We start from the raw sequence: 57,671 nt of genomic DNA on the forward strand, positions 1-57,671 counted from the left end.
TTGGTGAAACAAAAGCCAGATAAAATTTTTCTAGAATTTACCCCAAAAAATCAACCTTTTTATGATAGTATTTATAATGATTATCTAAATGGAAAAGAACCAGAAAAATTAAAGTTAAAGGCTAATGAAATTTTTCAACTAGGTATGAAGACAGCAAAACAGCTTGGGCACAAAAAAGTATATGGAATTAACTATCAACCTGAAGAATTACAGGATTCTACCTACAAACCAAAAAACAAAATAGATGAGGCAATTAAAAACTTATACTTTGCAATAGGAGCATTTGAAGATTCTGCGAGAACAAATAAAGAGTTTTACGATTTGCCTTTCCCTTATAAGTTACCTAAACAGGATTCTCTTTTACAAAAATCAACCCTATCAAATTTCTTGCTTTCATTAAATAATGAAAAAAAATTGATGAGAGATGAATACACCAATTGGAATTGGTTGTACAGCGTAGGAAAAGAAAACGACATGAGCACCACCGATTATGTCGGCACATTTTGGTTTGGCACAAACGTTAGAAATTATAATAACGTTTTAAGAAATACAGATTACAAAAAAGACAATTGTTACTTATTGATATATGGTTCTTCACATATTCCCTTTTTAAAATATATGTTTAAAATGAACCCCTTTTTTGAAGTTGTAGATTTAGATGAAATTCTTAAGTAAACTAAAAATTTATTCAATTAATTAAGACCCTGCATTTTTTAACATATAAAAATCATGAACACTATTATCGAAGTAAAAAATCCTCAAAATGCAATTATTGATGAAAAGCTAAACCAAACTTTCATTCAATTAGAAAACTTATTGATCGAGTTGAGAAAAAGGGAGCTTCCTGCTCATATTATTGAGTTTATTAACGATTCTATAACTGTTATTAACACTTCTCCTTTAATAGAAAAGGACCTAAAAATATTAGTTTTTAAAAGACAAACTGCAATTTTAAAGCTTTTACAAAAAGAGCTCAAAATTGTTCCTAAAAACCACTATCAAACCCTTTGGATGCTGTTTGGATTTACTGCATTTGGGCTTCCTATTGGTGTAGCTTTCGGATTTTTAATGGATAATATGGGTTTATTAGGAATTGGATTACCTATTGGTATGGGAATAGGAATTGTAGTGGGTTTACTCTTGGATAAAAAAGCACTAAAAGAGGGCCGACAATTGGATGTTGTTATTAAAAATCTAAGCTTTTAGAAAGTATAAAAGGTAAACTATTTCAGCTTGACAACATTTTTATCAAACTTTCGGAAGTTAAAAAAGTGAAAAAGATTAAAACCTTATTAATACAATAGTTAATGTTTTATGTTACTATTAACTAAAAATTATAAACCTGTAATTTACTTATGAAAACCACAACTTGTAAAAATTGCAATAACCAATTCAAGGGAATTTCTGCAATAATTGTGGTCAGTCTTCAGATACGCATGATGTAAATTTTAAATACATCACTCATGAAATTCAGCATGGTGTTATTCATCTAGATAAAGGAATTCTATTTACTATTAAAGAACTTTATACAAGACCAGGAAATTCGATTAGAGAATATTTAGAGGGTAAAAGAGTAAAGCATTTTAAACCTCTAGCATTTTTATTTGTAGTTTCTACATTTTATGCGCTTTTCGCTCATTTTTTTAATAACCAAACAAGTTTAGAGGATTTTTTAACAGGAATTAATATCGGATCTAAAAAAGTTAATAAAGACAACATATTTTATAACTCGATAAAATGGTTTGCTATTCACTATGCATACACTAATGTTTTATTAATTCCTATCATGTCTTTGGCATCTTTTATCGCCTTTAAAAAAGCAAGATTTAACTATTTTCAACATATAATTCTGAATTCTTTTATTGGTGGTCAAAGAATTTTTGCCCTTTTATTACTTACACCAATTGCTTACTTCATTGAAAATCAAAACATCAAAGATTTTTATAGTATACTCATATTATTATTAGGTATTTCTCTTACAATTTGGACCTATTTTCAGTTTTTTAATAACTTGAAATCCTTTTCAAAATTGATAAGATCTGTTGTTAGTTATATTTTATTTGGAGTTTTTATTGTCCTTATACTGTTTGGCTTACTGGGGTTATCTAAAATCTAAAACATTATTTTTGAATTAATTGCTAACCTATAAAAGCTTTAATTCACATTTTTAGTGATTTCTTTACCTTTAAAATCATAAAATATCCTTTGCCAAGTAACATCTATTAATGAAAAGTGTCTGATAAAAAACAGCTTATGGTTACAGATGATATAATTAAAGTAGAAAACCTCAGTTTTTCTTTTGGACAGCAAAAAGTTTTAAATAATATTAGCTTAAATGTTCCTAAAGGCAGTGTTTACGGTTTTTTAGGTCCAAATGGTTCTGGTAAAACAACCACAATCAAGCTTTTGCTTAACTTATTACAAAACCACGAAAACAATATTTTTTTATTCGGAAAAGAAATAAAAGCCAACAGAGAAGATGTTTTAAAAAAAGTGGGTTCATTGATAGAAGGACCAGCACTTTATCACCATTTATCAGGTTTTGATAACTTAAAGGCAAGGGCAATTATTTTGGGGATTAATAATGAGCGCATCAATGATATTTTAAGTATTGTGGGCTTAACCGATGCCGCAAAAAAGAAAGCTGGAAAATATTCTTTAGGAATGAAGCAACGTTTGGGAATTGGTTTGGCATTATTATCAGACCCAGAGTTACTAATTTTAGATGAGCCCACTAACGGTTTAGACCCTAACGGTATTATTGAAATAAGAAATTTAATAAAGAAACTTTCTATAGAACATCAAAAAACCATTTTCATCTCTAGCCATTTACTAGCAGAAATAGAGCGAATTGCAACGCATGTTGGTATTTTATATCAAGGGAATTTAAGTTTTGAGGGTAAAATAGAAGATTTACAATCGTTGGCAAAAAGTACTTTATGCGTTGATACAGATGATAATCTAAAAGCTGCAACCATTTTGAACATTAATTACGAGGTGCTTAAGGATGATAAACGATTAAGAATACCTTATGAAAGCCCAGAACAAGCCGCTGCTATCAACAAGCTTTTAATCCAAAATGACATTTCTGTATACAATCTTTTTAAAGAAAAGAAAGATCTTGAATCCCTGTTTTTAGACATTACCCAAACCGTTTAGTATGAAATACTTTCTTTTATCATTAAAATCTGAGTTTTTTAAATCAAAAAACACTTTAGCTTTTTGGGGAGCAATTCTACTACCCGTTATTTTATGTACGATAGTTTTTTTAGGTTATTATCTTAAATCTGAAGCCATTATTAAGGCCATGAAAAACCCAAGTGGCGATCGGGTTTGGGGAGAATATCTGTTTGCGATTTTAGCGGTTATGGGTAGTCTTATATTGCCTATGTACCTTATATTCATGACTTACACTGTAAATAATTTAGAACATAAGGCCGAAACCTGGAAAAGCCTGTTCTCTTTACCTGTACCTAAAAACACCGTTTATTTCAGCAAAGCTTTTTATACCCTCATTTTAGTTTTTATCAGTTTGCTTTTATTTGTGATTTTATCATTCTCTTATGGCTTACTATTGGCTAAACTTAAACCCGATTATCATTTGATGGATGCTGATTTGGTCAAAATATTTACAACACTTTATAAAATATATTTAAAATTATACATCGCCTCATTAGGTATTATTGCGGTACAATTTTTACTAAGCCTTGTTTGGTCAGATTTTATGAAGCCAATGGGTTTAGGTTTTGTGCTGTTAGTGGTTTCAATGATCGTTTTAAGATGGGATTACAGTTATCTCATTCCTTATGCACTCCCAATTAAAGCAATTGCCATTAGTGGGAAAGAAGTAGAAATTATTACAAAAGAAATGTGGGTTAGCCTTTGCTATGCAGCTACATTTTTTACATTAGGATACTTTGTAATCACGAAGAAAAGTGTGAAATAACCTATATTTATCACATGGCGGCAAATAACAAAGGGATTATTTTATTTGATGGCATTTGTAATTTGTGCAATGGCTTTGTTCAAAAAGTAATTGCTGCTGATAAAAATGATTATTTCCGATTTGCTTCTTTACAATCTGAAGAGGCAAAAGAATTGTTAAAAGACCACTTGGAGTTTAAAGATTTAAAAACCATTATCTTTTTAGAAAACAATAAAATTTATACCCGTTCTATAGCAGCTTTAAAAATTAGTAAACATTTATCAGGGATTTGGCCATTGTTACAAACAGGATATATTTTCCCTGCATTTTTACGTGATGGTATCTATAATATCATTGCAAAAAACAGGTATAAATGGTTTGGTAAAAAAGATCAATGTATGGTTCCAAGTCCTCAGTTAAAAAGTAAATTTTTATAACACCAATTCGTTCTAAAAAACGTTAATCAATTATGATTGTATCATTTATAAAAATTTTACTAATTGGTTATTTAAGTTTTTTCCAGGCAGACCAACCCACTTTTAAAGGTGGTGCAGATGCTTTAAATAATTTTATCACCTCTAAAACAATATATCCTGGTTTTTCTAAAAACAACTGCATCCAAGGCACCATCTACGTTTCCTTTCAGGTAAACAAAAACGGAGAAGTTTTTGGTGCAAAAGTAAACAAAGGTTTAGGGGTCGATTTAGATTTAGAAGCGCTACGCCTAATAAGACTAACCAATAATAAATGGGAAGTGCCGGCAAATCATAATGAAAATTCGAGGTTAATTATTCCTGTAAATTTCTCTTTAAAAAATTATGGCTGCGATTCCAGATCAGGTGATGAGATCAATAAATCTATAGCGCTTTACCAGGCGAGGGCTGCTTTAGAAAAAGCGGTTACCAATTATTACAGAAATAAAGAACAAGGCAATGCAAGTGATAAAAATGAAGCAGAAATTTTACAGCTAAAAGCCGAATTAGGTTTCGATGATTCTTTTATTGCCAACAAATTAAAAGACGCAAAGAAAATGATAAAACAAGGAGACAAAGCTGGCGCTTGCGAAAGTCTTTATTTTATCAAATATATTGGTTCTGATGTGGCCAATACTTTGATTGCAGAAAACTGCAAATAGTTTATCTTCGCACAATGAAATGGGCACTTCGTGTTTTTGCTTTTTTAGATTTAGTTTCCTTCATTTTGATGTTTGGAGAAGGAACGGTTCAAATTCAATCCTTTTTTTTAAGCGAATCATTCACCATTAATGAGATTTTCTCCAGGTTTCTATACCTATTGCTTTGGTTGAGTTTATTATGCTCGTCCATTTTTCTGGCAATTCCTAAAAAAGCCGGAATCATTATCTATTACTTTCAAGTTCTCCCACGGATCATGTTTTTGGTCTTTTCTGTAGGTTTTATTTCATATATCAGCCATTATGTAGCTTTACAAAATCTAGAGCAAATTTTCTTTTCTTTCTTTATCTTTATTGAGATGTTAAGGCTTTACTTCAGCTATCAAATTAAAAAAGAATTGTTTTAATTCTCTCACTTTCAAATCCAAACATTCTTTAAAAATTAAAATCTTTTACTTTTGCTTTAATTATTTTGCAATAAAAGTCTTGTATAAATGATTAAAAAACTCTTTTATTTTTCTGATAATAATGGTATAATTGATTTCTTTAACCTAAATTATTAAAAATGAATATAAATGAGTATGCGCTGCAAGACAGAAGCGCCAACCCTGCTCCGCTAGGACTATTAGGTTTTGGCATGACTACCGTTTTATTAAATATCCATAACGCTGGTGTTTTCGAAATGAACTCTATGATTTTTGGAATGGGAATTTTTTATGGCGGTATTGCCCAAATTATTGCAGGCATTATGGAGTCTAAAAAAAATAATTCCTTCGGTTTTACTGCTTTTATCTCTTATGGTTTCTTTTGGCTAACATTAGTTGGTTTATTGGTAATGCCTAAATTAGGATGGGTTGCTGCCGCTAGCGAAACTGCAATGGCTTATTATTTAATGATGTGGGGTGTTTTTACCTTTTTCCTTTTTATCGGAACTTTTAGAATTAGTGTAGCGCTACAGGTTGTATTTGGCACACTGGTTATACTTTTTTTCCTGTTAGCCTATGGCGATGCAACAAGCAATGCAACCATTAAAACAATTGCTGGTTATGAAGGAATTATCTGCGGAGCGTCAGCAATTTATACAGGAATGGGTTCTTTACTAAATGAGGTTTATGGTAAAACTGTTTTGCCTTTAGGGATTGTAAAAATAAAAACAGCATAATTTTTTTATAAAAATGGGGGCGTTTTATCCGCAGCTGGCGGATTACACTATATCTTTTTGTCTGCCAGCTGGCGGACAAAAAGGATGTCGTTTCAATCGTTAACGCTCATTCTTTCGATTGAATACAATTTATCAAAGCCCGATATAATTCATTTTGTATCGGGCTTTTTATTACAAAACAATTCTTCTTAAAAAGCTATTTTTGCGGCAAATGACGTCGTTAAAAACCAGTATTTATTCTTTACCTTTTTTATTAGTCTGTTTCAGTTCGTTTTTATTTTCTGCAAGCTTTAATATGCTAATTCCAGAACTGCCGGCATATTTAACCAGTTTAGGAGGTGCAGAATATAAAGGATTAATCATCGCTTTATTTACGTTAACAGCAGGGATTTCTCGTCCGTTTAGTGGTAAGCTTACGGATAAAGTTGGCCGAGTTCCGGTAATGGCAGTAGGTTCTTTAGTATGCTTTGTTTGTGGTTTTCTATATCCAATATTAACCAGTATTGCAGGATTTCTGTTTTTGAGATTGATACATGGATTTTCAACCGGCTTTAAACCTACAGCAACGGCCGCTTATGTTGCAGATACAGTTCCGGCTGGCAAATGGGGAGAAGCAATGGGCATTCACGGATTATTTTTTAGTACCGGAATGGCAATTGGCCCAGCAATTGGCAGTGCAATTACCCAATATTTTTCTATAAACGTTTTATTTTATACTTCATCTGCATTTGCGCTACTTTCTATTCTCATCATTTTTAATATGAAAGAAACTTTGCCGGCAAAGCAAAAATTCAATCTTAGCCTATTTAAAATGAAAAAAGGCGAGTGGATTAATAAACAAGCACTACCGGTTTTTTGGGTTACGTTATTTAGTTATGTGAGCTATGGTGCAATTATAACTGTTATCCCAGATTGGACAACAAACATAGGTTTTACAAATAAAGGAATATTCTTTATGGTATTTACCATTGCTTCTTTAATGATGCGTTTTATTGGAGGTAAAATTTCTGATAGAAACGGAAGAAAGCCTGTGCTAAAATTTTCTTTAATTTTCTTAAGTCTTGCTTTACTTTGGTTAGGGATTTGGCAAACCGTTGCTGGGTTTTTAAGTGGCGCTGTATTATATGGTCTTGCAACCGGAATGCTTTCTCCGGCTATTTCTGCCTGGACAATTGATTTAAGTGATGATGATAAACGGGGCTTATCTGTTGCAACGATGTACATCGCTTTAGAGGCGGGAATTGGTTTAGGAGCTTTCTTTTCTGGTTGGTTTGTTAGGGATATCATCGGCAGAACGCCTTATGTCTTTTATTCCATTGCATTAGTAAATGCTTTTGCCATTATCTATTTATATTTCCATAAAGATGCTAATGAAAAACTCCAAAAAAAATCGGCCTTCCATTTAGAAAAGCCGATTCAATCGTAATTTTTAAATTTTAAAACTTAACCGCTAAACCAGCTTGCCAAACCTGATTTTTGTATTCTGGTGTTTCAGTTGTTCCGTTTTCATTGTTCTTCTGGAAATCCAAAGCATACCTTCCATTCAGACTCAATCTTGGTGTTAAATCAAATCCTACTCCTACAACTCCTCCTAAAATACTTTTCTTAAACTTATCGGCATCATCCTCATATTTAGTCTGTTGTGCAGAACTAAATGTACCTTCATATTTATTTGTTGTTTTAGTTAAGAATGAAATCTGAGGACCTAAAACAATATTAAATCCAGATGTTGTAGAAATTTTAGCCAAAATTGGAACTTCTATCCAATTGGTAATTTGTTTAAATGTGCCATCTCCTAAAATTCCTGTTCTGCTAGATTTATATCCTTTTTGAGAAAATAATAATTCAGGCTGAAAAGATAAACCCCCAATAATTGGAACATTAACAAATACTCCCGCATTAAAGCCAGTATTGTATTCTGTTTGAAAGTTAGAATTATCTGTTTCAATAATATTAGCAAAATTTAATCCTCCTTTAATTCCGAAAGATGGTAAAATTGATTTTTCCTGGGCTTTTGCAAATGTTACAAAACCTATTGCTAAAGCAGTTATAAATAATTTTTTCATGTTTATTTGTTTTTGTGTCATTCATATAGATAACAATTATGCCAAATGCTAAAAGATTTAAATGTCTAAAAGAAATATTTTAAAGGTTTTTTAAAACTATCCATCTATTTTTAAGCTTTCTTTAAATAATAATTTTTAGCAAAATGATTTATTTACTTTTATTCCTTTTGGTTTATTTATTTGGGAATACTTTATTAAGCGTTTTAATTTACTATTCAATTAAAAAAAAGATAGAACAAAAACTATTAGCATGGTCTTACAGTATATCCATTAGCTTGGGTATCTCTTTCATAGTAACCATCATTTTTATCACTTACTATATGAAAGATTTAGTAAGTTATTTTTAAATTCTAATGAAGAAAAAAATTTTTTTTATAGCGATAAGTTTAATCACTTTTTCTGCGATTTCTAAAGCTCAAACCTTTGTCCCTTTTGTGCAAACCATAAATAATCCAAATAGATGGGTTGATTCTGTGTTTAAAAAAATGACCAGAAATGAAAAAGTTGCCCAATTATTTATGGTGAGGGCACATAGTAATCTTGGTAAAAAATATGCAGACTCTGTTGGTTTGGTTATCAAAAAAGAGCATTTGGGAGGAGTCGTTTTTTTTCAAGGCGGACCAAATAGAATGGCGCCTATCGTTAATCAATATCAAGCCAATTCTAAAATTCCTTTAATGATTGCCATGGATGGCGAGTGGGGATTGGGAATGCGTTTGGACAGCACAGTTGCTTATCCTTATCAAATGACTTTAGGAGCAATTCAGGATAATGGATTGATTTACAAAATGGGGCAGGAGGTTGCAAAAGACTTTAAGCGCTTGGGCATGCAAATTAATTTTGCTCCGGTTATAGATGTTAATAATAACCCAAGAAACCCTGTAATTAATTATCGCTCTTTTGGCGAGAATAAATATAATGTTGCGCAGAAAGGAATTGCCTACATGAAAGGAATGCAAGAAAGTGGTTTATTCACCACTACAAAACATTTCCCTGGTCATGGTGATACAGATGTAGATTCTCATTTTGATTTACCCCAACTTAATTTTACCACAGGCCGTTTAGATTCTTTAGAAATGTATCCTTTTAAACAGGCTTTCACCGAGGATTTAATTGGCGTTATGATAGCACACATGAACATTCCTGCTTTAGATGCAACACCAAATTTGCCCTCAACGCTTTCTAAACCGATAGTTACCGACATCTTAAAAGAAAAATTAGGCTTTAAAGGTTTGGTTTTTTCTGATGCTATGGAAATGAAAGGGGTTATAAAATATTTCCCTAACGGAGAGGCTGATGTAAGGGCTTTAATTGCGGGAATGGATGTAATTGAACTTTCTGAAAATACAGGTAGGTCTATAAAATTGATAAGAAAATCTATCAGACAAAAGAGATTATCATGGATTAATATAGACGAAAAAGTCAAGAAAATCTTAGCCGCTAAATATTGGATGGGCTTAAACAGGGTGGATTCTGTAAGAACAGAGAACTTAGTTCCGGATTTAAACCGCCCAGAATCTTATCAACTGATACAAAAATTAACCGATGCTGCAATTACTGTGGTAAAAGGTGCGGATCAATTACCAATTAGAAATGATTTCGTAAGAAAAACCGCCATTTTAAGTGTTGGAGAAAATTTGCCAACGGTATTTGGAGAGATGATAAAAAAATCAAACCCTAAGAATCAACTTTTTATTATTCCTAAAGATATTTCTATAAAAGAAATGGTAGCCGTTAAAGCAGAATTACAAAATTTTGATCAGGTGGTTTTAGCAATTTATGATACCAGAAAACGCCCAACTAGTGAATTAGATTATTCAACAGATTTGAAGCTTTTTATAGCAGATCTAGCCAGAAAAAATTGCATCAGCGTTGTTTTTGCAAATCCTTATACAGTTGCTGGTTTACCCGGATTAGAAAACAGTAAATCCGTTTTAATAGGTTATCAAAATTCTAAAGAGATGGAAAAATCTGCGGCTAAAGTAATTTTGGGATCACTAAAAGCGACTGGAAAGTTACCTGTCACCATTAATGCTTTTTTTAAATATGGCGATGGCGCCCAAATGAAATAATAATTTATTCTAGTTTCGGCATAGTTTTTAATGTCTCATTAATAAAGACTTAAAACAATGTTTCAAATTTTAGAAGAAGTTAAATCTGGGGTTTACCTAGTAATTACTAAAATGCTTTTTTGGGCTCAAAACTTATATTTTTTCATTACCTCTATTTATAATATTTAAATATTATCCTATGTTAAAAAACATCTATGCTTTTAATAGTTTTTCGGTTAAAGATTTAAAAAAAGCCAAAGATTTTTACGCTGATGTTTTAGGTTTAGACGTAAAAGAAAATGAAATGGGTTTGCTAGAACTCCATTTAGAAAATAACAATCCTGTCATACTCTATCCAAAACCTAATCACTCTCCTGCAACATTTACTGTATTAAATTTTAAAGTAAATGACATTGATAAAACCGTTGATGAGCTTATTAGTAAAGGAATTGTATTTGAGACCTATACTGGGAAATATATTGAAACTGATGCAAAAGGAATCTCAAGATCAGAAAAAGGAAAAGGACCAAATATTGCCTGGTTTAAAGATCCGGATGGTAATATCCTTTCTATTTTAGCAGATTAGGAAACTTTAAATTCGTTCATTCCTTCTTAACTATTTTACAAATTGAGACTTTTTTTCTAATTAGAACCTTTGTAATTAGTCTATTCCTTAATCATCATCTTTCTTTTTCTTCTCCGCAACTACAAATGCGCTCCTACGTGGTGCCGGCATAACAGAATTTTCACCTTTAATAGATTTCCAAACCACCTCATTTAGCTCTAAATCAGGGATTTTATCTTCATTTGCTAAATTAAACGATTCGGATTTTTTAGAGCTTCCATTTACGGCAACGTTTATTTCGTTTAAGTCTATGTTTGATTTGATGAATTGGTAAGGTTTAAAGTTTGGCTTATCGGTAAAACAATCGTAAAATGGTTTTGCAGCAGCATCATATTGGCTCATGGGCGGCAAACTTAAAATCAATTCCATAGTACGCAATGCACCACTGGTAGAATACATGGTATGGATTAACTCACCCCGTTTGGTGTAAGGACTAATTACTAAAATTGGCGAGCGGTGTGCATCTATATGATCTGGACCGTTTTGGGCATCATCTTCTAAAATAAAAACTACTGATTCTTTCCAAATTTTACTGTGCGAAAGGTGATCTATAAACATTCCCACTGCTAAATCATTATCTGCAACCGCAGCGGTAGGTGAGATTTTACCCTTTTTTTGTCCGCTTGTGTGATCGTTTCCAAAACGTAAGGTGTTAAATTGAGGCACTTTATCCTCGCTAAGTAAACGGTCAAAATCTTTTTGCCAAACATAAAAACGGGCAGTATCTTTAATGCTTAAATCAAAACCGGCATAATCGGGACAAAAATGGTTTTCTAGCGCTTTAATATTTGCCGTTTTCCCGTCAGAAAACTCTCCATAAGTACGATAGCTAACTCCAGCTCTTCTACAATAATCCCAAATAAAACCATCTTTTGGATATGCAATTTTACGAGATCCTTCATAATCATAAGTTCCGCCCCTGCCGCCGTAACTTATTGGCCAGGTTTTTTCAACGTAATCATTTGCATAAGCAGCCATGCTCCAATTATGTCCATCTGCACTTACTTCCGCATCCACATAAAAATTATCAAGCAATACAAATTCATTAGCTAAAGCATGAATATTTGGGGTAACTTTTTCTGGAAAAAGACAAAGGCTGTTATCTCCATTCCCCTTATTTATATCACCAAAAACTTGGTCATAAGTTCTGTTTTCTTTGATGATGTAAAAAACATGTTTTATTGGGCTACTATCTCCTACCTTTAATGGAATAGGGTTATTAATAGATGCACTTATGCCAACTTTATTAAATGGAGAATTGTCGAAAACTTGTTGACTATATTTTGTCAATTGCTCTGCATTTGGTTCTTTAATAATTGATAAAGTTCCTTTAAATAATCCTCCAATATACTGAACCTCTTTTTTTTCTGTCGGGCTTTTTTGATAGCCGCTATCATCATTTTTGCTGATGGGTTGTGGCCCATTAGGATTGGGTAAACTCGTAAATCCTTTTCCGTTTGTAACCCAAATTTTATCACCATAACTTTTAACCGAAGTTGGGTACCAACCCGTTGGGATAAAGCCTTTGCTCACACTATTAAAAGGATTACTGACATCAAAAACAGCTAAACAATTATTATCTGCATTGGCAATGTATAAAGTTTTCTCATCTTGAGATAAAGCCAAGCCATTAGTTGTAGAACCTGTTAAATTTGTAGGATAAAGCGATGCAGAAATTACTTCCATTACTTTTTTAGTCTCCGTATTAATTACCGAAACAGAATTATTTCCAGCGTTTGCAACATATAAAATACTCCCTTTTTTATTGAGAATAATTTCATTTGGATTATTTTCTACAGCAATGCTATCCGTTATTTTTTGCTGCGCAACATCATAAAATGCAATCTTATTTCCTCCCCATAAAGAAATAATGAGCATCTTTTTATCGGGTGAAAGCACACATGAATAAGACTCTGCGCTCAAAGGATATTGTTTGATGATTTTATTAATTTTTAAATCGACAACATACAGACTGTTATTCTCTTTAGTAACAGTATACAAAATGCCTTGCTTATCATCTACAGCTATCCCTGTTGGGCTTATTTTATTAGGCCATTTTTTCCCAAGTCTTATCGTATCGGCATCGCCAATTTTTTTTTTTATCGGATAAACTAGAATAATGTTCTCATTTCCTCCGCTTACGTAAATTTTTTTATCGTTTGCGCTAAACTGTAATCCATACCAGGCTGTTTTTAAAGACTTTTCATCCAAAATTCTATTAGATTTAGCATCAATCAATTGGATGCTTTGGGTGCTTTGTCCGTTATTGGTAACCGCCAAAAACTGATGGTTATGAGATAATTGAATGTTTAAAGGTAAATCTCCTAACTGCAAAAAATTCCCTGCCGGACTTAAAGACCAACCGTTGGATAATAATATTTTGTTAGCCTCAGGATTGTATGTGGGCGTTTGTGCATTTGTAAAAACTATAGCAGAAAATAGTATAAATAAAAAGGCGAGTAACTTCTTCATATCATTATTAAATAATCCAAATTTAATCACTTAATATTATTTTAACAGTACATAAACGTTATGTAAAAATTAAATCTGCCCACAGTTTATTTACCTTTGCCCTTATGATTTCTGTATTATTAAATAAAGGCAAAGAAAAAGCGGTTTTACACCAACATCCATGGGTTTTTTCTGGTGCATTGCAAGCGATAAAAGAAAAACCAAAAAACGGAGAATTAGTAAAAGTGCTTTCGCAGAAACAAGAGTTTTTGGCCTATGGTTATTTTAATGATGCTTCTAGAGTTGCGGTAAGGTTGTTAAGTTTTGATGAAGCGGAAATCCCTAACGAAGATTGGTGGCGTAAAAAAATTAAGAAAGCAGTTGAGGCAAGAAAAGATATTTTAACTAGCGATAATAACACTTGCCGTTTGATTTTTAGCGAATCTGATTATTTACCTGGCTTAATCGTCGATAAATATGGCGATTATTTAGCCGTTCAAATTTTAACGAGTGGAGTTGAAAATATGAAGGCCGTAATTATTGATGAGCTGCAAAAACTAACTGGCGCAAAAGGAATTTTTGATAAGGGAGATGCAACTGCAAGGGCTCATGATGATTTACCAGCAACAGAAGGTTTACTTTGGGGAGAGCTTCCTCCTGATTTTGTAGAAGTAATAGAAAATGAAATTAAATATCACATCAATATTGTTGAGGGACAAAAATCTGGTTTTTACTGTGATCAAAGAGAAAACCGTAAACTTTTGGCTGGCTTTGTAAAAGATAAATCTGTTTTAGACTGCTTTTGTTACAGCGGAGGTTTTACTTTAAATGCTTTAGCAAATGATGCAAAAGAAGTTGTTGCTGTGGATAGCTCGGCTTTAGCCATAGAAACTTTTAGAAAAAATGTTGCTCTAAATGGCTTCGATCCATTTAAGGTTACTCCAATTCAAAGCGATGTAAATAAACAGCTTCGTTTGTTTAAAGAAGAAAATCAAAAATTTGATGTGGTGATTTTAGATCCACCAAAATACGCTCCTTCAAGATCTGCTCTAGACCGAGCGGCGAGAGCGTATAAAGATTTAAACCGTTTAGGAATGCAGATTTTAGAAAGTGGTGGATTATTAGCAACTTTTAGTTGTTCGGGAGCTGTAGATATGGAAACCTTTAAGCAAATTATTGCTTGGGCCGCATTAGATGCTGGTAAAGAAGTTCAAATCATCCATCAATTTCATCAACCTGCTGATCATCCCGTTAGGATTTCTTTTCCAGAAGGGGAGTATTTAAAAGGTTTGCTTTGTAGGGTTTATTAAAATTAACACGAGATAAAAAGGGCTTATGATTTGTTAAATTATAAGCCCTTTTAAAAATTTTGAATAACCACTAAGGAGTTAAGGGACATTAGACGTGTTGTTACCAAAAACCTTAATTTTTCTCAATGCCTTAATGGTAAAAATCAACTAAAACTTCACGTTTAAAGACAATAAAAAACTAGTCTCTGCTTGTGGGAAATAATAATTTTCTGTTGTTAAGCCTCCAGCGATATAACTAAATGTGTATCCATTGCTTTCATAAAGCTCGTTAAAAACATTATTAACCAATAAACCAACACCAATGCTTTTTACATTCTTAAGTTTAAAATCATAACTTAAACGGAGGTTGTTCACAAAAAAAGCATCTAGCTTTCTGCTATTATTTGAGGTGTTATCTAAAAATTGTTTTCCAACATATTTGCTGATAAAAGCTATCTCTGATGCATTTGTTGGTTTAAAAGATAAAGTACTGCTGCCTACAAAGTTTGGCGAAAAAGCTAAATCGGTTTTGGTGTAAGTGTTTTTAACCTGACCTCCGTTATCATAATCATCGATAAACTCTTCAAAGTTTTTCACTTTGTTTTGACTAAAAGCAGCTGTTGCGCCCCAACTTAGCTTTGGCAAAACCGCAAAAGTCGCATCCAATTCTACCCCGTTTCTATAGCTATCCTCAACATTAGACCGAACGTAAGAACCAACATCATTTATTTGTCCCGTTAAAACCAATTGGTCCTTATAAAACATGGAATAAATATTTGCCCCAATATTAAAGCTTGGTTTTTTAATTCTATAACCAGCTTCAACATCGTTTAAATGTTCTGGTCTTGGGCGACTATCTGGAGTTGATTCTGTATAATCATCTCGGTTTGGCTCTTTATTCGCTACAGCAAACGAAGCATAAAAATTACTTTCGGGATTTATTTGGTACGTTAATCCAACTTTAGGATTGAAGAAATTTAAAGTCGCATTTTGCGCAACATTATTTTTATTCCTATCAAAGCCTAAAAAGTCATAACCAACATTGCGGTACTGTAAATCGCCAAAAAGAGAAACTTTATCTAACTGAACGGTTGCTTTCCCGAAAATATTAAAATCGGTTTTAAAGCCATTATCAAAATAATAACGTTGTCTAATTTTACTGTCCGATGCGAATTGAGCCCAAATTACCTCGCCGTAATGATTACCGTCGTATTCATTATAGGCTCCTCCTAAAGTAAAATCAAATTTTGACGTTGGTTGATAGCGTAATGAATAAGTTAATCCGTAAAAATCATTCGCTAACCAACGCCTCCTGATTAAATCAGAATTAGAAATGGTTTCACTGCCGATAATTACATTGTTAATCTTATAATCGTAAAGCGTTTGATCTTCCTTGAATTCTTCATAATAACCGCTTCCTCTTGTATAATGCAAAGCTCCATTAAAAGAAAGTTGGTTATTGATGCTTTTAGAATATAATAATTGGTAATGATCTTGTTGATAATTATCGGTTTGGTCATCATAAGTAAACTCATTAAACCTACGATCTGTAGTTAATTTACTTTCAGGAATTCCGTTCCAAGCCTGATAAGTTTTTTCTTTTCCAGAGAAAACATTAAAACGCAATAAGCTTGTTTTGCCGTAATATGCTCCTGATAAAAAATAAGACTTTAAATCTGATGAAGCCCTGTCCATATAACCATCTGATATAATTCTTGATAAACGTCCGTCAAAACTGAATTTCCCATTTATTAACCCTGAACCCAAGTTTACGGTGTTTTTTAAAGTATTATATGACCCACCAGATGTGTTTATTTCGGCGTAGGCTTTTTCATTTAAAGTATTGGTTTGTACGTTTATACTTCCACCAAAAGCTCCTGCTCCATTTGTTGATGTTCCTACTCCACGTTGTATTTGAATATTATCAACTGAAGAAGCAAAATCAGGTAAATCCAAAAAATAAGAACCCTGGCTTTCCGCATCATTATAAGGAATTCCGTTAACGGTCACATTTATTCTGCTTGCATCAGAACCTCTAATTCTAATACTTGTGTAGCCAACACCAGCTCCCGCGTCAGAAAATGTAACCACATTGGGTGTTTGGTCTAATAAATAGGGTAAATCCTGACCGAAATTGTTTTTTTCTAAGTCCGATTTGTTCAGGTTTTTAAATGTAGTGGCCGAGTTATTTGCGGCTCTCGTTGCGTTTACAATAACTTCATCGGTAAGAAATTCGCTTCTTTTTAAATTGATATTAAGCTCTTGATTATTACTAATGACTAAGCTTAATTCTTGGGTTTTATAACCCACAAAACTCACTGTTAAAATGTAATTTCCTCCTTTGATTTTATTGAATTGATAATCTCCAAAAGAATTTGATTGGGTTATGCCAACTGACTTTAGATTTAAAGTTGCGCCCATTAAAGGTTGGTTGCTATTTGCATCCATAACCTTTCCTTGCAGTTTGTATTGCGCCAATAAAAATAATGGACAAACTACAGCAAGCATTGCTGATAGAATAAATTTTTTCAATTTGATTTTTTTAAAAGTTAAACAACCGGGCGATAGGGGTTACCACCTTCGTAAAATTTTAACTTATACCTAGTCCCTACGCCGGCATTATCCGGATCAGGTGTATCTAAAAGTTTTAAGTGATAGGGTTTAAGTTTTTAACTTATTACGTATAACTTATAACTTTCAAATTGGGTATGTTCTCAGCCTGTTTTTGTATTTGTGAGGATAAATGAGCTAGCATCAAATTTCCGTATAACACAAACAAGGCACCCCTTATTGATGGCGCAAATATATAATTATAATTGAAGTTTGAGAAGGGATTTATTTTGGTTTAGAGATTAATAAGAGAAATAATGCCTTTTGTTTGGTTTTTTTACCTCGGTCTGTGTCCCCACAGAACGAAACCTAGAGCGCTTCTGAAATATGAGTTAAAAAATTAAAATCATCAATCTCTGTTTCATAAAATTTTGCAGAAGACCATTTATAATCTGCTGACTCCTTCGCTAAATTCCACTTTTCTTGTACTGGATTATTGTGAATGTATTCTATTTTTTGAAACACTTTTTCTCGTGAATCCATTAGTATAGCTAAGGCATCTCTTTGCCAAAAGCGATATTTTCTTTCTAGTTCATCAACTTTAAATTGATTCAGAAAATCAGATTGATTTTGTTGGAGGAGTTTCTGAAATTGATGAGCAGTGAATTTATTGAAACTGGCATAAGGCATTTCTTTTCCATTTAAGGCTTTCATCTTCCAAATGATATGAATGTGATTAGGCATAATGGCAAATGCATAAACAATGATTTTCTCTCTTGAAACTAATTCTTCTAAACTGTTGATAATGATGTTTTTAAATTCATCGTTGGCTAAGAGATGTTTCCAGTCATTTATAGTTGCTGTCCAAAAGTAAACTTCATTGAGAAGCATGATGGAATTTCTTTGTGATTTGAACATATCCATAATTAAAGGTAAAAAATTTGGTGGTTAATTATGGATATGGTGGTTTCGGTCTGTGAGGACACAGACCGAGGTGGAAATGAGTTTTCCACAATTAAAAATCATAAAATATTGCTATAGTCTTTTACATACTCTAAAAACACCATTAAATATCTGTATTACAAGGTTTCATGTAATTTTTATACTCTTAATTCATTTCTAATTTTCAACTGAATCAATGTGTGGATTTTTATCTGTTTTCGTATAAAAATCTAATTTTAAAACTTAACTGTTTAAAACTAAAACCTAGTAATCGTTTGTAAATCAATATCTTATTTCTATAATTAATAATGAAAAATATGAACACATTAAAATCATTTGGAAAATATACGATGTCTCAAACACATTTTGGCTGGAGCGTAGAAAAATTAAGATTAGAGTTCAAAAATCGGTATTTATCCTATACTACTTATGGATTAAAAGTTGGATTGGAGGCTGATGTTTCTCACCTTTCGCTGTTTTACAAAGTTGATCAAGACTTTATTATTCCTATTCTAAACAATCCGTTTAAAGATATAGATTCTTCAAATCGTTCATTAAGATCCATAGCTTTTGAAACTAGAAGAGCGGCTAAGGAGTTTGAAAATCTGTTGTCTCATGAATATCCGAATAAATTTATCTTCAAATTCAACGAGTTATTTCCAAAATCCTAAATCAAACCCTCGTCTGTGTCCTCACAGACCGAAACCGCATAAAACAGCAATAACCCAAATTAAATAAACTGGATTGGACGAAAAGCCCACAGCGTAGCGAGGACTTGTAGGGAAAGCCAGATTATCGGAACTTATGAAACACCAAACCAAGCTTTTCAAAACTTTAAAATTTTAATATCTTTACAGCTCATTTAACACTGTTTACAGCAGTATCAATGAAATATGAAAGCATATCAAACACTTCTTTATTATTGCTATAGCCACATCCAGGATGCGGAGCAATACACAAAAAATCATCTCAATTTTTGTAAATCTTTAGGTTTAACCGGTCGTATTATTATAGCCGATGAAGGTATAAATGGTACAGTTTCTGGCAAAGCCGATGCTTGTAAAGCTTATATGGATTACATTTATGCCGATGGTAGGTTTAATGCAACCGAATTTAAAATTGATGAGGTTGATAAACCTTCTTTCATTAAAATACATTGCCGTTATAAAACAGAAATAGTTTATTCAGGCTTAAAAGATCCTTCGTATATAAATCCTACGCAAGAAACCGGTAAACATCTTGAGCCTAAAGCATTTGCCGAAATGAAAGATCGAGATGATGTGGTGATTTTAGATGTGCGCTCTAATTATGAGCATAGTATGGGAAAGTTTAAAAACGCGATAACTTTAGACATTGAGAATTTTAGGGATTTTCCCGCCATGATTAATGAGCTGGCACAATATAAAGACAAAAAAATATTAACCTATTGCACTGGTGGAATTAAATGTGAAAAAGCATCAGCTTTACTTTTAAAAGAGGGTTTTAAAGATGTTTATCAGTTGCATGGAGGGATTATTAAATACGGTAAGGAAACAGATGGAAAAGATTTTGACGGTAAATGTTATGTTTTTGATAATAGACTTGCTGTTGATGTCAATAAAATAAATCCAACGGTTGTTTCAAGTTGCGGTAACTGCGGTAAAACTACTACCAAGATGATTAACTGCGCCAACCCAGAGTGCAATAAACATTTTACGCAATGTAATGAATGCGGAGTCACGTTGGATGGCTCTTGTTCTGATGTCTGTCAAAATCATCCAAGAAAAAGACCTTATGACGGCACAGGATATTATGTAAAAGTACCACAACCAATTATTAAGAAAACGATTATTTTAGCGCAATCTTAACTAAAACAGGGCAATGATCTGATGGATATTTCCCTTGATAAGTATCTGTTAAAACGCCCCAATTACTTGTTGTAAAGTGTTTGCTTACAAAAACATGATCAATAATGGCTGTTCCTGTAACTGATTTTCCGAAGTTTTGAAAAGAGTTGTTATTGGCATATGGATATTTTACTTGCGTATAGCTATCTATTAATAAATCGCTTTTTTCTATAATTTCATAAGGCTCACTATCATGATTTCCATTTAAATCGCCCATAAAAACAGCGGGATTTTTGCCTGCAATTAGTTCTATTTTAGAAATTATAAGTTTACTGCTTTCTTTTCGGGCTATCACTCCCTGATGGTCATAATGAGCGTTAAAAACATAAAATTTCTTTTTTGTTATCTTATCTTTTATGTACACCCAAGAGCATATTCTTTTGCAGCAAGTGGCGTCCCATCCTAAACTCGGAGTTTCAGGTGTTTCTGATAGCCAAAAATCTCCCTTGTCCAAAAGTTCAAACTTGTCTTTTTTGTAAAAAATAGCCGAATGTTCTCCAGCATCTTGTCCATCATCTCGCCCTTTCCCATAAACTGCATAGTTTGGCAAAGCAGTTAAAACATCTTGGATTTGGTTCTTAAAGGCCTCTTGGATTCCCAAAATATCAAAATCGTGAAAACGAATTAAAGAAGAAACAGCCATTCGGCGATCTTTCCATAAGTTACCTACATCCGAAGATGTTTCTAATCTGAGATTATAAGTACCTACTGTTAAATTTTGGGCTTTTACACAATAAGTGATTGATATAAGCAAAACGATGCAGAAAAACTTTCTCATAATTTTAATAAACGTTTAAAAATAATTATTAATACAAGACCTTTTTAGGTAATTCTAAATCTAAATTAAACCAATAAGCATAATTTGTTAATGATGATTATTGGTTTCTCAAAACCTCTAAAGGCGGGTTGTTCAATATTTTTCTACTACTTAAAACTCCAGTAATTACTACTAATGTGGTTATAGAAATAAAGAGGGTTAAGATTGGCAAAAGAGTTGGGGCAAAGGAGCTTTCAAAGCTAAATGCCGCTAAAGCCCAACTTCCAAACAAAGCCAAAACCAGTCCAGTTCCTGTTGCAATTAATCCTAAAAACAAATATTCTATTGCAGTAATTGTTAATATTTGCTTTTTACTTGCGCCTAACGTTCTCAAAAGAATACTTTCTTGCAGCCTTTGGTTTTTACTGATTAAAACCGAAGACAATAAAACAATCCATCCGGTTGCCATACTAAAAGTTGCCATAAACTTTATTACGAAACCGATTTTTGAAAGAAGCTCATCTAAAACTTCTAAAATTAGCGCTAAATCTATCATTGATATATTAGGAAACTTTTTAACAACAGCTGTTTGATACGTTGCAGACGCATTTTTGTTAGGAACATGAGTCATCAATACATGAAATTGTGGCGCATTCTCTAAAACCCCGGTTGGGAAAACTATTCTAAAATTGGTTTGCATCCTATTCCAATTAACCTCTCTTAAACTACCTACTATTGTGGGTATCATTACACCTTGAACGTTAAAAAGAATTTTATCGCCCACAACAACTTTTATTCTTTTTGCATAACCTTGTTCTATAGAAACATATATCAAGTCGTTGGGGTTTTTAACATTCCCAACCCATTTACCTGCTGTAATTTTTTCTGCCTGAGTTAAAGTATCTTGAAATGTAACCCTTAATTCTCCTCTAAAAGCCCTTTTTGAAGGCTCTTCGTTTTTTTCCTCTTTATTTTTTTGTGACGATAAACTATCGGCTTTAGCCAAATCATTAGCGCTTTTACCATTTATTTCTTCAATCCTTACGGTGATGATTGGCACCTGGTTCATTACTGGCAAATTGTACTTTTTGGTAAGTTGTGCCACACTATCTTTTTGGTCATTCTGGATATCGAATAAAATCATATTTGGTTGATTTTCTCCTGCGGCCAGTGTAACACTTTTAATTAAAATACCTTGCACAAAAAATAGCGTACAAATAAATGCAGTTGATAAACCGATGGAGACAGTTAGCATTAAAGTTTGATTATTCGGCCTATATAAATTAGCAAAACCTTGTCTCCATAGATATCCTAAAGATTCTGGAATTGATTTTTTTACCAACCACATCAATAGTTTTGAAATTGAAAAGAGCAATATGAACGCAACTAATATACTTGCCGTAAAAGAAATTGCTTGCACTAATGTGCTCATTTGCAAATAGGTAAAACCAAATACAAATAATAAAATCAATAAATAAACTAGCCATTTTAGAAAATCTATATTGCTTCTCTCCGTTTCAAAAGAAGACCTTAAAGCATTTAATGGAGATATTCTGCGAACGCTTAGTAAAGATGGCAAAGCAAATAAAATAGAGATGATAACACCCAGGCTAATTCCTTGCGCAATTGCCGTCCAAGATATTTGCATAGTGATTTGAACGGGCAAAAAGTCTTTTAAAACGCTAGGGAGTATAAATTGTATGGCTGTTCCTAAAACTGTTCCCAACACAGCACCTAATAATCCTAAAAAGAAAATTTGTATCAAGAAAATAAGAAATGCTTCCTTTGCTTTTACGCCAAGGCAGCGTAATGTTGCTATAGTTCCCAGCTTTTCCTTAATATAAACATGGATTGCGCTACCTACGCCAATGCAACCTAATAAAAGCGCAATAAATCCTGCTAAAGCCAAAAACCGACTTAAATCTTTAAAAGAACGCCCGGTATTTTCTTTGGTTGATAATATTGTTTCTATATCAAATCCTGCTTTTTCTGCCTTTGCTTCAATGTTTTTGACAGCTTTCTCTGCAGCTTTCGCTTGATTAAATTTGAAGTAATATTTGTATTGTATCCTACTCCCAATCTGAGTGAGACCGGTTTTTTCTAAATATTGCATTGGGATATATACCACGGGAGCTATGGAAGAAGTGATTCCCGTTTGACCCGGTGCTTTCTCCAATGCTCCGGCAATTTCAAAATTAAGCGCTCCAACTTTGATAGAATCTCCAACATTTGCACCGTATTGCAGCATCAATGTTTTATCAACTATTGCCTTTTTACCTTTTTGAAAGTTTCTTCCTGCTGCTATTGGATTGGTTTCAATTTCTCCGTAGAAAGGAAAGGCGCCTTGTAAAGCCTTAATTTGAACAAGTCTGCTGTTTTGGTTTTTAATAAAGTAAACCATAGAGGCAAAACTTCTTTCGGTACTTTGCTGGTCACCTAATGTATCCAATAAAACCGCGAAATCCTTTTCAGCTGGTTTTCTACTGTCTAAGATTAAATCCGCTCCAGCTAATTCTTTAGCTTGGTTATCAATATCTTTTTCTAAGTTATCCCTAAAAGAATAAACGGCGACTAAAGCAGCAATTCCTAAAACGATAGAGGAAATAAACAATAGCAATCGAGATTTATTCTTACGACTATCTCGCCACGCCATTTTGAAAATCCAACCAAAGTTGATTCCTTTTTTCTCTAAAAATTGATTGTTCAACATTTAATATTTTTTGAGGTTAAACAATAGTTTTTAAAGCTTTTTCAGTTGGCTCATCGCTAATGATGTTTCCGTTTCTAATTTTAATAATCCTATTTGTTTTTGATGCTAATTCTAGATCATGAGTTACAATTACCAATGTAGTACCTGCTTGCGTATTTAAATCAAAAAGAAGTTGCTCAATTTTAACGCTTGTTTCTCCATCTAAATTACCTGTAGGTTCATCGGCAAATAATATGGCGGGTTTAGTAGAAAATGCTCTAGCTAAAGAAACTCTTTGCTGCTCACCGCCAGAAAGTTGAACAGGATAATGGTGAGAACGGTCTGCCAAACCCACTTTATCTAATAAATCCAATGCAACGCTTTTGATGTTTTTTTCCCTTCTTAATTCTAACGGAACCATAACGTTTTCTAAAGCCGTTAAAGTTGGCATCAACTGAAAGTTTTGAAAAATAAACCCAATATTTTGATTTCTTACCGCTGCTAGCTCATCTTCAGATAAATTGGTTAAATCAATATTGTTTAAAATCACTTTCCCCGATGTAGATTTGTCTAAACCGGCACATAAACCCAGGAGTGTTGTTTTTCCACTTCCGGATGGTCCAGTAATTGCAATTGATGAACCTTTATCAATAGAAAAATTTATATCTTGAAGCACATTTAAAGATTTCCCCGCACTTTTATAGGTTTTGTATACGTTTATTACATCTAATATGATGGTGTCTTGCATTTTGGCAAATTTTAATAAAAAGAATAGCTTAAACTTAAAGATTAATTATCTGTTACTTTTATTTGTTTAACATTTAAAGTTCATTTTTTGATTTACACAACTACATTATGTTACGAATTACTTTTGCCCTTTCATTAATAATCATTGTTATAACCTCTTGCGGGGATAATGCCAATAAAGCTAAAGACACTGAAAACCCCACAACAGAAACCACAATAGTTGCTAATACACCTAATAAAAACATACTTTTTTTTGGCACCAGTTTAACGGCTGGTTTAGGTTTAAATCAATCCGAAGCTTATCCTGCCTTAATTCAACACAAAATAGATTCTTTAAATTTAAATTATAAAGTTATAAATGGAGGTTTAAGCGGGGAAACTTCTGCTGGCGGAAAAAGCAGAATAGATTGGCTTTTAAAGCAGCCTATATCTGTTTTTGTTTTAGAACTTGGCGCAAATGATGGATTAAGAGGCATCCCTGTAAAAGAAACAAGGGCAAATTTACAAGCCATCATCAATAGGGTAAAAGAAAAATATCCTGATGTGATTATGGTAATGGAAGGGATGCAAATGCCGCCAAATATGGGTGAAAAATACACTCAAGACTTTAAAGAAACTTTTAGTTTATTAGCTAAAGAAAATGATATGATTTACGTTCCTTTTTTATTAGAAGGTGTGGGTGGAGTAGCTAAATTAAATCAAGATGATGGCATTCATCCTACCAAAGAAGGTCAAAAAATTCTAGCTGAAAATGTTTGGAAAATGCTAAAACCTGCGCTCCTTGATTAGATTTATCGTGGTTTAAAATCCAGTTATTTTATTGAGATTTATTTTTGCGATTAGAAAATTATAGCTTCTGTAACTAAGCGAAACCCCAAACAATTGTTGAGCATTAGAAAGTTCGATTCATAAAAAAAGAGGTTTTTTCAAACCTCTTTTTTATTATAAATTCCTTAAATGAGATTTTTTGATTAGCTCATTTTTAATTTCTTCTGTATATCGTGAACGTAAGCTTTAAACTTTTTATCGGTATCTATTAAATCCTCAACAGTTTGACAAGCATAAATCACAGTAGAGTGATCTCTTCCGCCAAAAAATGCGCCTATACTTTTTAAAGATGTTTTAGTGTGGCTTTTAGAAAGATACATAGAAATTTGACGAGCTTGTACAATCTCTCTTTTTCTTGTCTTAGATTTTACCATCTCAATAGGAACTTCAAAATACTCACACACCAATTTTTGGATGTATTCCATCGAAATTTCTTTGCTGGTATTTTTGATAAAATTCTTTAACATTTGTTTAGCTAACGCTAAATCAATCTCTTTCTTGTTTAAAGTGGATTGTGCTAATAATGAAACCATTGCACCTTCTAATTCTCTAACGTTATTATCAATGTTGTTAGCAACATATTCAATCACATCATTTGGCAGCTCAATTCCGTCTTGATACATCTTCTTTTTTAAGATGGCCATTCGGGTTTCCATATCTGGGACAGAAAGATCTGCTGATAATCCCCATTTAAACCTCGATAATAAACGCTCTTCTAATCCAGCCAAATCTTTTGGTGGTTTATCAGATGTTAAGATCAATTGTTTGCCGCTTTGATGCAAATGGTTAAATATGTGGAAGAAAATATCCTGTGTTTTATCCTTACCGGCAAAATTATGCACATCATCCATAATGATGATATCCATTGCCTGGTAAAAATTCACAAAATCGTTTATTGTATTGTTTTTCAATGAATCTACAAACTGCTGGCAAAATTTCTCGCAAGAAACATAAATAACCAACTTATCCGGCATCGTTTTCTTAACCTCGTTACCTATCGCTTGTGCCAAATGTGTTTTACCCAAACCAACACCGCCATAAATCATTAAAGGATTAAAAGAAGTTCCACCTGGTTTTGCGCCTACTGCATATCCAGCAGATCTTGCCAAACGGTTACAATCTCCTTCAATAAAATTCTCGAAAGTATAATTTGGATTTAATTGCGGATCTACTTGTAATTTCTTTAATCCTGGTATTACAAAAGGATTTTTTATGTCTTTATTTAATGCAATTGGCATTGGGATAGATTGATTTTTCCCTTCTGCTCCGTTGCCAGATGATGGTAAATTAGTGGTGAAAGGTTTTTGAGATGATGATTTTTCTACAACAATATTGTATTCTAATCTTCCTTTATCCCCAAGGTGTTTCTTAACGGTTTTTCTTAAAAGCCCAACATAATGTTCTTCTAGCCACTCGTAAAAAAATAAGCTAGGTACCTGAATGGTCAATACGCTTTCTTCTAATCTTAAAGGAATAATCGGCTCGAACCAAGTTTTAAAACTTTGGGTCGGGATGTTATCCTTAATAATTTGAAGACAGTTCTCCCATACATTGGTACAAGTTTTTTCCATGTTAATTTTCTAATATGTTGATTTAAAATGCGATGGAAACCTGACGGGGATGTCTATTTCCGAGCATCGAAGATTGAAAAAAAAATTGATTAAAAAAACTATATTTTAAAATTATTATCAATTACCTCAATAGCAGAAGTATAAGATACTTTTTTACTTTTTAAGTGATTAAAATCATAATCTATTCGCCCTAAATTTAATCCTGCAAAACCTACTTGGTTTACCAAAGTTTCATTTCCATTTTTATTCTTAATGCTATCTGGCACATTTAAAAAAGTATGGGTATGACCACCAATAATCAAATCTGTATAATACGTGTTTTGGGCTAATACAATGTCTGAAACCTTGTTTTCTTTATATTTATATCCTAAATGAGAAAGGCAAATCACCAAATCACATTTTTGGTCAAGTTTTAAAAAGCGCTCCATTTCAACAGCCTTTGCAATAGGTTCTAAATATTTTGTGTTGCCATATTGTTGCGGATTTACCAATCCTGTAAGCTCAATTCCTAAACCATAAACACCAATTTTCAATCCTCCTTTTTTAAAAATTTGATAGCCTTTTGTCTTGCCTTCCATTGCGGTATCGGTAAAATTATAGTTGGCATTTAAAATTGGGAAATTTGCAAATTTTAGCTGTTTCGCAAATCCCTCCACACCATTGTCAAAATCATGATTTCCCATAATAGATGCATCATAATTCATCATGCTCATCATCTTAATTTCTAACTCGCCTCCCCAATAATTAAAATAGGGCGTTCCCTGAAAAATATCACCCGCATCTAAAAGCAAAACATTCTTTTCTTCGCTTCTTATTTTATTAATTAATGCCGCTCTTGCAGCAACTCCGCCCTTGCCTGCATTTCGGCTTCCGTCCATCGGGAAAGCGTCAATTCTGCTATGCACATCGTTGGTGTGTAAAATGGTGAGTTTGGTGGTTTCTTCTGCGGCAAATAAATTGTTAGATTTTAAACCTAATGCCAATAATGCTGCGCCGCCAACAGATGTTTTTAAAAACCTGCGTCTATTTAATTTTGATTCTTCCATCTAATACAGGATTAAGTTTTTTACCTTCTTTATTCATTTTAGCCAAATAGTCTAATATGGCATCTCTCAATTTATAATCTAAATCTTTTCTTTCAATATTTTTACTAAAAATCACTCCGCCGTCGCCGCCATTTGCCATATAATCTGAAGTAAGCACCACATAATCCTTAGTCACATCAAATGGTTTTCCATTAATGGTAATATCTACCGCCTTTTTATTAGCTATGGTAAAGCGAGCTCCGGAAATTGGGTCTCCACCACTTTCGGCAATATAATCGAAGAATTTTTGCATATCTTCTCCCTTAAACTTTACTCTGGTAAAAGCGTTTTCAAAAGGCATCAATTCAAAAATTTTATATCGATAAATGTTCCCTTCAGGCAAAGAAATCCTCAATCCTCCTGAATTTGTATAGGCCACATCAAACTCAATTCCTTTCTCTTTTGCGCTATCATACATGGCATCTGCAAAAAAATTATTTAATGTGCCTTCGGGAGATCCTTTTTTTATTTCTTTTGATGAAACCGCCAATACATCATTCATTATTGAATCAAGCTTTAATTTATAAGGCTGATAAAAAGACAATATTGCCGAGTCTTCAGGCATTTCTGCACTAATAGGATAAAGTTGTTTTTCGGTTTTAGCTAACTGTAATTTTGGACCGCATGCGCCTAAAAAAGCTAATGTTACTATTCCTATTTTAAATCTTAATTTTTGCATTTATTTTATTTTCGATTTTTTGTGCGTTCGGGCGGGCTATCCACTGTAGTTTTTTTGCTCTCTGCTAAGCCCTCAAGGCAAAAAAAGCTGCCGTTTCTATCCCTAACGCAAATAATAACTGTTATTAAAATTTTTTATCTTCTCTGTTTTTCTATCGGTAAACTTTGTTTGTTAGTTTCCGCTCCGTCTGATTGCTTAATACTCCCCAAAAACATCTCTCAACACATCTGCAATTTCACCCAAAGTTGCATATTCTTCTACTGCGGATAAAATAAAAGGCATTAAGTTTTCAGTACCTTTTGCTGCATTTTTTAATGCATCTAGCTTTAACGAAACTTCTTTGTTGTTTCTTTCAGCTTTAAGCTGATTTATTTTTTGGGTTTGTTCAATTCTAATGCTATCATCAATTCTAAAAACTTCTGGATTTACCTTTTCAGCCGATGTATATTTATTTACACCAACAATAATTTGCTCTCCAGATTCTATCGCCATTTGATATTCATAAGCGGCAGCGGCAATTTCATTTTGGATATATCCTTGCTCAATCGCATTTACAGAACCACCTAAAGCATCAATTTTATCGATGTAAATATTAGCAGCAATCTCCATCTCATCAGTTAAAGATTCAACAAAAAAAGAACCTGCTAATGGATCAACAGTTTGTGTAACCCCACTTTCATAAGCAATTAACTGTTGAGTGCGTAATGCAATAGACGCTGCTTCTTCGGTTGGTAATGAAAGCGCCTCGTCGTAACCATTGGTGTGTAAAGATTGCGTTCCACCTAAAACCGCAGCCATTGCCTGGTTGGTAACCCTTACAATATTATTTATAGGTTGCTGTGCTGTTAATGTTGATCCGCCAGTTTGTGTATGAAATCTTAATTGCTGTGCCCTTTCATCCGTTGCACCCAATTCTTTTGTGATTTTTGCCCACATCCGCCTTGCTGCCCTAAATTTTGCTATCTCCTCAAAAAAATTATTGTGGCAATTAAAAAAGAAAGATAATCGCTTTGCGAAAATATTAATGTCTAAACCTTTTTCTAGCGCTGCTTTTAAATAAGCTTTTCCGTTGGCCAAAGTAAAAGCCAGCTCTTGAACGGCTGTAGAACCGGCTTCCCTAATATGATAGCCAGAAATAGAAATGGTATTCCATTTTGGGACTTCCTTAGCACAAAACTCAAAAATATCTGTAATTAAACGCATAGAAGCTTTTGGAGGATAAATGTAAGTTCCTCTAGCAGCGTATTCTTTTAAAATATCATTCTGGATAGTTCCAGAAATTTTTGATAAATCTGCACCTTGCTTTTTCGCTAATGCAATGTACATAGCCAACAAAGTAGATGCGGTTGCATTGATCGTCATAGAAGTAGTAATTTTCTCTAACTCTATTCCATCAAAAAGTTGCTCCATATCCTTTAAAGAATCTATGGCAACACCAACTTTACCCACTTCACCATCCGACATTTCATGGTCGCTATCATAACCAATTTGAGTTGGTAAATCAAATGCGACGGAAAGCCCCATTGTGCCTTGCTTTAATAAATAATGGTAGCGTTTATTAGATTCTGTTGCGGTAGAAAAACCCGCATATTGGCGCATGGTCCATAATCTGCCACGGTACATGTCTTTTTGAATGCCTCTGGTAAACGGAAATTCGGCGGGTAATTCTTGCATTGGATTGCAAGTTTTGTAAACTTCTTTTATTTCAATTCCAGAAGAGGTTTCAATTTTTTTAACAGACATGAATTTTTATTTTAGATTTCTTGGATATCGTTTTTCATTACCAACAAAGCCAAGTCGTAAGGGTTTTCTTCTAGTTCTTCCATTTTAATAAAAACCAACTTACTCAGTTCAACAGCAGAAGTTTCTGCAGGTAAAATATTTGCCGAATGGTTAATTAGTCCAATCGTATCATCCTTAACTCTTTTAATAATATTCCATGCATTTTGGCTGATATATAATTGTTGTGAAATATTGTGTTGATACTCTGCTTTAACTTCATTTATAACTAAACCTTGCATTTCCTTGGCGGTCATCCCGGATTGATGTAAACGAACCATTAAATTTGTCGGGTTTATGCGTTCTACAAATAAAATCATCCTTTCATAAGCTTGTAATTTTAAAGGCAAAATATCTTTTACCACCATTTTTTTATACTCTAGTTCCTTTAAATCGTAATAAGTATCAAAATGATTTTTAAGAAGAAAATAAGCAGCAAAAAACACGAATAATCCAGAAAGGGTATATTTTAAAACATCGACAAAAAAAGCGCTAATATCCATTGATTTTTAATGTAAGTTAAGGGTAATAAATTTTGGTAAAAAACAAAAATCTACATTTTACCGTATATTTGTATAATTAATTTATTGATTTATGAGCACAGCAGTAGAAACAGCAGCACCAGTAAGCTTAACCGAAGGTGCAAAAAAAGAAGTGAAAAAATTAATGTCACAACAAGAGTTGGGATCAGATTTTGGTTTACGTTTAGGTGTTGAAGGGGGTGGTTGTTCTGGAATGAATTATATTTTAGGATTTGACCAAGAAAAAGAAGGTGATAGCGAATACGATATTGACGGAATCCGTGTTTTTATGCATAAAGCGCATGGTTTATATTTGGCTGGGATGCAGGTTGATTTTCAAGATGGTTTAAATGCCCGTGGTTTTGTTTTTAACAATCCAAATGCCGCAAGTACTTGCGGTTGTGGTACCAGTTTTTCAGTATAAAATTTAGTTTAACTCAAATAATAAAAAATGCCCAATCTGAAATTCAGGTTGGGCATTTTTATTTAAAAGCTTTTTAATCTTAATTTCTTCTTCCCAATAACATAGAAGCATAATAAACCAATGTTGCTAATGATGATAATGCAGCAACTACGTAAGTCATGGCTGCCCACCATAAAGCATCTTTTGCTTGATCATTTTCTATACTAGTTTGCATAATTCCTTTTTCTGTTTGCAACCAAGCTAATGCCCTTCTGCTTGCATCAAATTCTACAGGTAAAGTAATAAAACTAAAAATGGTAACAATTGCTAAAGCACCCACACCAACGGCTAATACAATTGGATTCCCACTAAAAATCATCAAAAAGAAACCTATCATTAATGTCCATTGAATAATTTTACTAGAAACATTTACAACCGGAACCATTGAAGACCTAAATTGCAACCATGAATATGCTTTTGCATGCTGTACAGCATGTCCGCATTCATGTGCAGAAACGGCTGCAGCAGCAATACTTCTTCCGTGATAAACATCAGGAGATAAATTTACCGTTCTGTTATCAGGGTTGTAATGATCGGATAATTGTCCGCCTACAGAAATGATTTCAACATCGTAAATACCATTATCTGATAACATTTTTTTTGCGATTTCTGCTCCGCTTAAGCCAGAAGATAAAGCTATTTCAGAATATTTTTTGAATTTATTTTTAAACCGCCATTGAACTAAAAATCCAATTAATGCTATGGCTACAAATAAGATTAATCCCATTTTTTATATATTTTTTATAATGATAATCAAAAAGTATTCCTTTCAAAAATTTACGACAGAAATTTTACTTAGATAACTTAGTAATGATTAAAAGATGATCATAAATTGCTGTAATTCTATCGATTATAAAAATAAAACGGTTTTAAACTTAAACTTGATTTCTTTTAAAAAGTCGTTAAATCGCTTTTTACCTGACAATTTTGCAGTTTAAAATTTAAAAATCCAATAATGATTAAATATTATCCTGCATAAAATTTATGCTCAAAGCATTAAACTTAAACTCTATCCTAAAAATTTAACCTTTCATCATGCAATTCATTCCACCCATCTTAAAAACCTTAATTAATCCCCCTTAAACCCACACTTTTATATCGTTAAACAATACGATATGAAACAGTTTTTAATCTTTTTAATCTTTCTTTTAAGCATCGGCGAAAGCCAAGCCCAAACTTTAATTATGGGGACGGTTAAAGACGCTAAAGCAAAGCCGGTTATTGGAGCAAGTATTTCTATTAAAGATTCTTACGACGGAACAAGCACTGATAGCTTAGGGAATTTTAGTTTTAAATCGAGCGAAAGCGGAGAAATTTTAGTTTTGTTTTCTGCAATTGGATTTGGGATAGATAGTGTTAAAATAGTTTTAACAGGAGCCGCCCTAAACTTAAATTTAGTATTAAAAGAAAAACTTAACGCATTAAATGCCGTAACCATAACCGCGGGTTCTTTTGAAGCCAGCGACTCTAAAAAAGGAGTGGTTTTGAGTTCTTTAGATGTTGCAACAACTGCGGGCGCAGTTGCTGATGTTTATGCCGCTTTACAAACTTTACCAGGCACTCAGCCGGCATCTGGCGAAAGTGGTTTATTTGTACGTGGTGGTGCAGCAACAGAAACCAACACCTATTTTGATGGTCTTCTTGTAAAAAACCCTTTCAATACTCAATTACCAGATATTGCTTCTCGTGGACGTTTTAGTCCTTTTATGTTTAAAGGAACTACCTTTTCTGCTGGGGGATATTCTGCTGTTTATGGTCAGGCTTTATCCTCAGCACTTATTTTAGAAAGCAAAGATTTACCAGAAAAAACAACCACAGATATTTCTTTGATGACGGTTGGTGGAGGTTTAGACCAAACTATTAGATTTAAAAACTCGGCTTTAAGTTTTGGAGGAAGCTATATCAATTTAAAACCTGCTTACTCTGTTTTTAAACAAGCTACAGATTGGAATCACGAACCAACATCTGCTGGCGGAACCATAACCTATAAATTAAAAGTTGCTAAAACAGGGATGTTAAAATCATATACAGAATATTCAAAATCTGATGTGAGCTTAAACACTGCTGATTTGAATACTCAATCTAAAAGTTTTTTCAGTAACGGTAATAAAAACCTTTACACCAACCTCAGCTATCAAGATTATATTGGTAACGATTGGAAAATTAACACTGGTTTTTCTGCAAGCAATAACAGCGATAACGGCGAACAAGCTATCAATAATTATGGAAGAACAGATCGTTTAATTCAAGCAAAAGCTACGGTTACAAAATACATCGGGCAATTATCAACCATCAAATTTGGAAGCGATTTTTTAAGCAGCCACAGAGATGAATCTTGGAATGGTTTAAGCCGAGCTTATAATGATAGATTGACCTCCGCTTATGTAGAAAGTGATATTTTTCTTTCTAACGATTTAGTGGCGAGGGTAGGTTTAAGAGCAGAACATTCTTCTTTTTTGAATCAAAACAATGTTGCACCACGTGTTTCTTTAGCTTACAAAACAGGAAAAGGCAGTCAGGTTTCTTTTGCTTATGGCGAGTTTTTTCAAAATCCCGATGATCAATATCTAGTTCAAACCAATCAACTAGATTTTCAAAAAGCAACACATTATATGGCCAATTTCCAAAAAATGAAAGACGGACAAACTTTCAGAATTGAGGCTTACTACAAAAAATATAATGATTTGGTAAAATCAGCTCCTAACTTAAATAACAAAGGTTACGGCTATGCAAAAGGAATCGATTTGTTTTGGAGAGATAAAAAAACTTTTAATGGGGTAGACTATTGGATTTCATATTCTTACCTGGACACCAAAAGAGATTTCAGTAATTATCCAAGCGCAGTTACTCCAGAATTTGGTGCAAAACACAGTTTAAACATTGTTTACAAACAATTCTTCAGCAAGTTGAAATCTTATGTTGGCGCAACTTATAGCATTGCTTCTGGTCGTCCGTTTTACAATCCAAATGCAACTGCGTTTATGAGCGATAAAACAAAGCCTTATCAAAACTTGAGCATCAACGTAAGTTATTTAACCAGCGTTTTTGGAAAATACACTGTGATTTACGCTTCCGTAAGCAACTTGCCCGGCTTTAAAAATGTTTACGGCTATCATTATTCTAATGATGGGCAGTTTAGAGAAAGTGTACAGCCGCCAGCATTAAGAAATATCTTTTTAGGCATGTTCATCACTATCGGAGATAATACTTATAAGAATTGAGAATAGTCAAAAACAAACATATAAAATCATAACAAACACAAAGCCTAACAAACTAACAATCAAACCACCAAACAAAATAATAAACAACTCAACTAACAATTTAAAAAATAAAATCATGAAAAAGAACATCAAAAACATCATCGCAATTGTATTTATCCTTTTAACAGGAACTACTTTAAAAGCACAGGACGCTAAATATATTGGTGCAATGCAATCTGGTTTAAAAATGTTTTCGGAAGCTAAAACCGGAGCAGATTATGTAGCAGCATCAAATCAATTTGAAAGAATTGGGACACAAGTAAAAACAGAATGGTTACCGTTTTATTACGCTGCTTACACGCAACTGATTAATAATACAACTTTAACCAATACCGATGAAAAAGATGCGGCAATGGATAAAGCACAAGAATTAATTGATAAAGCAGAAGCAATTAATCCGAAAGAAAGTGAAATTTTTTCAATGAAAGGCTACATTAAGTTTATGAAAATTTATGTAAACCCAATGGCAAGGATGCAAAGCGGAATGGGTGCAGCAATTACAGATTTAGAAACCGCAAAAGCCTTGAATCCTGCAAATCCACGCCCATATTTTATTCTTGCACAAAATGCGTTTTACACTCCAGAAGCTTTTGGAGGCGGAAAAAATGTGGCAAAACCAAAATTTACGGAGGCGGCCGCAAAATTTGATGCTTTCAAAACATCAAACCCAATGATGCCAAATTGGGGAGTAGAAAGAAATGCTTCGCTGTTGGTGGAGTGCAAATAACAATAATTACCGTTTTCCTGAGTAACAACAAAGCCCAAGATTTGAACACCTTGGGCTTTATTTATTTAAAATAGTTTGAACCCCACGCTTAAATGCATCAGGCTTTGTCGCTGACCATCATTTTTATTAATGTCTTGTAAACTTGTTTCATACCTTAAATCAACAGAAAAATTACCAACATCTACGCCTGCACCAACTTGTCCATTGGTTATAAAGTCTCTATACTTATAAAAATCAGGGTTTATTGCTTGTGTAAATGCATTGCTATTATCATCTAAATTAAATTGGAACGATGGTCCTGCCATAATTCTAAAATTTAGTTTCTCTAACCCAAATTTAGTTCCTAGCAATAACGGTATATCCAAAGTGGTAAACTTTTGCTTTTCTTCTGTGGTTGCTGTTCCGGTTCCCGAGTTTATTTTTATTGTTAAATCAGAACCTTTTGAACCAATGTAAGCTTCAGGCTGTAAATAAAACTTATTTCCAACTCTGGCCCACACACCAACCTGGTAACCCAAAACTCCGGATTCTTCAAACTCATTATTTTGTGCCTTTATAGTGTTATAATTTAATCCGGCTTTTAAACCTAAATTAAATTGCGCAAAAGCTCCAACAGAACTCGTTGCAATAACTGCGATTATCAATATTAACCTTCTCATATCTTTAACTTTAATGACTAAATTTTTATAAACTCTGGTTTTAAGATATTATTGTGATTTTAATTTTTTGGAAAAGCAAAGTCCTTCTATTTAATTTCCGATAGTCGGGTCGTCCACACTCGCTTTTTTAATGAAGAAAAATCATTAAAAAGAGCTCAAACAAATGCTCCCACCCCGTTTATTAAACTTAGGCTTTCAAAATCAAAATTGAGTAAACGACTTAATATTTCTTAATTCCTTAATGTTAAACCAAACATCGGAAAACAACTTTTAAAATCCCTTTTATCCTAAAATCTTATAAATCAAGATTCAGACAATTATTTAGAAATCTTGCCAATCCTAAAACTCCAAAAATTAAGATTAAAACAAATTATTTACCTTTACATCAACAATGAAATATTATAGTTTTACAGATCAACCGTTCATCAATCCTGATGAATTTTTTATGAACGAAGCTTTAAAAGAAGCACAATTGGCTTTAGAAGCAGATGAAATACCAGTTGGTGCAGTTATCGTATCAAAAGGAAAAATAATTGGAAAAGGGCATAACCTCACTCAAAGATTAAATGATGTTACCGCACATGCAGAAATGCAAGCATTTACAGCTGCGGCAAATTACATAGGAGCCAAATATCTAACAGATTGCACCTTATATGTAACTTTAGAACCCTGTGTAATGTGTGCTGGTGCTGCCTTTTGGACACAAATTAGCCGAATTGTATTTGGTGCATCGGATCCACAACGAGGTTTCCAAAAGCATTCAAAAAATATCTTACATCCTAAAACAGAATTGATTGGCAACATTCTTGAGGTTGAATGTAGTAGCATTGTTAAACAGTTTTTTTTAGATAAAAGAAACAAATCTTAACATTAATCTGAACAAAAACCACGTTCAGCTGCTTATCTTTAAAAGAATTATTATTTAACTTAAAACAAAATATATTATGGCTTTTGAATTACCTGCGTTACCATACGCATCAGGCGCATTAGAACCAAACATTGATCAGCAAACAATGGAAATCCACCATGATAAGCATCACGCTGCTTATGTAAATAATCTTAATGCTGCATTAGAAGGCAAAGGTGATGTTGGATCTATTGAAGATATCTGTAAGAACATTTCAAAACATCCAGTTGCAGTTAGAAATAACGGCGGTGGACATTATAACCATTCATTATTTTGGACAGTAATGGGTCCAAATGGTGGTGGAAATCCTTCTGGAGAATTAGCAACAGCAATTGATGAGGCTTTTGGTTCTTTTGATAAATTTAAAGAAGATTTCTCTAAAGCAGGAGCAACTCGTTTTGGTTCTGGTTGGGCTTGGTTAATTGTAGGTGCCGATGGAAAATTAGCTGTAACATCAACTCCTAATCAAGATAACCCATTAATGGATATTGCAGAAGTAAAAGGAACTCCAATTTTAGGAATGGATGTTTGGGAACATGCATATTATTTAAAATATCAAAATAAACGTCCTGATTATATTGCAGCATTCTTTAATACTGTAAATTGGGATGAGGTTTCAAAACGTTTTGCAGCAGCAAAATAGTTTTTGGCATAATTTTAAATCATTTTTAAGCGGAAAGAAATAAATTTTTCCGCTTTTTTATTTTATAAGTTATGAAAAAATATACAGTTTTAAGTTTATTTACTTTAGTTACCATGCTATTAAGCAGTTGTTCTCTTTTAGAAGGCGTTTTTAAAGGGGGTGTTTATGTGGGTATATTCATAGTGATTTTTGTAATATTTATCATTGGTTTTATCCTATATAAAATTATGAGTTAATATTATAATGATGAAAGCGGCTGTACTTGAAGGAATAAATCAAAAATTTGTTATAAAAGAAGTCCCTAAACCAACTTTAATACAAAGCGAAGTTTTGGTTAAAATAAAGGCTGCTGCTTTAAATCATAGAGACAACTGGATTACAAAAGGAAAATATGCTGGTTTAAAGTTTCCAATTATTTTGGGTTCTGATGGTAGCGGAATTGTGGAAAAAGTTTTCGATAAAGAAAATCAGCATTTAGTTGGACAAGAGGTTGTTATTAACCCAGGAACAAATTGGGGCGATAATGAATCTTTTCAAAGTACAGACTTTAAAATACTTGGTTTACCCGAGGACGGAACATTTGCAGAATATGTAAAAGTTAATGCTGAAAATGTTTATCCTAAACCCAATCATTTAAGTTTTGCAGAAGCGGCTGCATTTCCTTTAGCTGGATTAACATCTTACCGGGCTTTATTCTCTAAAGCCAGAGCAACCAAAAAAGATACTGTTTTAATTGTAGGTGTTGGTGGCGGTTCAGCAACTTTCGCTTTGCTTTGGGCTATCAATTTAGGAGCGGATGTTTATGTAACATCAAGTTCAGATGAAAAAATACAGAAAGCCATAAAATTAGGTGCAAAAGGCGGGGTAAACTACACGAAACAGGATTGGGATTCTGATTTGAAAGAATTATCTGGTGGCATTGATGTAATTATTGACAGCGCAATTGGCGATGGCTTTGCAAAACACTTTAGTTATATAAACGCAGGAGGAAGAATCGTGTTTTTTGGAGCAACTGCCGGAGATTTGCCTCCTTTAAATGCAAGAGCAATTTTTTGGAAACAAATTCAAATTATTGGAACCACAATGGGGACGAGCAAAGATTTTGAGGAGATGCTGACTTTTATTAATTCAAATAAAATTGTACCAATTATAGATCAAACCTTTTCTCTAAATGATATTGATAAAGCCATACAAAGGATGGATGCTTTTAACCAGTTTGGTAAAATTATTTTAACACTATAATTTTTACTGGCAACATCTTTGTTTGGCATCTAAAAATAACTTGACGATGAATTTAAAAAGAACATTTGGAGCCGTATTAACAATTCTTGGGATTGTTGGCCTTATTTACACAGCGGTTGGATTTTTAAACAACTCTGGAGATACAAAAGCACTAATTGTTGCTGGAATATTAGGGGTGATATTTTTCTTTACCGGAATTAGTTTGGTAAGAACGACCAAAGACGAATCCTAAGAATTACGGCTCAAAAAAAATCCCGCTTTAGCGGGATAGATTTTTAATTATTATTAAGCTGGCCTTTGAGAGATTCTAAAATCCTGCCTCCTTTATAAAAATATCGTTGCCAGTAGGCTTCTTCCAAGTTAGAAATCATTACACCTTTACTAGAGGAGGCATGGGCAAACTTATTATCACCAATATAAACCCCTACGTGGCTAATAGATTTGCTATGTATTTTAAAGAAAACTAAATCCCCTTCTTTTAAATCCGACTTATTAATAGGATTAACCATGCTAAAAATATTTCTGGAGTTACTACCTATAATAGTGTTAAAAGTTTTATCATATAATTGAAAAGCAAAACCTGAACAATCAATTCCTTTTTTAGTATCGCCTCCCAAATGGTATGGAGTGCCCAACCAATCGTATATAAACTGATACATTTTTGTATTACTTGTAGCAGAAATTGCAACACCCATTACTTGGGAAAAAAATTGACTTGCTAAATTATCAGGATCGGAAACTTCTGCTTTTGGTGCATTTGATGAAGGAGTAGATTTTGAATTTTGTGCTTTTGTAGTTGAGATAAAGCAAACTAAAAGAGTAAAAATTAAGATTTTCTTCATTAAAAGTGTTTTTTATGTTCTAAAAATACAGAATCTTAGAACGGACTAAACAAAATAATATTTTGCCACTGTGCGAAATTAAGATTAAAGTTTGTCTTACGCAAGTACTAATTTAAAAGTTTCGGATATTTTAATGGCAATTAATATCCTTATTAAACAAATAAAGAATTTGTAGGTTTTATATTTGATTAGATATTGATAGATTTGCTTTCCCATAATTAGAATTTACAAATGAGTTCAATTGCGATAACAAAAGAGACATACCTATATTGGTATGAGATGATGCTGCTACTTAGAAGATTTGAAGAAAAGGCAGGACAATTATACGGACAACAAAAAATCAGAGGATTTTGTCATTTATATATAGGTCAAGAGGCGGTAATTGCTGGCACCATGTCGGCAACAAAAGCAGATGATAGTTTAATAACTGCATATCGTGATCACGCACATCCAATAGCAAAAGGAATGTCTCCAAATGCGGCTATGGCAGAACTTTATGGAAAGTCAACTGGTTGTTCAAAAGGAAAAGGTGGTTCTATGCACTTTTTTGATAAAGAAAATAAATTTTTTGGTGGTCATGGTATTGTTGGTGCACAAATTCCTTTAGGCGCTGGTATTGCTTTCGCTGAACAATATTTAGGTACAGACAATGTTAATGTTTGTTACATGGGGGATGGTGCTGTTCGTCAAGGAGCATTAAATGAAACCTTTAACATGGCAATGCTTTGGAAAATTCCGGTAATTTTTGTTTGTGAAAACAATGGCTACGCTATGGGAACTTCTGTTGCTCGTACATCTAACACAACTGATATCTATAAATTAGGATTAGGCTATGAAATGCCTTGTATGCCTGTTGATGGAATGGATCCTGTTGCAGTACACAATGCAATGGATGAAGCAGTACAAAGGGCTCGAAAAGGAGAGGGACCAACGTTCCTTGAAATAAGAACTTACAGATATAAAGGTCACTCTATGTCTGATCCACAAAAATATCGTACAAAAGAAGAAGTTGAAGAATATAAGTCTAAAGATCCTATAGAAATTGTTAAAAATAAAATTGTAGAGGAAAAATGGGCAGACGAGGCTTGGTTTGAAGAAATCGCTTCAAAAATAAAATCTCAGGTAGAAGAATCTGTTAAATTTGCAGAAGAATCTCCATTCCCAGAACCAGAAGAACTTTACAAAGATGTATATGCCCAAAAGGATTATCCTTTTGTAAAAGATTAATTTCAAACACATATTATATTCAATATAAAAAATGGCTGAAGCAGTAAAAATGCCCAAAATGAGTGACACCATGACTGAAGGTGTTTTAGCAAAGTGGCACAAAAAAGTTGGTGATAAAATTAAAGCGGGGGACGTAATTGCCGAAATTGAAACCGACAAAGCAACGATGGATTTTGAATCTTTTCAAGAGGGTGTTTTACTTTATGTTGGTGTAGAAGAAGGTAAAGCAGTTCCCGTTAATGGAATCATTGCCGTTATGGGACAAGAAGGTGAGGATTATAAAGCTGCTTTAGAGGGAGAAAAGACTGAAGAAGAGCCGAAAGCTGAAGAAGAGCAAAAGACTGAAGAAAATAAAACGGAAGAACCTGTAGAAACCACTGAAGAAAAAGAAGAACCTAAACAGGAAGAAATACCAAAGGAAAAGGTTGACACCTCAAGTATCCCGGCTTCAGTAATTAGAATGCCTGCTTTAAGTGATACAATGACAGAGGGTGTTATTAATAAATGGAACTTTAAAGTTGGTGATAAAATTAAATCTGATGATAGCTTAGCTGATGTAGAAACTGATAAAGCAACTATGGAAGTGGTTGGTTATGAAGAAGGAACATTGCTTTATTTATCAGTAAAAGAAGGTGAAGCGGTTCCTGTAAATGGAATTATCGCTATCGTTGGTAAAGAAGGAACAGATATTTCTCCTTTATTAAATGATGCACCATCAGCTGAAAAGAAAGAAGAGAAAAAAGAAGAAACTCCTGCCGCTGCCGCAACACCAGATGCTGTAGCTGCTCCAAGGAAAGAAGAACAAAAAGAAGAATCGGTTGCCGCCAATAAAGAATCTTCTTCAAATGAGGATAGCAGGGTAAAAGCATCGCCTTTGGCTAAAAAATTAGCAGAAGATAAGGGCATTAATTTAAATGATGTTAAAGGTAGCGCAGAAGGCGGAAGAATTGTAAAGAAAGATATTGAAGAGTATAAGCCTGCAGAAAAACCTGCAGAGGCACCAAAATCTGCTGAAAGCGCACCAGCTGAAAAAGCCGCCGCTCCCGCACCAGTAATTCCTCAATATATTGGAGAAGAGAAATTTACGGAAAAACCTGTTTCTCAAATGCGTAAAGCAATTAGCCGTAGCTTAACAGAAAGTTTATTTACTGCTCCGCATTTTTACTTAAATATCACTGTTGATATGGATGGTGCAATGGCAGCTCGTACTCAAATTAATACAGTTGCTCCTGTCAAAATTTCGTTCAATGATATTGTGATTAAAGCTGTAGCGATTGCGTTAAAACAACATCCCGCTGTAAATTCCTCTTTTAGAGGGGATAAGATTCGTTTTAACGAACACACCAATATTGGCGTTGCGATGGCAATTGAAGATGGCTTACTGGTACCTGTTATTCGTTTTGCTGATGGTAAGAGCTTATCTCACATTTCAATGGAGGTGAAAGATTTTGCACAAAAAGCTAAGGCTAAAAAATTACAGCCAAAAGATTGGGAAGGTTCAACATTTACAGTTTCTAATTTAGGAATGTTTGGTATAGATGAATTTACTTCAATCATCAATACTCCTGATGGGGCAATTTTATCTGTAGGCGCTATACAACAAGTTCCGGTTGTTAAAAATGGAGCGGTTGTGCCGGGTAATATCATGAAGTTAAGTTTAGGCTGTGACCATAGAGTTATTGATGGTGCAACAGGAGCTCAATTCTTACAAACTTTAAAAGCGTTGTTAGAACAACCTATTAGATTATTGGCATAGAGAATTAAACTATTTTATATAAAAAACCTCGTTCTAAAGACGAGGTTTTTTGTTTTCTAGACATTTAGATAGTCTGAGAATATCCGTTTACTCTTCGCTTATCTGCTTTAATTAATCGTAATAATTTTTGCGGTGTATCCTTCTCCGATTTTATGATTAGGCTTTGTTGGATAAAAAATGTTAGCTGTTATTATCGCCGCAGGAAATACAGAAAATGCAGCAGCAAATGCCGTCAAAGCTGGGCTTATGTCTGCTGCGTTTACCGCTAGTGCAGCACCAGATCCAATTACAGCAAAAGTTCCCAGAAAAGTAAAGAGCTCTGAAGACTTATTTACCTTTTTAATTGCCATCAGATCATCAAAATTAAATACGACTTGTTTGGCGGTTCTTTTATCTACTCTCAAGTAAATTTGGCTTATACTTACAGAATCTACTTTTCCCCTGAAGCCTATAATGTTTTGGTTAGTTTTAATATTTTTCAATTGTAATTTACTAACCGGGTATGACAGACGAACCTGGTCTCCTTTTTTTATGATGTCAGTTTTACCGTTTGCAAAAGATAATAATATCTTGTTTTCTTGCGCTTTAGTAAATAAGGCCGCTAAACAAATGATAATGGCGAATAGAACAGGTTTAAAATTCATGCAATAAATGTAAATAGATTTTTTATTAAACAATAGTAAAAAAATAATTTGTTGAAGTCTAGCAAATTACCTTTTAAAAAGCTACATTTGCGTCCCTTTTCGAGTAAAAGGGGTATTGCAAAAATTTAATGTATTAAAAAATGGCAACTAAAATTAGATTACAAAGACACGGTAAAAAAGGAAAACCTTTTTACTACATCGTAGTAGCGGATGCAAGAGCTCCAAGAGATGGTAAATTCATCGAAAGATTAGGTTCTTACAATCCAAACACCAATCCTGCAACTATCGAATTAAATTTTGATAAAGCGGTAGCTTGGGTAGGCACTGGAGCAACTCCAACCGATACCACAAGAGGAATTCTATCTTCTAAAGGCGTACTTTACAAAAATCACCTAAATGGTGGTATTACAAAAGGTGCTTTAACAGAAGAACAAGCAAATGAGAAATTTAATGCTTGGTTAGAAGGAAAAGATAAAGAAACTACTGCTAAAAAAGAAGGTTTATCTTCTACAAAAGCGGAAACTAAGAAACTTGCTTTAGCAGCGGAAACTAAAAAGAAAGAAGCACAAGCAGCAGCAATAGCAGCTAAAAATGCTCCTGTTGCTGAAGAAACTTCAAAAGAAGAAGAAGTGGAAGTAGCTGATGAGACTGAGGTACCTTCAGAAGAAACTGCTCCGGTAGCTGAGGCTGAGGCAACTCCAGTAGTTGAAGAGACTTCAGTAACGGAAGAAACTCCAGTAGTAGAAAAAGCGGAAGAAGCTCCTGCAGCAGAAACAGAAGAAGAAGCTCCAAAATCTTAAGATTTTAAAACTAAAAAACCGCTTTGAAAATTCAAAGCGGTTTTTTTATGTCATGATTCTTAATATCACATCTTACCAACTTCCACTAGCGCCACCGCCACCGAAGCTTCCGCCTCCAAAGCCACCAAACCCACCGCCTCCAGAAGAGCCTCCACCAAATCCACCACCGCCACTTCTTCCGCCACCACTATTTGCCATTCCTGCTAATAGAGACCACCAAAAAATATTTGCACCACCTCTTCCTCCAATTACATTTCTTCCACCGCCTCCACCACCGCTTCCCTTACTAATTAAAGCAATCACTGCAATTATGATTAAAACAATTAAACCTACGGGAAAACCACTGCCTTTTCCTGATTTTTTAGGCTCGGTGTTTTTATATTCTCCTTTAGTGTAACTAATTATTGCGTTTATACCTGCATCTAAACCGCCAAAATAATTTCCAGATTTAAACTCGGGTTTTATTTCATTTTCAATTATTCGTTTAGCGATTGCATCTGGTAATGCTCCTTCCATTCCGTATCCGGTTTGGATAGTTATTTTTCTATCGCCAATGGAAGCTAAAACTAAAACTCCTGTGTTTTTTTCCTTTCCTCCAATTCCCCAGGCTCTACCTAATTGGTAACCATAATCTTGTATATCATAACCTTCTAAGGATTGTATAAGAACTACCGAAACCTGAATAGATGTAGAATCATCGAAAGCAACTAATTTGCTTTCTAAATCAGCTATTTGCGAGCTATTTAGTGTATTAGTATAATCGTTTACTAACTTATTAGGCTTAGCAGGAAAATTTTGGGAGAATCCTAAAAAAGATAAAAGACCAAGGCAAACAATTAAAAATATTTTTTTCATCTTTCTATTTCTCAATTTAAGAAAACAATATCGTCTGACAGTTCATTATTATCCTCTGTTTGATATGGGAAATATTTCTTCAATTGCTTTCCCGCCTCAATAATTCCAATACTAATTCCTTCTGCCAGTTCTCTATTCTTAAATTTATCTACCATTAATTTTTTAGTGCTGTTCCAAAAATCGGGCGGTACCACTTTATTAATTCCTTCATCCCCAATAATTGCAAATTTGTGGTCATCTAATGCAACGTAAATTAAAACGCCGTTTCGTAAAGCAGTAGCCTCCATTTTTAAATCATAAAAACAAGTTATAGCCCTTTCATAAGCGTCTATATCACATTTACTTTCTACACATACCCGCACTTCACCACTCGTGGCTTTTTCTGCCCACTCAATAGATTGTTTTATCTTGTCCTGTTCCTTATCGCTTAAAGCTGCCATAAATATCAATTATCGGTATAATCAATTTAAAATTCAACTTTTGGAGCTTTATTTGCGCCTGCTTCTGCCGCAAAACTTCCTTTTTGTTGAAAACCAAACATGCCTGCAAAAAGATTGTTTGGAAACGTTCTGATATTAGTATTGTAATCTTGAACTGCTTCGTTAAAATCTTTTCTTGCCACGGTAATTCTGTTTTCAGTTCCTTCAAGTTGCGCCTGTAATTCTAAAAAGTTTTGATTAGCCTTTAATTCTGGGTAACGTTCAGAAACTACCATTAAACGACCTAAAGCTTGGCTTATCTCTCCTTGAGCACCTTGAAATTTTTGAATATTTTCAGGAGTCAATTTGTTAGGATCAACCTGAATAGAGGTTGCTTTGGCTCTTGCCTCAATAACTTGAGTTAAAGTTTCCTTTTCAAAATTGGCGGCACCTTTTACGCTATTTACCAAGTTTGGGATTAAATCCGACCTGCGTTGGTACTGATTTTCTACTTCACCCCATTGGGCTTTAACTTTCTCGTCTTTTGTAACAGAACTATTGTAACCACAAGAGCTTAAAGAAGCTACAGTAATGAAAGCCACAAGGCTAAAAATTAATTTTTTCATATCGATTTTTCTAATTTTTTTCAATTTAATACTTTGGACTCAATTTTCATACCTTTGTTACTATTCGGGATAAAAACCCGACAAATCATCATGATTAAAGAAATTGAATTGGTAATCTCCCCTGATGAGATTTATAATTTACCTAAAATTGAGCTCAAAATTCTTGTTCAAGAAAATATAAACTCATCAGACCTTAATTATTTTAAAATCCGTAAAAGATCAATCGACGCAAGGAGTAAAAACCCAGTTTACAGACTAAAAATTGTTTTATATATAAACGAAGAGCCACATTTACAACTCCAAACCGTAAATTATCCTAATGTAAATGATGCTAAACCTGTTTTAATAATTGGCGCAGGACCCGCAGGAATGTTTGCCGCGTTACGTTTAATAGAATTAGGCTTAAAGCCGATAATAATTGAACGAGGTAAAAATGTTAAAGAGCGGCGAAGAGATTTAGCAAATATTAATAAACAGGGGATATTAAATCCAGAGTCAAATTATTGCTATGGTGAAGGTGGGGCGGGAACTTATTCTGATGGTAAATTATATACAAGGTCTGATAAACGCGGCGATGTAAATAAAATGCTACAGATTTTGGTGCAACATGGCGCTACTGATGATATTTTAATTGATGCTCGTCCGCATATTGGAACTAATAAATTGCCTCAAATTATAACCTCCATAAGAGAAACGATATTAAATGCCGGTGGGGAAATCCATTTTGAAACCAAACTGATAGATCTTAAAATCAATAGCAATGAGGTTGTGGCCGCTGTTACCAACAATGGAAGTTTTGACGCAAAGCACATAATTTTAGCTACCGGCCATTCTGCCAAAGACATCTATTATTTGTTGAGCAGAAAAGGTCTTTTATTAGAAGCAAAACCTTTTGCGTTGGGGGTGAGGATAGAACACCCTCAGTATATTATTGACCAAGCACAATACCACTGTGAAACAAGACATGAAAACTTGCCACCATCCTATTATAGTTTAGTTACTCAAGTAAAAGATAGAGGGGTTTTTTCTTTTTGCATGTGCCCGGGAGGAATAATTGCACCTTGTGCAACTGATGATAATGAAATTGTTGTAAATGGATGGAGCCCTTCAAAAAGAAATAATCCTTTTGCAAATTCAGGAACTGTAGTACAAATTAACATTAACGATGTCACAAAAAATCCAGAAGAAAATCCTTTTGCATTGTTAGAGTTTCAGTCTCAAATTGAAAAAGCTGCCTTTATTGCTGGTGGGGGAAATTTAAAAGCTCCTGCTCAAAGGATGGTGGATTTTGTAAACCATAAAATATCCTCTGATTTACCCTCAAATTCTTATTTACCAGGATTAACGTCTGCTGATTTACATCAGATTTTACCCAAATTTGTGAGTGAAAGATTAAAAGAGGCATTGCCTCAATTTGGAAAAAAAATTCCTTCAGTTTTCGGAAACGGCGGTTATTTTACAAACGAAGCCGTGTTGGTTGGAGTTGAATCAAGAACCTCTTCTCCCGTTAGAATTCCTAGAGACAAATTAACTTTACAACACCCGCAGTTAAAAGGTTTTTTTCCGTGTGCCGAAGGGGCTGGTTATGCTGGTGGCATTATTTCTGCAGCAATAGATGGTCAGGCTTGTGCAGACGCGGTATTAAAATCAATTTAAACTTTAAATAATGGCATTTAAAAAAACACTTATTCTTGGGGCTTCTACAAATTCTAGTAGATATTCTTACATGGCTGCTTGCCGTTTAGTTATTAAGGGGCATCCAATTGTTAATGTTGGAATGAAAAAGGGGGAAGTTGCAGAACATCCTATTGAAAAACCCGAAATTATTCATAAGGATATTGATACTTTAACCTTATATGTTGGGCCACATAACCAGAAAGATCTATATGACTATATTATTAAAACAAAGCCTAAAAGAATCATATTTAATCCCGGTTCGGAAAACCCGGAATTGGAAAATCTAGCCCATGAAAACGGTATTGAAACTATTGAAGCTTGCACTTTAGTAATGCTTTCTACAAATCAATATTAGAAAACAACACTTAGTTTTTTCCTCATTGAAATTTGATTTTTTAAGGATGGCAACATAATTGTTTGTAATAAGGACATTAACAAATGATTATGAAAAATAAAAATTTATATTATTTAGCTATTCCTTTATTTTTATTAGCTGCTGCCTGTAGTAATAAAGCAATTAAAGAAAGTCAAGGAACTAATTCTTCGGATTCCTCAACTGCCAAAAACTTAGATTCATTACCAGCAATATCAGAATCTAAAACAAAATTTAGCAATATTATTGGTTGGGAAGATAATCATACTCCAAAAGCACCTTCGGGGTTTATTGTTACGCGTTTTGCTGAAGGGATTAAGAGCCCCAGACAGTGTTATATAGCGCCAAATGGAGACGTTTTGGTAGTACTTTCTAATTCTGAAAGATCAGCTAAAGATAAATTAATTGGTGAAATTTCTGGTAAAGCAGATGCGGAAGTTGGCGGCAAAAGTTCAAATACCATTTTGCTTTATAGAGATAAAGATGGCGATGGTGTTGCAGAGACTAAAAGCACTTTTTTACAAAATTTGAATCAGCCTTTTGGAATGTTAATTATCGGCAATAACTTTTATGTTGCCAATACTGACGGTTTATGGATGTATCCATATCAAACAGGTAACGTTAGAATTGAGCAAAGTGGGAAAAAAATATTGGATTTACCTGCCGGTGGCTACAATAATCATTGGACAAGAAATTTGATTGCTAATGCTGATAATTCTAAAATATATGTTTCAGTTGGATCTGGAAGTAATGTAGGTGAAAATGGATTAGAAAAAGAGGTAAGGCGGGCAAATATTTTAGAGATAAATCCCGACGGAAGTGGCGAGAAAATTTATGCCGCTGGCTTAAGAAATCCTGTTGGAATGGCATGGAATCCCTCTACAAATGAATTATGGACCGCTGTTAATGAAAGAGACGGATTGGGAGATAATTTAGTGCCTGATTATATCACATCTGTAAAAAAAGATGGTTTTTATGGCTGGCCTTTTAGCTATTTCGGACAAAATGTTGATCCGAGAAGAAAAGGAGAAAAACCTGAATTAGTCGCCAAAGCAATTGTTCCTACCTACGCATTAGCGCCACATAGTGCTTCTTTAGGATTAGCATTTTATAACGGGGATAAGTTTCCCGAGAAATATAACGGTGGTGCTTTTGTTGGACAACATGGTTCTTGGAATAGATCTGAATTTACCGGCTATAAAGTGGTTTTTGTTCCTTTTAACAACGGTAAACCTAATGGTAAAGAACAAGACTTCCTGACTGGTTTTGCCGTTGAAGATGGAAGTAGAGACGTACACGGAAGGCCTGTAGGAGTAACTGTTGCTAATGATGGTGCTTTATTAGTGGCTGATGACGGAGCTGGTATTATTTGGAGAGTTGCGGCTAAATAGTTTGATAAAAAAGATTGCTTTGTCTTATTTAAAACATTAACGATAGTTATAAGACTGTATCAATTTTCAATATTTTAAAGTTACATAGGCTTATTGTTAGCCTTAGTTAGAAATTTAAAAACATAAAGTAAAAACCCCATCAGAAAAATATCCTGATGGGGTTTCTTTTTTTTATCTCTTATTTTTTAAAATACGTAATGAGTGATAGCGAAAACGATTGCTGCTAAAGTTGCAGAAACAGGAATGGTCAATATCCAAGCCCAAACTAAACTATAGGTTATTCCCCAGCGAACAGCAGAAACTCTTTTAGTCAAACCTACACCAATAATTGATCCTGTAATGGTATGAGTCGTAGAAACTGGAATTCCAAAATGTTCTGTAATCCCTAAAGTTACCGCACCTGCCGACTCCGCACTAACCCCTTCTAAAGATGTAACTTTTGTTATTTTTGAGCCCATTGTCTTTACTATTTTCCAACCGCCGCTCATTGTTCCTAAAGAAATTGCTGTGTAACACACTAAAGGAATCCACTCTGGCATTGGAGAACCTGGAGCAACTATTTTATTAGCTACCAAAGCGGCAAATATAATTCCCATTACTTTTTGGGCATCATTTCCTCCGTGGGTAAAACTTAAAGCGGCAGAAGAGACCAATTGTAATCTTTTAAACCATTTTTCGGCTGTTGCAGGTCTAGCGTTTTTAGATATATTGATAATAATTAAATTAATAACAACCGCTATTATCATCCCGATTATAGGAGCTAATACAATAAATGCTACCACTTTAATGATTGGCGCAAAATTTACCGCCGCAAATGCACTTAACCCTAAAGAAGCCGCCTTTGCCATGCCCGCACCTGCAAAACCGCCTATTAAAGTATGTGAAGAACTAGAAGGAATGCCATAATACCATGTCAGTAAATTCCAAGCTATTGCGGCTATTAACCCACTAAGAACAACCTCTAATGTTACATATTCTGCAAAAACAGTTTTTGCAACTGTATCTGCTACTTTATGATCTTTAAAAACAAAATATGCTGCAAAATTAAAAATGGCAGCCCAACAAACCGCTTGAAAGGGAGAAAGTACTTTTGTAGAAACGATTGTTGCTATTGAGTTTGCGGCATCATGGAAACCATTGATGAAATCAAATACAATAGCCAGAATAATTACAATAACTAATAAGGTGGTAACCATTTAAAATCTTTATGTTAAAATTAGGCGTTTTTAACCAAAATGGTTTCTAAAACATTGGCAACATCTTCACACATGTCTGTTGCGGCTTCTAATGCATTTAAAACTTCTTTATATTTCATGATTACCTTAGCATCATCTTCGAAATCAAAAAGATCGCCAATGGCTTGATCAAAAACTTCATCTGCCTGGTTTTCTATGCTATTAATCCTTACACAAGAATCTGTAATAACTCTGATGTTTTTTAGATTCTTAATTTCTTTTATCGCTTTATCAACGTCTACACAAGCCTGTGCCACTAAATCTGCTAGCTTCTTTATTGCCGGGGTAGATTCGTGAACATTGTAAAGTAAAATCCTATTAGAACTTCCGTGGATATAATCAGCAACATCATCTAATGTGGTTGCCAAAGTATGTATATCCTCTCTATCAAATGGGGTGATAAACGTTTTGCTGAGCTCCAAATAAATTTGATGTGTAAGTTCATCGCCTTTATGTTCTAATTGTTCAATTTCTTTATGGATGGGTTCTCTTTCCTTTAAATCATCGGTGTTTACCAGTTTTTTTATTAAAATGCCCATTGCTACTAGGTTAGCACTTGCGCTTTCGAAAAGTGGAAAGAATTTTTTATCCTTAGGAATAAAGTATGAAAAAATATTATTCATTTCAATGCTGTGTTTTTGTGGGGTAAAACTACAATAGCAATGTTAAGGGAATGTTAACTATTGCCTCTTTGTTAACCAATCAGCGGAATATTTATAAAGTTTTCTTTCGCTTTTTGAAGGGTAAAGCCAAAAGTTGACCCTATTCCTTGTGTACTTCTAACGTTGATGGTTTGGTCGTGGGCTTCTACAATATGTTTTACAATTGCTAATCCTAAGCCCGAGCCTCCAATTTGTCTTGATCGGCTGCTGTCTGTTCTATAAAATCTTTCGAATAAACGGGGAAGATGTTCTTCATTAATTCCAATTCCTTCATCGGTAATTTCTGTTAAAATTTGATCATGCAAACTAAAAATAGAAATAAAAGTGTGTCCATGCTCCTTACCGTATTTGAAAGAGTTATCAATTAAATTTACTAAAACTTGCCTAATTTTTTCTCTATCTGCCTTTACCCAGGTTGGTACATCATATTTATCTTTTAACACCAATTCTATTTTATATTTTTTTGCTTTTAACTCTAAGGACTCCATTACCTCTTTTACTAAGGCGGTCAATTCAAATTTTTCTATATTAATTGGGATCTCGCCGCTTTCTATTTTTGAGATTTCATTTAAATCTTTTATTAATACACTTAATCGATCTACATTATTAGAGACTTTGTTTAAAAAAACCTGGGCCTGTTTTGGGTCTTCCAGGCCCCCATCTTTTAAAGCTTCTACATAACCTTCAATGGCAAATAATGGCGTCTTAAACTCGTGGGAAATATTAGAGAGAAATTCTTTTCTAAATTTTTCTTGTTTTTTTAAATCGTCAATCTCCAATTTTTTATCCCTTGCCCACTCTTTAACTTCTTGTTCTACATCGTTAATTGGGTCGGGGCTTATATATTCTCCTAAAGCATCTTTTAAATCTTTACCCAATTTTAAACTATGGATTAGTTTATAAATGAGCTTAATTTTAGAGTAAACGTATTTATTGATGAGATAATAAAACACAAAATAACTAACAATGGTTGCGATCAACAGAGAAACTAGTGAATAAATTATTTTGTGCTGAAAATACATATTGACAGCGGCAATGGATATACCAACGGCGAAAGCATTAATGAAAACGAGGGTGCGGAGTTTCATGGTGTATTATATTTGAAATCTAAAAAGGGTATCCGTGGGTGTTCTTAACAATAAATTGCGTTAAAGATGGCGAAATTTTTAATAAGGAAATAGCCGACTGTGTTACTAATTTATTACCAAAAAAGTTTTGAATTCCTCTCCCAATTTTTAACCTAGCTGCAAATTGTTTGTTCCATTCTGATAAATATTGTTTTTCCAGCATTTTTCTTTTTTCGATGGTGATTCCATTACAACAAAAACTAATGATGCTTTCAGCTAGTGTTTTTCCAGAATGTATAGCTATTGCCATTCCATTTCCACAAAGCGGAGCAATCATACCGGCAGTATCGCCACACATTAAAATATGGTTTTCTATTAATGATTTTTTCTCAAAGGATATTTCATTAATAGTTTCTGGTTGATCCCAAACAAATTTGCTGTTTTTAAAATGCTTTTTGAGCTGGGGATTTTGAAAAAGAATCCTTTCCTCCATTTTTTGGATTGAACCAAATTCCTTCAAATATTTATTCTCAATTAAATAACACAAACAATATAAATCATTTTCGATTTTATTGATGCCGCAATAACCGCCTTTAAAATTATCTAATTGTATGGTATTGGAAGGAAAATCTGATTTGATATGATATTTAACGCCTAAATATGGACTGCGTTGATAAAAAAATTTACGCTTTAATTTTTGATCCAGGTTTGATCTTTTTCCAAAAGCCCCAATAGCTAAATCAGCATTTAAGGATTGATTTGCGGTTTCTACTGTAAACTTTTCATCCTCAAAAACAACATCTAAAACCTTTGTTTCTAATAAAAAATTAACACCTGCCTTTAAAGCAATGTGATATAAAGCATTATCGAGTTCAAATCGGCTTATGCCAAAAGCGCCTAAATCTAAATCGGCTTTTAAGGCTTTTCCGTTTGGTGCGGTAATGATTAGTTTAGAAATATTTGAAGCATCAAAATCTTTTGGGTTAAACCCGATGCTTTGTAAAAAAGGCAAAACTTCGTTACTTACATACTCGCCACAAACCCGATGAAAAGGAAATTTTTTTCGCTCGATAAGTGTGACGCTAAAATCGGCTTTAGCCAAAAGAATTGAGTTTGTTAAACCTGCCAAACCGCCTCCAATAATGATGATGTTTGGCTTTTTTTGCATTGGCGTTTTGCTAGCTATTTGTAGAAGTAAATGCGTTCCAGCCCTGTGCTTTTAATTCATGAACGTTTCCGGCTTTGGTAATCAAATAATTTCCAGCACTTTCTTCGGTGATGTAACCAATAATACTAATGTCAACATCGTGTTTCATGCTGTCGTAATCTGCTTGCTTTATGGTAAAAAGTAATTCATAATCTTCTCCACCATTTAAAGCACAAACTGTTGGGTCTAAACCAAATTCACGGGCCGTTTCAGCCGTCATTGGGTCTAAAGGGATTTTCTCCTCATAAATTTTACAGCCTTTTTTAGACTGACGAGTGATGTGTAAAATCTCAGAGGCTAAACCATCAGAAACATCAATCATTGATGTGGGTTTAATCTTCAACTTCGCCAATAAGTCTATAATGTCAATCCTGGCTTCGGGTTTTAACTGACGTTCAACAATGTAATCTTTTCCTTCTAAATCTGGTTGGATGTTTGGATTTGCCAAATAAACTTGCTTTTCTCTTTCTAGCAATTGTAATCCAACGTAAGCTCCGCCTAAATCTCCAGAAACGCAAATTAAATCCCCTTCTTGTGCTCCGTTTCTGTAAGTAATGTCTTTTTCATCGGCATAACCAATGCTGGTTATTGAAATCACTAAACCTTGTCGGGAAGATGTGGTATCGCCACCAATTAAATCCACATTAAATTTTTCACAAGCTAAAAGCATTCCTGCATATAATTCCTCAATTGCCTCTAATGGAAATTTGCTGGAAAAACCAAGAGAAACTGTAACCTGAGAAGCAATCCCATTCATGGCATAAATATCACTCAGGTTAACCTGAATCGCTTTATAACCCAAATGTTTTAACGGTGTAAATGCTAAATCGAAATGGATTCCCTCTAAAAGCATATCAGTAGAAATCAAGGTTTTTTTACCTTCAAAATCTAAAACCGCGGCATCATCACCAACTCCTTTAATAGAACTTTTATTTTTTATAACGATGTGTTTTGTGAGATGGTCAATTAAACCAAACTCTCCTAAACTAGCTATTTCTGTTTTATCTGTTTGCTCAAACATTATTGGTCGGAATATGCTCTATCAATTGAAATAATAATAGATTTTTACAAAGTTAAGAAATGATTGGGGAAATGGATTTGGAATATTGTTAATGGGATTAAATAAACCTATTAGATTTATTTAATCCCATGAAAATTTATTAGTCTTCTGCTTTTCTATCTCCGCCTTGTCTTTCTAACATCCATCCTGGATATTCGGGACTTAGTTTACTTACCACGTCTAATTTTTTTAATTCATCTTCAGTAAACTTTACATCAACTGCTTTTAAATTATCTGCTAACTGACTTGTTTTTTTAGCGCCAACAATTACTGTTGTTACTGTTTTTTGATGTAATAGCCAAGCTAAAGATAATTGTGCAACGGATGCGCCTTTTGCTTCTGCCATAGGTTTTAAAATATCGATAATATCAAAAGCTTTTCCTTCATTTACTGGTGGAAAATCAAAATTCTTTCTTCTTCCTTCTCCAGATTTTATATCTCTACCGTACTTTCCGCTCAGTAAACCGCCCGCTAAAGGACTCCAAACCATCAAGCCTAACTTTTGATCTTTTAATAGCGGAACTATTTCTCTTTCTAAATCTCTGCCTGCAATGGTATAATAAGCCTGTAAAGAAATAAATTTTTTAAATTTTTCTCTTTCAGAAATACTTAAGGCTTTCATAATTTGCCAAGCAGCCAAATTGCTACAACCAATGTAACGAACATGGCCGTGTTGTACTAAAATGTCTAAAGCAGATAGTGTTTCTTCTAAAGGAGTTAGGGCATCAAATCCATGAATTTGATATAAATCTATGTAATCAACGTTTAACCTTTTTAAGCTTTCTTCTGCTTGTTGCAAAATATGTTTGCGAGTTAAACCGCTTTGGTTTGGCCCTTCACCCATTTTGCCTCTGACTTTTGTTGCTATTACTAATTCATGGCGATTTAACCCTAAATCTTTAATGGCTTTGCCCGTCATTTCTTCACTAACGCCTTCGCTATAAATATTTGCCGTATCAATGAAATTTATTCCTCCATTAACCGCTGTTTTTATTAGCTCGTTTACTTCGTTTTGCTGCAGCTCGCCAATGGCTTTCCACATTCCTTCTCCTCCGCCAAAAGTCATGGTGCCTAAGCAAAGTTCCGAAACTTTTAATCCCGTGTTTCCTAAAATATTGTATTTCATGGTATTTGTGTTTATATACTCTTATAAATATTTTTTGATATGAATTGTTTTAATGGATTTACTAAAAAAGATAGTGCTATAGGTTTAAGCAACGCTTAATATGAGAAGATATGTAGGTAAATCTATTCTGCTAAAACAATCCTAACGCCAGCGTCGCTAACATTTTTTAAAGGATTATCCCTCATGTTTTGTTCAACTACAATGGTATATTTCCCATTTGTTGGGAATTTATAGTTCTCTTTATAAATCAATTGATAACTGTAAAGATTTCCTGATCCATTACCCAACCATTCGCCATCTTGCATTGCCAATTGAAATTCCTGGCGTAAAGGTTCGTCTTTTAGTTTTGGCCCCAGTAAATGAAATCTCAACCAAATATTGGCATATTTATAATCAGCTGTATGCCTAAAATTTACGTAGATATTATATTTTTTTGTGCTATCGGTAATGTTTACAACCGCTTTAATAGGTTTTATATAAGTCCAATTTTCATTAGGGATATGATCAAAAGTATCTACCAAAACATTATTATCACAGGCTTGTAAACCCATAATTATCGAAATCAAAAAAATAAAATTCCTTAAAATTTTCATTAATCCTGACTAGGTTTTTCATTATTGTTATTCGGTCTTCTTTTCTTATTCCTGTTTTTATTTGGCTTTGGTTTATTTTCTGTTGCCGCGTTTTGGTTTGGATTGTTTAAATCCGCTGTTTTTAATTTAGGAATATTTGTTTTGTTAGGATTATTTTCTTCCTTATTTAATTGATTCGGGTTTTTATCCGATCTGCTTTTTGCCTTGTTTTTATTATTGTTTTTATTCTTATTCCTTTTATCGTCTAAACGCGTTAAACTATCCTGACCAACAACATTTTCATAATCAAAAGATTTTTCTGCGGATTTTAACTCCTCCATAATTAAAGCTAAATCCCTTAAATCTTCGGGTTTTTCGCCTCTTTTATTCATTTCCTGAACCTCTTTAACCCTACTTACTTCTATAGGAATCCAGGTGTTATCCTCCCCAAAATAAGTATACCACATAATTTGTTTAAATATGTCGGTTTTTTGAAGCCTTGCTTCGCCTTTTTCTGTTTTTAATCTATCCGCATTATCTGGAATGGTTTTTAAAGCATCCATATAAGTATCTAGCTCATAATTTAAACAACATTTCAGCTTTCCGCATTGCCCTGCTAACTTTAGCGTATTTAAAGAAAGGTTTTGATAACGAGCTGCTGAGGTTGAAACTGTTTTGAAGTCTGTTAACCAAGTGCTGCAGCATAATTCTCTTCCGCAAGAACCGATTCCGCCCAATCTACTCGCTTCTTGACGCATTCCGATTTGGCGCATTTCTATACGAACCCTAAAAGCTTCTGCAAGCTTTTTTATTAGTTCTCTAAAATCTACTCTTCCTTCTGCGGTATAATAAAATGTAGCTTTAGAGCGATCTCCTTGATATTCGACATCGCTCAATTTCATAGCCAAACCCAATTCTAAAGCAATAGTCCTAGATTTATGCATCGTTTCAGATTCACGCTCTTTGGCGTTTTTCCATTTGTCAACATCTTGTGGAGATGCTTTTCTATAAATTTTTAACGGTGCTTTTTCTTCTGTAACTTTTTTACGGTTCATTTGCATACGCACCAACTCGCCCGTAAGGGTAACATGACCAATATCATAACCTCCTGTAGTAGTTTCTACTGCAACTAATTCACCCGCTTCTAGATAAATATTCTCGTCGTTTCTATAAAAATCTTTTCTAGCGCCTTTAAACCTTATTTCTACATAAGGAAATGGCTTATAATTTATTGGCAAATCCATATCAGACAACCAATCATAAACATCTAATTTACTGCAACCGCCGTCTGTTAAACAAGAACCGTTACTTTGCAACCTGCAGGCGCACATCCGCCTGATGAACAACTTCCACATCCCATATTCTATAATAATATATTAGAGTCCGCTTTGTGGCGGAACGTATTAAACTTTAAAATTTTGACCAATACCAAAGATACATCTAAAAATAATATTTTAGGATTGGCATTTCTCTCGATATGATATATGGCTCTTTCT

General features: G+C 33.7%; 58 protein-coding genes (2 of these 58 cut by a window edge). 30 read left to right on the forward strand and 28 right to left on the reverse strand.

All coding sequences use genetic code 11. From position 1 onward, the window contains the following. The 10 genes from A5893_RS11125 to A5893_RS11170 all read left to right on the forward strand — a co-directional run. Positions 1-675 carry the 3' portion of a DUF5694 domain-containing protein gene (locus A5893_RS11125; RefSeq protein WP_068822646.1) on the forward strand. 195 nt of this gene lie to the left of the window's left edge, so 675 of the gene's 870 nt are visible here — the last part of the coding sequence; the start codon falls outside the window, past its left edge; the stop codon is at positions 673-675. A 54-nt stretch (positions 676-729) separates the two neighbouring features. Beyond that, a complete protein-coding gene (locus tag A5893_RS11130; RefSeq protein ID WP_068822647.1) occupies positions 730-1,206 on the forward strand; it encodes a hypothetical protein in 477 nt (158 codons plus the stop codon). Positions 1,207-1,501: 295 nt separating this feature from the next. Then, positions 1,502-2,116, forward strand: a complete 615-nt coding sequence (locus A5893_RS18315) for a DUF3667 domain-containing protein (RefSeq protein ID WP_394330788.1) — start codon at positions 1,502-1,504, stop codon at positions 2,114-2,116. 137 nt (positions 2,117-2,253) lie between these two features. Further along, positions 2,254-3,159 carry an ABC transporter ATP-binding protein gene (locus A5893_RS11140; protein ID WP_068822858.1) on the forward strand — a complete coding sequence of 302 codons (906 nt, stop codon included), beginning with the start codon at positions 2,254-2,256 and terminating at the stop codon, positions 3,157-3,159. 1 nt (position 3,160) lies between these two features. Then, the gene (locus tag A5893_RS11145) at positions 3,161-3,946 is read left to right on the forward strand and encodes an ABC transporter permease (protein ID WP_068822649.1); all 786 of its coding nucleotides are present in this window, start codon (positions 3,161-3,163) and stop codon (positions 3,944-3,946) included. A 14-nt stretch (positions 3,947-3,960) separates the two neighbouring features. After that, a complete protein-coding gene (locus tag A5893_RS11150) occupies positions 3,961-4,362 on the forward strand; it encodes a thiol-disulfide oxidoreductase DCC family protein (protein ID WP_068822650.1) in 402 nt (133 codons plus the stop codon). Positions 4,363-4,394: 32 nt separating this feature from the next. Then, positions 4,395-5,060: a TonB family protein gene (locus A5893_RS11155; RefSeq protein WP_068822651.1), complete on the forward strand. Its 666-nt coding sequence runs from the start codon at positions 4,395-4,397 to the stop codon at positions 5,058-5,060. Between the two features lie 14 nt (positions 5,061-5,074). Further along, positions 5,075-5,464 (forward strand): hypothetical protein, encoded by a 390-nt coding sequence (locus tag A5893_RS11160; RefSeq protein WP_068822652.1) that lies wholly within the window; start codon positions 5,075-5,077, stop codon positions 5,462-5,464. A gap of 158 nt (positions 5,465-5,622) precedes the next feature. Further along, positions 5,623-6,219, forward strand: a complete 597-nt coding sequence (locus A5893_RS11165; protein ID WP_068822653.1) for an acetate uptake transporter — start codon at positions 5,623-5,625, stop codon at positions 6,217-6,219. Between the two features lie 211 nt (positions 6,220-6,430). Then, positions 6,431-7,645 carry an MFS transporter gene (locus A5893_RS11170; protein WP_068822654.1) on the forward strand — a complete coding sequence of 405 codons (1,215 nt, stop codon included), beginning with the start codon at positions 6,431-6,433 and terminating at the stop codon, positions 7,643-7,645. 10 nt (positions 7,646-7,655) lie between these two features. Here the strand turns inward: A5893_RS11170 and A5893_RS11175 are convergent, their stop codons facing one another. After that, complete coding sequence (locus A5893_RS11175) at positions 7,656-8,285, reverse strand: porin family protein (protein WP_068822859.1); 630 nt, start codon at positions 8,283-8,285, stop codon at positions 7,656-7,658. Positions 8,286-8,638: 353 nt separating this feature from the next. Here A5893_RS11175 and A5893_RS11185 point away from each other — a divergent pair, with 353 nt between their 5' ends. After that, positions 8,639-10,357, forward strand: a complete 1,719-nt coding sequence (locus A5893_RS11185) for a glycoside hydrolase family 3 protein (protein ID WP_198342312.1) — start codon at positions 8,639-8,641, stop codon at positions 10,355-10,357. Positions 10,358-10,535: 178 nt separating this feature from the next. Further along, positions 10,536-10,922 (forward strand): VOC family protein, encoded by a 387-nt coding sequence (locus A5893_RS11190; protein ID WP_068822657.1) that lies wholly within the window; start codon positions 10,536-10,538, stop codon positions 10,920-10,922. 87 nt (positions 10,923-11,009) lie between these two features. Here A5893_RS11190 and A5893_RS11195 read toward each other — a convergent pair whose 3' ends face one another. Beyond that, complete coding sequence (locus A5893_RS11195) at positions 11,010-13,433, reverse strand: bifunctional YncE family protein/alkaline phosphatase family protein (protein WP_068822860.1); 2,424 nt, start codon at positions 13,431-13,433, stop codon at positions 11,010-11,012. A gap of 104 nt (positions 13,434-13,537) precedes the next feature. On the opposite strand from A5893_RS11195, the gene A5893_RS11200 reads away from it, so the two are divergent. Next, positions 13,538-14,722: a class I SAM-dependent rRNA methyltransferase gene (locus tag A5893_RS11200; RefSeq protein WP_068822658.1), complete on the forward strand. Its 1,185-nt coding sequence runs from the start codon at positions 13,538-13,540 to the stop codon at positions 14,720-14,722. A gap of 147 nt (positions 14,723-14,869) precedes the next feature. Here the strand turns inward: A5893_RS11200 and A5893_RS11205 are convergent, their stop codons facing one another. Beyond that, on the reverse strand, positions 14,870-17,233 hold the full coding sequence (locus tag A5893_RS11205; RefSeq protein WP_317040591.1) for a TonB-dependent receptor: 2,364 nt from the start codon (positions 17,231-17,233) through the stop codon (positions 14,870-14,872). A gap of 387 nt (positions 17,234-17,620) precedes the next feature. After that, positions 17,621-18,169: a transposase gene (locus A5893_RS11210; protein WP_232456846.1), complete on the reverse strand. Its 549-nt coding sequence runs from the start codon at positions 18,167-18,169 to the stop codon at positions 17,621-17,623. Positions 18,170-18,510: 341 nt separating this feature from the next. Here A5893_RS11210 and A5893_RS11215 point away from each other — a divergent pair, with 341 nt between their 5' ends. Next, on the forward strand, positions 18,511-18,864 hold the full coding sequence (locus A5893_RS11215; protein WP_157687546.1) for a hypothetical protein: 354 nt from the start codon (positions 18,511-18,513) through the stop codon (positions 18,862-18,864). 222 nt (positions 18,865-19,086) lie between these two features. Continuing rightward, positions 19,087-20,040 (forward strand): oxygen-dependent tRNA uridine(34) hydroxylase TrhO, encoded by a 954-nt coding sequence (gene trhO, locus A5893_RS11220; RefSeq protein ID WP_068822661.1) that lies wholly within the window; start codon positions 19,087-19,089, stop codon positions 20,038-20,040. Here trhO and A5893_RS11225 read toward each other — a convergent pair. From A5893_RS11225 to A5893_RS11235, 3 genes are all read right to left on the reverse strand, one after another. Continuing rightward, on the reverse strand, positions 20,021-20,857 hold the full coding sequence (locus A5893_RS11225) for an endonuclease/exonuclease/phosphatase family protein (protein WP_068822662.1): 837 nt from the start codon (positions 20,855-20,857) through the stop codon (positions 20,021-20,023). The two genes, trhO and A5893_RS11225, sit on opposite strands and share 20 nt — an antisense overlap. A 97-nt stretch (positions 20,858-20,954) precedes the next feature. Then, on the reverse strand, positions 20,955-23,546 hold the full coding sequence (locus A5893_RS11230) for an ABC transporter permease (protein ID WP_068822663.1): 2,592 nt from the start codon (positions 23,544-23,546) through the stop codon (positions 20,955-20,957). A gap of 16 nt (positions 23,547-23,562) precedes the next feature. After that, a complete protein-coding gene (locus A5893_RS11235) occupies positions 23,563-24,273 on the reverse strand; it encodes an ABC transporter ATP-binding protein (protein ID WP_068822664.1) in 711 nt (236 codons plus the stop codon). 107 nt (positions 24,274-24,380) lie between these two features. Between A5893_RS11235 and A5893_RS11240 the strand changes: the two genes are divergently transcribed. Further along, positions 24,381-25,061: an arylesterase gene (locus A5893_RS11240; protein ID WP_068822665.1), complete on the forward strand. Its 681-nt coding sequence runs from the start codon at positions 24,381-24,383 to the stop codon at positions 25,059-25,061. Between the two features lie 182 nt (positions 25,062-25,243). Here A5893_RS11240 and dnaA read toward each other — a convergent pair whose 3' ends face one another. From dnaA to A5893_RS11265, 5 genes are all read right to left on the reverse strand, one after another. Further along, the gene (gene dnaA, locus A5893_RS11245; protein ID WP_068822666.1) at positions 25,244-26,671 is read right to left on the reverse strand and encodes a chromosomal replication initiator protein DnaA; all 1,428 of its coding nucleotides are present in this window, start codon (positions 26,669-26,671) and stop codon (positions 25,244-25,246) included. A gap of 98 nt (positions 26,672-26,769) precedes the next feature. Continuing rightward, positions 26,770-27,717 (reverse strand): bifunctional metallophosphatase/5'-nucleotidase, encoded by a 948-nt coding sequence (locus tag A5893_RS11250; RefSeq protein ID WP_068822667.1) that lies wholly within the window; start codon positions 27,715-27,717, stop codon positions 26,770-26,772. Further along, positions 27,695-28,435, reverse strand: a complete 741-nt coding sequence (locus A5893_RS11255) for a 5'-nucleotidase C-terminal domain-containing protein (protein WP_082911420.1) — start codon at positions 28,433-28,435, stop codon at positions 27,695-27,697. Before A5893_RS11255 ends, A5893_RS11250 begins: the two co-directional genes overlap by 23 nt. A 195-nt stretch (positions 28,436-28,630) precedes the next feature. Beyond that, a complete protein-coding gene (locus A5893_RS11260) occupies positions 28,631-30,178 on the reverse strand; it encodes an acyl-CoA mutase large subunit family protein (protein WP_068822668.1) in 1,548 nt (515 codons plus the stop codon). Between the two features lie 11 nt (positions 30,179-30,189). After that, the gene (locus A5893_RS11265) at positions 30,190-30,717 is read right to left on the reverse strand and encodes a DUF7935 family protein (RefSeq protein ID WP_068822669.1); all 528 of its coding nucleotides are present in this window, start codon (positions 30,715-30,717) and stop codon (positions 30,190-30,192) included. Between the two features lie 91 nt (positions 30,718-30,808). Between A5893_RS11265 and A5893_RS11270 the strand changes: the two genes are divergently transcribed. After that, a complete protein-coding gene (locus A5893_RS11270) occupies positions 30,809-31,159 on the forward strand; it encodes a HesB/IscA family protein (RefSeq protein ID WP_068822670.1) in 351 nt (116 codons plus the stop codon). Between the two features lie 79 nt (positions 31,160-31,238). Here the strand turns inward: A5893_RS11270 and A5893_RS11275 are convergent, their stop codons facing one another. Then, positions 31,239-31,925, reverse strand: coding sequence for a zinc metallopeptidase (locus A5893_RS11275; RefSeq protein WP_068822671.1), 687 nt, complete (start codon positions 31,923-31,925; stop codon positions 31,239-31,241). A 388-nt stretch (positions 31,926-32,313) separates the two neighbouring features. Between A5893_RS11275 and A5893_RS11280 the strand changes: the two genes are divergently transcribed. After that, positions 32,314-34,419 (forward strand): TonB-dependent receptor, encoded by a 2,106-nt coding sequence (locus tag A5893_RS11280; RefSeq protein WP_068822672.1) that lies wholly within the window; start codon positions 32,314-32,316, stop codon positions 34,417-34,419. A gap of 115 nt (positions 34,420-34,534) precedes the next feature. Beyond that, entirely contained in the window at positions 34,535-35,185 is a 651-nt protein-coding gene (locus tag A5893_RS11285) for a tetratricopeptide repeat protein (protein WP_068822673.1), read from the forward strand. A gap of 65 nt (positions 35,186-35,250) precedes the next feature. Here the strand turns inward: A5893_RS11285 and A5893_RS11290 are convergent, their stop codons facing one another. After that, positions 35,251-35,844, reverse strand: coding sequence for a porin family protein (locus A5893_RS11290; RefSeq protein ID WP_068822674.1), 594 nt, complete (start codon positions 35,842-35,844; stop codon positions 35,251-35,253). A gap of 391 nt (positions 35,845-36,235) precedes the next feature. On the opposite strand from A5893_RS11290, the gene A5893_RS11295 reads away from it, so the two are divergent. The 5 genes from A5893_RS11295 to A5893_RS11315 all read left to right on the forward strand — a co-directional run bounded on the left by A5893_RS11295 (position 36,236) and on the right by A5893_RS11315 (position 38,868). Further along, positions 36,236-36,712, forward strand: a complete 477-nt coding sequence (locus tag A5893_RS11295; RefSeq protein ID WP_068822675.1) for a nucleoside deaminase — start codon at positions 36,236-36,238, stop codon at positions 36,710-36,712. Between the two features lie 76 nt (positions 36,713-36,788). Next, complete coding sequence (locus tag A5893_RS11300) at positions 36,789-37,394, forward strand: superoxide dismutase (protein WP_068822676.1); 606 nt, start codon at positions 36,789-36,791, stop codon at positions 37,392-37,394. A 71-nt stretch (positions 37,395-37,465) separates the two neighbouring features. Further along, positions 37,466-37,630, forward strand: a complete 165-nt coding sequence (locus A5893_RS11305) for a phosphatidate cytidylyltransferase (protein ID WP_068822677.1) — start codon at positions 37,466-37,468, stop codon at positions 37,628-37,630. A 7-nt stretch (positions 37,631-37,637) separates the two neighbouring features. Beyond that, entirely contained in the window at positions 37,638-38,636 is a 999-nt protein-coding gene (locus tag A5893_RS11310) for a zinc-binding dehydrogenase (protein ID WP_232456847.1), read from the forward strand. A gap of 22 nt (positions 38,637-38,658) precedes the next feature. Beyond that, entirely contained in the window at positions 38,659-38,868 is a 210-nt protein-coding gene (locus A5893_RS11315) for a hypothetical protein (RefSeq protein WP_232456848.1), read from the forward strand. Positions 38,869-38,911: 43 nt separating this feature from the next. On the opposite strand, the gene A5893_RS11320 is transcribed toward A5893_RS11315, so the two are convergent. Then, positions 38,912-39,478 carry a C40 family peptidase gene (locus A5893_RS11320; RefSeq protein ID WP_068822679.1) on the reverse strand — a complete coding sequence of 189 codons (567 nt, stop codon included), beginning with the start codon at positions 39,476-39,478 and terminating at the stop codon, positions 38,912-38,914. A 231-nt stretch (positions 39,479-39,709) separates the two neighbouring features. Here A5893_RS11320 and pdhA point away from each other — a divergent pair, with 231 nt between their 5' ends. Together pdhA and A5893_RS11330 are read left to right on the forward strand one after the other, a co-directional pair. Beyond that, positions 39,710-40,705 (forward strand): pyruvate dehydrogenase (acetyl-transferring) E1 component subunit alpha, encoded by a 996-nt coding sequence (pdhA, locus tag A5893_RS11325; protein WP_068822680.1) that lies wholly within the window; start codon positions 39,710-39,712, stop codon positions 40,703-40,705. Between the two features lie 31 nt (positions 40,706-40,736). Then, on the forward strand, positions 40,737-42,461 hold the full coding sequence (locus A5893_RS11330; protein ID WP_068822681.1) for a dihydrolipoamide acetyltransferase family protein: 1,725 nt from the start codon (positions 40,737-40,739) through the stop codon (positions 42,459-42,461). A 107-nt stretch (positions 42,462-42,568) separates the two neighbouring features. On the opposite strand, the gene A5893_RS11335 is transcribed toward A5893_RS11330, so the two are convergent. Beyond that, a complete protein-coding gene (locus A5893_RS11335) occupies positions 42,569-43,105 on the reverse strand; it encodes a hypothetical protein (RefSeq protein WP_068822682.1) in 537 nt (178 codons plus the stop codon). Between the two features lie 140 nt (positions 43,106-43,245). Here A5893_RS11335 and A5893_RS11340 point away from each other — a divergent pair, with 140 nt between their 5' ends. Then, positions 43,246-43,905: a 30S ribosomal protein S16 gene (locus A5893_RS11340; protein ID WP_068822683.1), complete on the forward strand. Its 660-nt coding sequence runs from the start codon at positions 43,246-43,248 to the stop codon at positions 43,903-43,905. 72 nt (positions 43,906-43,977) lie between these two features. Here the strand turns inward: A5893_RS11340 and A5893_RS11345 are convergent, their stop codons facing one another. The 3 genes from A5893_RS11345 to A5893_RS11355 are packed head-to-tail and all read right to left on the reverse strand — an operon-like array spanning position 43,978 to position 45,805. Next, complete coding sequence (locus tag A5893_RS11345; protein ID WP_068822684.1) at positions 43,978-44,760, reverse strand: TPM domain-containing protein; 783 nt, start codon at positions 44,758-44,760, stop codon at positions 43,978-43,980. Between the two features lie 11 nt (positions 44,761-44,771). Continuing rightward, on the reverse strand, positions 44,772-45,200 hold the full coding sequence (locus tag A5893_RS11350) for a TPM domain-containing protein (RefSeq protein WP_068822685.1): 429 nt from the start codon (positions 45,198-45,200) through the stop codon (positions 44,772-44,774). A 26-nt stretch (positions 45,201-45,226) separates the two neighbouring features. After that, positions 45,227-45,805: a LemA family protein gene (locus tag A5893_RS11355; protein WP_068822686.1), complete on the reverse strand. Its 579-nt coding sequence runs from the start codon at positions 45,803-45,805 to the stop codon at positions 45,227-45,229. Between the two features lie 90 nt (positions 45,806-45,895). On the opposite strand from A5893_RS11355, the gene A5893_RS11360 reads away from it, so the two are divergent. The 3 genes from A5893_RS11360 to A5893_RS11370 all read left to right on the forward strand — a co-directional run bounded on the left by A5893_RS11360 (position 45,896) and on the right by A5893_RS11370 (position 49,246). After that, positions 45,896-47,461: an NAD(P)/FAD-dependent oxidoreductase gene (locus A5893_RS11360; RefSeq protein ID WP_068822687.1), complete on the forward strand. Its 1,566-nt coding sequence runs from the start codon at positions 45,896-45,898 to the stop codon at positions 47,459-47,461. A 10-nt stretch (positions 47,462-47,471) separates the two neighbouring features. Further along, entirely contained in the window at positions 47,472-47,837 is a 366-nt protein-coding gene (locus tag A5893_RS11365) for a CoA-binding protein (protein WP_068822688.1), read from the forward strand. An 89-nt stretch (positions 47,838-47,926) separates the two neighbouring features. Further along, positions 47,927-49,246 carry a PQQ-dependent sugar dehydrogenase gene (locus A5893_RS11370; RefSeq protein ID WP_068822689.1) on the forward strand — a complete coding sequence of 440 codons (1,320 nt, stop codon included), beginning with the start codon at positions 47,927-47,929 and terminating at the stop codon, positions 49,244-49,246. Positions 49,247-49,431: 185 nt separating this feature from the next. On the opposite strand, the gene A5893_RS11375 is transcribed toward A5893_RS11370, so the two are convergent. The 9 genes from A5893_RS11375 to A5893_RS11415 all read right to left on the reverse strand — a co-directional run. Beyond that, positions 49,432-50,442 (reverse strand): inorganic phosphate transporter, encoded by a 1,011-nt coding sequence (locus A5893_RS11375; protein WP_068822690.1) that lies wholly within the window; start codon positions 50,440-50,442, stop codon positions 49,432-49,434. Between the two features lie 20 nt (positions 50,443-50,462). After that, positions 50,463-51,104, reverse strand: coding sequence for a DUF47 domain-containing protein (locus A5893_RS11380; protein ID WP_198342313.1), 642 nt, complete (start codon positions 51,102-51,104; stop codon positions 50,463-50,465). Between the two features lie 71 nt (positions 51,105-51,175). Then, positions 51,176-52,231: a sensor histidine kinase gene (locus tag A5893_RS11385; RefSeq protein WP_068822692.1), complete on the reverse strand. Its 1,056-nt coding sequence runs from the start codon at positions 52,229-52,231 to the stop codon at positions 51,176-51,178. A 19-nt stretch (positions 52,232-52,250) separates the two neighbouring features. Beyond that, entirely contained in the window at positions 52,251-53,378 is a 1,128-nt protein-coding gene (locus A5893_RS11390; protein ID WP_068822693.1) for an NAD(P)/FAD-dependent oxidoreductase, read from the reverse strand. Between the two features lie 10 nt (positions 53,379-53,388). Then, positions 53,389-54,438, reverse strand: coding sequence for a thiamine-phosphate kinase (gene thiL / locus A5893_RS11395; protein ID WP_068822694.1), 1,050 nt, complete (start codon positions 54,436-54,438; stop codon positions 53,389-53,391). 139 nt (positions 54,439-54,577) lie between these two features. Further along, on the reverse strand, positions 54,578-55,603 hold the full coding sequence (locus A5893_RS11400) for an aldo/keto reductase (protein WP_068822695.1): 1,026 nt from the start codon (positions 55,601-55,603) through the stop codon (positions 54,578-54,580). A 122-nt stretch (positions 55,604-55,725) separates the two neighbouring features. Beyond that, positions 55,726-56,196 (reverse strand): gliding motility lipoprotein GldH, encoded by a 471-nt coding sequence (locus tag A5893_RS11405; RefSeq protein WP_068822696.1) that lies wholly within the window; start codon positions 56,194-56,196, stop codon positions 55,726-55,728. Continuing rightward, positions 56,196-57,530, reverse strand: a complete 1,335-nt coding sequence (locus A5893_RS11410; RefSeq protein WP_232456850.1) for a PSP1 domain-containing protein — start codon at positions 57,528-57,530, stop codon at positions 56,196-56,198. The genes A5893_RS11405 and A5893_RS11410 overlap by 1 nt, the downstream gene beginning before the upstream one ends. 8 nt (positions 57,531-57,538) lie before the next feature. Continuing rightward, positions 57,539-57,671, reverse strand: the 3' end of a protein-coding gene (locus A5893_RS11415; protein ID WP_068822698.1) for a DNA polymerase III subunit. It continues 1,019 nt past the right edge of the window; 133 of the gene's 1,152 nt are visible here — the last part of the coding sequence; its start codon lies beyond the right edge, outside the window; it ends in the stop codon at positions 57,539-57,541.

It is taken from the genome of Pedobacter psychrophilus (genome assembly GCF_001652725.1).
Classification (GTDB): Bacteria; Bacteroidota; Bacteroidia; order Sphingobacteriales; family Sphingobacteriaceae; genus Pseudopedobacter; species Pseudopedobacter psychrophilus.

Coding starts and splice junctions, on each gene's coding strand:
- A5893_RS11130 (WP_068822647.1), top strand. CDS start 730: ATGAACACTATTATCGAAGTAAAAAATCCTCAAAATGCAATTATTGAT.
- A5893_RS11140 (WP_068822858.1), top strand. CDS start 2,254: ATGGTTACAGATGATATAATTAAAGTAGAAAACCTCAGTTTTTCTTTT.
- A5893_RS11145 (WP_068822649.1), top strand. CDS start 3,161: ATGAAATACTTTCTTTTATCATTAAAATCTGAGTTTTTTAAATCAAAA.
- A5893_RS11150 (WP_068822650.1), top strand. CDS start 3,961: ATGGCGGCAAATAACAAAGGGATTATTTTATTTGATGGCATTTGTAAT.
- A5893_RS11155 (WP_068822651.1), top strand. CDS start 4,395: ATGATTGTATCATTTATAAAAATTTTACTAATTGGTTATTTAAGTTTT.
- A5893_RS11160 (WP_068822652.1), top strand. CDS start 5,075: ATGAAATGGGCACTTCGTGTTTTTGCTTTTTTAGATTTAGTTTCCTTC.
- A5893_RS11165 (WP_068822653.1), top strand. CDS start 5,623: ATGAATATAAATGAGTATGCGCTGCAAGACAGAAGCGCCAACCCTGCT.
- A5893_RS11170 (WP_068822654.1), top strand. CDS start 6,431: ATGACGTCGTTAAAAACCAGTATTTATTCTTTACCTTTTTTATTAGTC.
- A5893_RS11175 (WP_068822859.1), bottom strand. CDS start 8,285: ATGAAAAAATTATTTATAACTGCTTTAGCAATAGGTTTTGTAACATTT.
- A5893_RS11185 (WP_198342312.1), top strand. CDS start 8,639: ATGAAGAAAAAAATTTTTTTTATAGCGATAAGTTTAATCACTTTTTCT.
- A5893_RS11190 (WP_068822657.1), top strand. CDS start 10,536: ATGTTAAAAAACATCTATGCTTTTAATAGTTTTTCGGTTAAAGATTTA.
- A5893_RS11195 (WP_068822860.1), bottom strand. CDS start 13,433: ATGAAGAAGTTACTCGCCTTTTTATTTATACTATTTTCTGCTATAGTT.
- A5893_RS11200 (WP_068822658.1), top strand. CDS start 13,538: ATGATTTCTGTATTATTAAATAAAGGCAAAGAAAAAGCGGTTTTACAC.
- A5893_RS11210 (WP_232456846.1), bottom strand. CDS start 18,169: ATGTTCAAATCACAAAGAAATTCCATCATGCTTCTCAATGAAGTTTAC.
- A5893_RS11215 (WP_157687546.1), top strand. CDS start 18,511: ATGAACACATTAAAATCATTTGGAAAATATACGATGTCTCAAACACAT.
- trhO (WP_068822661.1), top strand. CDS start 19,087: ATGAAAGCATATCAAACACTTCTTTATTATTGCTATAGCCACATCCAG.
- A5893_RS11225 (WP_068822662.1), bottom strand. CDS start 20,857: ATGAGAAAGTTTTTCTGCATCGTTTTGCTTATATCAATCACTTATTGT.
- A5893_RS11230 (WP_068822663.1), bottom strand. CDS start 23,546: ATGTTGAACAATCAATTTTTAGAGAAAAAAGGAATCAACTTTGGTTGG.
- A5893_RS11235 (WP_068822664.1), bottom strand. CDS start 24,273: ATGCAAGACACCATCATATTAGATGTAATAAACGTATACAAAACCTAT.
- A5893_RS11240 (WP_068822665.1), top strand. CDS start 24,381: ATGTTACGAATTACTTTTGCCCTTTCATTAATAATCATTGTTATAACC.
- dnaA (WP_068822666.1), bottom strand. CDS start 26,671: ATGGAAAAAACTTGTACCAATGTATGGGAGAACTGTCTTCAAATTATT.
- A5893_RS11250 (WP_068822667.1), bottom strand. CDS start 27,717: ATGGAAGAATCAAAATTAAATAGACGCAGGTTTTTAAAAACATCTGTT.
- A5893_RS11255 (WP_082911420.1), bottom strand. CDS start 28,435: ATGCAAAAATTAAGATTTAAAATAGGAATAGTAACATTAGCTTTTTTA.
- A5893_RS11260 (WP_068822668.1), bottom strand. CDS start 30,178: ATGTCTGTTAAAAAAATTGAAACCTCTTCTGGAATTGAAATAAAAGAA.
- A5893_RS11265 (WP_068822669.1), bottom strand. CDS start 30,717: ATGGATATTAGCGCTTTTTTTGTCGATGTTTTAAAATATACCCTTTCT.
- A5893_RS11270 (WP_068822670.1), top strand. CDS start 30,809: ATGAGCACAGCAGTAGAAACAGCAGCACCAGTAAGCTTAACCGAAGGT.
- A5893_RS11275 (WP_068822671.1), bottom strand. CDS start 31,925: ATGGGATTAATCTTATTTGTAGCCATAGCATTAATTGGATTTTTAGTT.
- A5893_RS11280 (WP_068822672.1), top strand. CDS start 32,314: ATGAAACAGTTTTTAATCTTTTTAATCTTTCTTTTAAGCATCGGCGAA.
- A5893_RS11285 (WP_068822673.1), top strand. CDS start 34,535: ATGAAAAAGAACATCAAAAACATCATCGCAATTGTATTTATCCTTTTA.
- A5893_RS11290 (WP_068822674.1), bottom strand. CDS start 35,844: ATGAGAAGGTTAATATTGATAATCGCAGTTATTGCAACGAGTTCTGTT.
- A5893_RS11295 (WP_068822675.1), top strand. CDS start 36,236: ATGAAATATTATAGTTTTACAGATCAACCGTTCATCAATCCTGATGAA.
- A5893_RS11300 (WP_068822676.1), top strand. CDS start 36,789: ATGGCTTTTGAATTACCTGCGTTACCATACGCATCAGGCGCATTAGAA.
- A5893_RS11305 (WP_068822677.1), top strand. CDS start 37,466: ATGAAAAAATATACAGTTTTAAGTTTATTTACTTTAGTTACCATGCTA.
- A5893_RS11310 (WP_232456847.1), top strand. CDS start 37,638: ATGATGAAAGCGGCTGTACTTGAAGGAATAAATCAAAAATTTGTTATA.
- A5893_RS11320 (WP_068822679.1), bottom strand. CDS start 39,478: ATGAAGAAAATCTTAATTTTTACTCTTTTAGTTTGCTTTATCTCAACT.
- pdhA (WP_068822680.1), top strand. CDS start 39,710: ATGAGTTCAATTGCGATAACAAAAGAGACATACCTATATTGGTATGAG.
- A5893_RS11330 (WP_068822681.1), top strand. CDS start 40,737: ATGGCTGAAGCAGTAAAAATGCCCAAAATGAGTGACACCATGACTGAA.
- A5893_RS11335 (WP_068822682.1), bottom strand. CDS start 43,105: ATGAATTTTAAACCTGTTCTATTCGCCATTATCATTTGTTTAGCGGCC.
- A5893_RS11340 (WP_068822683.1), top strand. CDS start 43,246: ATGGCAACTAAAATTAGATTACAAAGACACGGTAAAAAAGGAAAACCT.
- A5893_RS11345 (WP_068822684.1), bottom strand. CDS start 44,760: ATGAAAAAAATATTTTTAATTGTTTGCCTTGGTCTTTTATCTTTTTTA.
- A5893_RS11350 (WP_068822685.1), bottom strand. CDS start 45,200: ATGGCAGCTTTAAGCGATAAGGAACAGGACAAGATAAAACAATCTATT.
- A5893_RS11355 (WP_068822686.1), bottom strand. CDS start 45,805: ATGAAAAAATTAATTTTTAGCCTTGTGGCTTTCATTACTGTAGCTTCT.
- A5893_RS11360 (WP_068822687.1), top strand. CDS start 45,896: ATGATTAAAGAAATTGAATTGGTAATCTCCCCTGATGAGATTTATAAT.
- A5893_RS11365 (WP_068822688.1), top strand. CDS start 47,472: ATGGCATTTAAAAAAACACTTATTCTTGGGGCTTCTACAAATTCTAGT.
- A5893_RS11370 (WP_068822689.1), top strand. CDS start 47,927: ATGAAAAATAAAAATTTATATTATTTAGCTATTCCTTTATTTTTATTA.
- A5893_RS11375 (WP_068822690.1), bottom strand. CDS start 50,442: ATGGTTACCACCTTATTAGTTATTGTAATTATTCTGGCTATTGTATTT.
- A5893_RS11380 (WP_198342313.1), bottom strand. CDS start 51,104: ATGAATAATATTTTTTCATACTTTATTCCTAAGGATAAAAAATTCTTT.
- A5893_RS11385 (WP_068822692.1), bottom strand. CDS start 52,231: ATGAAACTCCGCACCCTCGTTTTCATTAATGCTTTCGCCGTTGGTATA.
- A5893_RS11390 (WP_068822693.1), bottom strand. CDS start 53,378: ATGCAAAAAAAGCCAAACATCATCATTATTGGAGGCGGTTTGGCAGGT.
- thiL (WP_068822694.1), bottom strand. CDS start 54,438: ATGTTTGAGCAAACAGATAAAACAGAAATAGCTAGTTTAGGAGAGTTT.
- A5893_RS11400 (WP_068822695.1), bottom strand. CDS start 55,603: ATGAAATACAATATTTTAGGAAACACGGGATTAAAAGTTTCGGAACTT.
- A5893_RS11405 (WP_068822696.1), bottom strand. CDS start 56,196: ATGAAAATTTTAAGGAATTTTATTTTTTTGATTTCGATAATTATGGGT.
- A5893_RS11410 (WP_232456850.1), bottom strand. CDS start 57,530: ATGTGGAAGTTGTTCATCAGGCGGATGTGCGCCTGCAGGTTGCAAAGT.